The organism is Parapedobacter sp. SGR-10, assembly GCF_011030405.1.
Lineage (GTDB): Bacteria > Bacteroidota > Bacteroidia > Sphingobacteriales > Sphingobacteriaceae > Sphingobacterium.
Map to the genome: position 1 here is coordinate 1 of NZ_JAAJTJ010000020.1, position 57,671 is coordinate 57,671.

General features: G+C 43.7%; 50 protein-coding genes (1 of these 50 running past the window's edge). 15 read left to right on the forward strand and 35 right to left on the reverse strand.

The features are described 5' to 3' along the window. Positions 1-25 precede the first annotated feature (25 nt). The gene (locus G5B00_RS13205; protein WP_163876165.1) at positions 26-421 is read right to left on the reverse strand and encodes a hypothetical protein; all 396 of its coding nucleotides are present in this window, start codon (positions 419-421) and stop codon (positions 26-28) included. A gap of 268 nt (positions 422-689) precedes the next feature. Between G5B00_RS13205 and G5B00_RS13210 the strand changes: the two genes are divergently transcribed. Genes G5B00_RS13210 through G5B00_RS13220 form a run of 3 tightly spaced genes read left to right on the forward strand, consistent with a single transcriptional unit; the run spans position 690 to position 3,277 of the window. Next, the gene (locus G5B00_RS13210; RefSeq protein ID WP_163876168.1) at positions 690-1,334 is read left to right on the forward strand and encodes an ABC transporter ATP-binding protein; all 645 of its coding nucleotides are present in this window, start codon (positions 690-692) and stop codon (positions 1,332-1,334) included. Between the two features lie 4 nt (positions 1,335-1,338). Next, positions 1,339-2,796, forward strand: coding sequence for an ABC transporter permease (locus G5B00_RS13215; protein ID WP_163876171.1), 1,458 nt, complete (start codon positions 1,339-1,341; stop codon positions 2,794-2,796). Position 2,797: 1 nt separating this feature from the next. Continuing rightward, entirely contained in the window at positions 2,798-3,277 is a 480-nt protein-coding gene (locus G5B00_RS13220; protein WP_163876174.1) for a hypothetical protein, read from the forward strand. 10 nt (positions 3,278-3,287) lie between these two features. Here G5B00_RS13220 and G5B00_RS13225 read toward each other — a convergent pair whose 3' ends face one another. The 13 genes from G5B00_RS13225 to G5B00_RS13285 form a co-directional block, all read right to left on the reverse strand. After that, entirely contained in the window at positions 3,288-4,004 is a 717-nt protein-coding gene (locus tag G5B00_RS13225; protein ID WP_163876177.1) for a 16S rRNA (uracil(1498)-N(3))-methyltransferase, read from the reverse strand. 68 nt (positions 4,005-4,072) lie between these two features. Further along, positions 4,073-5,386 (reverse strand): hemolysin family protein, encoded by a 1,314-nt coding sequence (locus G5B00_RS13230; RefSeq protein ID WP_163876180.1) that lies wholly within the window; start codon positions 5,384-5,386, stop codon positions 4,073-4,075. Positions 5,387-5,393: 7 nt separating this feature from the next. Then, complete coding sequence (locus G5B00_RS13235) at positions 5,394-5,936, reverse strand: inorganic diphosphatase (protein WP_163876183.1); 543 nt, start codon at positions 5,934-5,936, stop codon at positions 5,394-5,396. Between the two features lie 7 nt (positions 5,937-5,943). Continuing rightward, on the reverse strand, positions 5,944-6,597 hold the full coding sequence (locus G5B00_RS13240) for a DedA family protein (RefSeq protein ID WP_163876186.1): 654 nt from the start codon (positions 6,595-6,597) through the stop codon (positions 5,944-5,946). A 23-nt stretch (positions 6,598-6,620) separates the two neighbouring features. Further along, a complete protein-coding gene (locus G5B00_RS13245; protein WP_163876189.1) occupies positions 6,621-7,034 on the reverse strand; it encodes an HIT family protein in 414 nt (137 codons plus the stop codon). A 297-nt stretch (positions 7,035-7,331) separates the two neighbouring features. Further along, positions 7,332-7,724, reverse strand: coding sequence for a group III truncated hemoglobin (locus G5B00_RS13250; protein ID WP_163876192.1), 393 nt, complete (start codon positions 7,722-7,724; stop codon positions 7,332-7,334). Between the two features lie 20 nt (positions 7,725-7,744). Then, positions 7,745-8,152 (reverse strand): cytochrome C, encoded by a 408-nt coding sequence (locus G5B00_RS13255; protein ID WP_240894485.1) that lies wholly within the window; start codon positions 8,150-8,152, stop codon positions 7,745-7,747. Beyond that, complete coding sequence (locus G5B00_RS13260; protein ID WP_205966421.1) at positions 8,142-8,414, reverse strand: hypothetical protein; 273 nt, start codon at positions 8,412-8,414, stop codon at positions 8,142-8,144. The genes G5B00_RS13255 and G5B00_RS13260 overlap by 11 nt, the downstream gene beginning before the upstream one ends. A gap of 2 nt (positions 8,415-8,416) precedes the next feature. Continuing rightward, positions 8,417-9,424: a cbb3-type cytochrome c oxidase subunit II gene (locus G5B00_RS13265; RefSeq protein ID WP_163876195.1), complete on the reverse strand. Its 1,008-nt coding sequence runs from the start codon at positions 9,422-9,424 to the stop codon at positions 8,417-8,419. Between the two features lie 18 nt (positions 9,425-9,442). Further along, on the reverse strand, positions 9,443-11,578 hold the full coding sequence (locus G5B00_RS13270) for a cbb3-type cytochrome c oxidase subunit I (protein WP_163876198.1): 2,136 nt from the start codon (positions 11,576-11,578) through the stop codon (positions 9,443-9,445). A gap of 183 nt (positions 11,579-11,761) precedes the next feature. Continuing rightward, the gene (locus G5B00_RS13275; protein ID WP_163876201.1) at positions 11,762-12,352 is read right to left on the reverse strand and encodes an RNA polymerase sigma factor; all 591 of its coding nucleotides are present in this window, start codon (positions 12,350-12,352) and stop codon (positions 11,762-11,764) included. A gap of 253 nt (positions 12,353-12,605) precedes the next feature. Then, complete coding sequence (gene glyA / locus G5B00_RS13280; RefSeq protein ID WP_163876204.1) at positions 12,606-13,877, reverse strand: serine hydroxymethyltransferase; 1,272 nt, start codon at positions 13,875-13,877, stop codon at positions 12,606-12,608. A 94-nt stretch (positions 13,878-13,971) separates the two neighbouring features. Next, on the reverse strand, positions 13,972-14,499 hold the full coding sequence (locus tag G5B00_RS13285; protein WP_163876207.1) for a hypothetical protein: 528 nt from the start codon (positions 14,497-14,499) through the stop codon (positions 13,972-13,974). A 252-nt stretch (positions 14,500-14,751) separates the two neighbouring features. Between G5B00_RS13285 and G5B00_RS13290 the strand changes: the two genes are divergently transcribed. Continuing rightward, positions 14,752-15,105, forward strand: coding sequence for a HesB/IscA family protein (locus G5B00_RS13290; protein ID WP_163876210.1), 354 nt, complete (start codon positions 14,752-14,754; stop codon positions 15,103-15,105). A gap of 187 nt (positions 15,106-15,292) precedes the next feature. On the opposite strand, the gene G5B00_RS13295 is transcribed toward G5B00_RS13290, so the two are convergent. From G5B00_RS13295 to G5B00_RS13310, 4 genes are all read right to left on the reverse strand, one after another. Next, on the reverse strand, positions 15,293-16,255 hold the full coding sequence (locus G5B00_RS13295; RefSeq protein WP_163876213.1) for a helix-turn-helix transcriptional regulator: 963 nt from the start codon (positions 16,253-16,255) through the stop codon (positions 15,293-15,295). A gap of 80 nt (positions 16,256-16,335) precedes the next feature. Then, positions 16,336-18,177: a heme ABC transporter ATP-binding protein gene (locus G5B00_RS13300; protein WP_163876216.1), complete on the reverse strand. Its 1,842-nt coding sequence runs from the start codon at positions 18,175-18,177 to the stop codon at positions 16,336-16,338. Between the two features lie 81 nt (positions 18,178-18,258). After that, positions 18,259-19,290: a FecCD family ABC transporter permease gene (locus G5B00_RS13305; RefSeq protein ID WP_163876219.1), complete on the reverse strand. Its 1,032-nt coding sequence runs from the start codon at positions 19,288-19,290 to the stop codon at positions 18,259-18,261. Between the two features lie 83 nt (positions 19,291-19,373). Beyond that, positions 19,374-20,222: a hemin ABC transporter substrate-binding protein gene (locus tag G5B00_RS13310; protein ID WP_163876222.1), complete on the reverse strand. Its 849-nt coding sequence runs from the start codon at positions 20,220-20,222 to the stop codon at positions 19,374-19,376. Positions 20,223-20,569: 347 nt separating this feature from the next. On the opposite strand from G5B00_RS13310, the gene G5B00_RS13315 reads away from it, so the two are divergent. From G5B00_RS13315 to G5B00_RS13345, 7 genes are all read left to right on the forward strand, one after another. Continuing rightward, complete coding sequence (locus G5B00_RS13315) at positions 20,570-22,987, forward strand: TonB-dependent receptor (RefSeq protein ID WP_163876225.1); 2,418 nt, start codon at positions 20,570-20,572, stop codon at positions 22,985-22,987. A 51-nt stretch (positions 22,988-23,038) separates the two neighbouring features. Continuing rightward, on the forward strand, positions 23,039-23,785 hold the full coding sequence (locus G5B00_RS13320; RefSeq protein ID WP_240894486.1) for an HmuY family protein: 747 nt from the start codon (positions 23,039-23,041) through the stop codon (positions 23,783-23,785). A 32-nt stretch (positions 23,786-23,817) separates the two neighbouring features. Next, on the forward strand, positions 23,818-24,411 hold the full coding sequence (locus G5B00_RS13325; protein ID WP_163876230.1) for a hypothetical protein: 594 nt from the start codon (positions 23,818-23,820) through the stop codon (positions 24,409-24,411). Positions 24,412-24,569: 158 nt separating this feature from the next. Continuing rightward, positions 24,570-25,205, forward strand: coding sequence for an HmuY family protein (locus G5B00_RS13330; protein WP_163876233.1), 636 nt, complete (start codon positions 24,570-24,572; stop codon positions 25,203-25,205). A 145-nt stretch (positions 25,206-25,350) separates the two neighbouring features. Further along, positions 25,351-25,914 (forward strand): biliverdin-producing heme oxygenase, encoded by a 564-nt coding sequence (locus G5B00_RS13335; protein ID WP_163876235.1) that lies wholly within the window; start codon positions 25,351-25,353, stop codon positions 25,912-25,914. Between the two features lie 348 nt (positions 25,915-26,262). After that, positions 26,263-28,401 (forward strand): S46 family peptidase, encoded by a 2,139-nt coding sequence (locus G5B00_RS13340; RefSeq protein ID WP_163876238.1) that lies wholly within the window; start codon positions 26,263-26,265, stop codon positions 28,399-28,401. 121 nt (positions 28,402-28,522) lie between these two features. Further along, a complete protein-coding gene (locus G5B00_RS13345) occupies positions 28,523-28,705 on the forward strand; it encodes a histone H1 (protein ID WP_163876241.1) in 183 nt (60 codons plus the stop codon). A 221-nt stretch (positions 28,706-28,926) separates the two neighbouring features. On the opposite strand, the gene G5B00_RS13350 is transcribed toward G5B00_RS13345, so the two are convergent. Then, the gene (locus tag G5B00_RS13350) at positions 28,927-30,024 is read right to left on the reverse strand and encodes a mandelate racemase/muconate lactonizing enzyme family protein (RefSeq protein ID WP_163876243.1); all 1,098 of its coding nucleotides are present in this window, start codon (positions 30,022-30,024) and stop codon (positions 28,927-28,929) included. Between the two features lie 126 nt (positions 30,025-30,150). Then, positions 30,151-31,419 carry a hypothetical protein gene (locus tag G5B00_RS13355; RefSeq protein ID WP_163876246.1) on the reverse strand — a complete coding sequence of 423 codons (1,269 nt, stop codon included), beginning with the start codon at positions 31,417-31,419 and terminating at the stop codon, positions 30,151-30,153. A 188-nt stretch (positions 31,420-31,607) separates the two neighbouring features. Between G5B00_RS13355 and G5B00_RS13360 the strand changes: the two genes are divergently transcribed. From G5B00_RS13360 to G5B00_RS13370, 3 genes are all read left to right on the forward strand, one after another. Next, positions 31,608-32,312, forward strand: coding sequence for a response regulator transcription factor (locus G5B00_RS13360; RefSeq protein ID WP_163876250.1), 705 nt, complete (start codon positions 31,608-31,610; stop codon positions 32,310-32,312). Positions 32,313-32,840: 528 nt separating this feature from the next. Next, the gene (gene gltB, locus G5B00_RS13365; protein ID WP_163876253.1) at positions 32,841-37,340 is read left to right on the forward strand and encodes a glutamate synthase large subunit; all 4,500 of its coding nucleotides are present in this window, start codon (positions 32,841-32,843) and stop codon (positions 37,338-37,340) included. 19 nt (positions 37,341-37,359) lie between these two features. Then, the gene (locus tag G5B00_RS13370; protein ID WP_163876256.1) at positions 37,360-38,826 is read left to right on the forward strand and encodes a glutamate synthase subunit beta; all 1,467 of its coding nucleotides are present in this window, start codon (positions 37,360-37,362) and stop codon (positions 38,824-38,826) included. Positions 38,827-38,925: 99 nt separating this feature from the next. On the opposite strand, the gene G5B00_RS13375 is transcribed toward G5B00_RS13370, so the two are convergent. The 8 genes from G5B00_RS13375 to G5B00_RS13410 all read right to left on the reverse strand — a co-directional run bounded on the left by G5B00_RS13375 (position 38,926) and on the right by G5B00_RS13410 (position 49,394). Further along, positions 38,926-40,476, reverse strand: a complete 1,551-nt coding sequence (locus G5B00_RS13375) for a gliding motility-associated C-terminal domain-containing protein (protein ID WP_163876259.1) — start codon at positions 40,474-40,476, stop codon at positions 38,926-38,928. A 6-nt stretch (positions 40,477-40,482) separates the two neighbouring features. Further along, a complete protein-coding gene (locus G5B00_RS13380; protein ID WP_163876261.1) occupies positions 40,483-43,119 on the reverse strand; it encodes a DUF11 domain-containing protein in 2,637 nt (878 codons plus the stop codon). Between the two features lie 10 nt (positions 43,120-43,129). Beyond that, on the reverse strand, positions 43,130-44,008 hold the full coding sequence (locus tag G5B00_RS13385) for a hypothetical protein (protein ID WP_163876265.1): 879 nt from the start codon (positions 44,006-44,008) through the stop codon (positions 43,130-43,132). Between the two features lie 139 nt (positions 44,009-44,147). Then, positions 44,148-45,476 (reverse strand): hypothetical protein, encoded by a 1,329-nt coding sequence (locus tag G5B00_RS13390; protein ID WP_163876268.1) that lies wholly within the window; start codon positions 45,474-45,476, stop codon positions 44,148-44,150. A gap of 64 nt (positions 45,477-45,540) precedes the next feature. Beyond that, the gene (locus tag G5B00_RS13395) at positions 45,541-46,506 is read right to left on the reverse strand and encodes a hypothetical protein (RefSeq protein WP_163876271.1); all 966 of its coding nucleotides are present in this window, start codon (positions 46,504-46,506) and stop codon (positions 45,541-45,543) included. Between the two features lie 387 nt (positions 46,507-46,893). Then, positions 46,894-48,480 carry an AraC family transcriptional regulator gene (locus G5B00_RS13400; RefSeq protein WP_163876274.1) on the reverse strand — a complete coding sequence of 529 codons (1,587 nt, stop codon included), beginning with the start codon at positions 48,478-48,480 and terminating at the stop codon, positions 46,894-46,896. Between the two features lie 162 nt (positions 48,481-48,642). Next, the gene (locus tag G5B00_RS13405) at positions 48,643-49,101 is read right to left on the reverse strand and encodes an endonuclease/exonuclease/phosphatase family protein (protein WP_163876277.1); all 459 of its coding nucleotides are present in this window, start codon (positions 49,099-49,101) and stop codon (positions 48,643-48,645) included. A gap of 59 nt (positions 49,102-49,160) precedes the next feature. Then, a complete protein-coding gene (locus tag G5B00_RS13410) occupies positions 49,161-49,394 on the reverse strand; it encodes a hypothetical protein (RefSeq protein WP_163876280.1) in 234 nt (77 codons plus the stop codon). 242 nt (positions 49,395-49,636) lie between these two features. On the opposite strand from G5B00_RS13410, the gene G5B00_RS13415 reads away from it, so the two are divergent. Further along, positions 49,637-50,692, forward strand: a complete 1,056-nt coding sequence (locus G5B00_RS13415; RefSeq protein ID WP_163876283.1) for a lactonase family protein — start codon at positions 49,637-49,639, stop codon at positions 50,690-50,692. A 12-nt stretch (positions 50,693-50,704) separates the two neighbouring features. Here the strand turns inward: G5B00_RS13415 and G5B00_RS13420 are convergent, their stop codons facing one another. The 7 genes from G5B00_RS13420 to G5B00_RS13450 form a co-directional block, all read right to left on the reverse strand. Continuing rightward, entirely contained in the window at positions 50,705-51,514 is an 810-nt protein-coding gene (locus G5B00_RS13420; RefSeq protein ID WP_163876286.1) for a siderophore-interacting protein, read from the reverse strand. Positions 51,515-51,521: 7 nt separating this feature from the next. Beyond that, a complete protein-coding gene (locus tag G5B00_RS13425) occupies positions 51,522-52,451 on the reverse strand; it encodes a siderophore ABC transporter substrate-binding protein (RefSeq protein WP_163876289.1) in 930 nt (309 codons plus the stop codon). Between the two features lie 223 nt (positions 52,452-52,674). Next, positions 52,675-53,457 (reverse strand): ABC transporter ATP-binding protein, encoded by a 783-nt coding sequence (locus G5B00_RS13430; protein ID WP_163876292.1) that lies wholly within the window; start codon positions 53,455-53,457, stop codon positions 52,675-52,677. Next, entirely contained in the window at positions 53,430-54,383 is a 954-nt protein-coding gene (locus G5B00_RS13435; protein WP_163876294.1) for an iron chelate uptake ABC transporter family permease subunit, read from the reverse strand. The genes G5B00_RS13430 and G5B00_RS13435 overlap by 28 nt, the downstream gene beginning before the upstream one ends. Continuing rightward, positions 54,380-55,345 (reverse strand): ABC transporter permease, encoded by a 966-nt coding sequence (locus G5B00_RS13440; protein WP_240894487.1) that lies wholly within the window; start codon positions 55,343-55,345, stop codon positions 54,380-54,382. Before G5B00_RS13440 ends, G5B00_RS13435 begins: the two co-directional genes overlap by 4 nt. 223 nt (positions 55,346-55,568) lie before the next feature. After that, entirely contained in the window at positions 55,569-56,621 is a 1,053-nt protein-coding gene (locus G5B00_RS13445) for a YncE family protein (protein WP_163876297.1), read from the reverse strand. A gap of 36 nt (positions 56,622-56,657) precedes the next feature. Further along, positions 56,658-57,671 carry the 3' portion of an alpha/beta hydrolase gene (locus G5B00_RS13450; protein ID WP_163876300.1) on the reverse strand. Its footprint extends 123 nt past the window's final position, so 1,014 of the gene's 1,137 nt are visible here — the last part of the coding sequence; its start codon lies beyond the right edge, outside the window; it ends in the stop codon at positions 56,658-56,660.

Here is a 57,671-nt window from a genome sequence, read left to right on the forward strand (position 1 = left end):
AGCTAAGTTACAATATCCCTATTTTTTAATTCAGAGCCATCGTGTACAGCTCTGCCTTTCCGTCAACACAGCGCACACCTGTAGGCTTCGGCTCAGCTCTACAGTCCGACGTGATGTTGTACTTCTCATTATACTCCGCTTCTGACTGGTTATATTCTTTGATCAAAGCAAGCAATTCTCCCGATTCATCCGCAACGTGAGGATATGGAACATATCCCCATGGTCCGCCACAAGGCTTACTACCCAATGCTTCCACTTGCCAATCCTCAGGATTTTCACAAGGCACAGCATCAATTCTGTCCAATATTTCGCGCTTCATCATGTCCAATCTTTCTCGATCAGCCTCTTGGTTACTGGGTTCTGATTTTTCACAGGCCAATACAATTCCAAGAGTCATCAATAATATCAAAAATCTTTTCATAGCATAGAGTTTTTAGCTTTTCACCATATTAATATGAACGCACTTTTTCTATCAAAAGTGACACTTTGTGTTGTATCTAGTTGAAATAAACCAATTTCCATGCCACAATGGATAATAAGTTTTTCAAAACCTGACCGGTCATCTAATCTCCACCGACATGAGATTGTCTTTGTATTATTTTCGTTAACGAAACAGCGAACAAACTTGCACCGTTGCTCCTTTTCATTTAGAATGACTAACTTGCACCTGTCATTTAGCGATATTGACTATGAATGAAATGCTATTGCGTACAGAAAATCTAAAGTTCAGGTATGAACACTATAGCCGGGAACTTTCTTTCGATGAGATCCGTATTGCCTCTGGGCAACACACCTTATTTTTAGGCGATTCGGGCACTGGCAAAACAACCCTATTGCATCTTTTGGGTGGACTATCCAGGCCGGACCATGGGCAGGTGTATATCAAAAACGCAGCGCTCTACAAACTTGCTGATTCCAAGCTGGATACGTTCCGTGCCCAAAACATCGGTTTTATTTTCCAAGAAGCACACCTGCTGAAAAACCTGACCGTATCCGAAAACATTATACTGGCCCAATCACTGGCCAAACGCAAGGTCGACAAAACACAGGTCCACGAAGTTCTGGAAAAACTCCAGATTGCCGATAAAGCGAGCAGTTATCCTCAACAACTGAGCAGGGGCCAATTGCAAAGAGCTGCTATTGCACGTGCGGTCATCAATCGGCCGGCCATAATCATCGCCGATGAACCTACCGCAGCTTTGGACGACAAAAACACCAATCACGTGATCGATCTGCTGCTCGATACCGCTCAAAATTACGACGCCACACTACTCATCGCTACGCACGACAAAAGATTAAAAGATCATTTCTCAAACACTTATATTCTGAAATAACATCATGAGCAATATAAATCTAGTTTGGAAAAACATCACCCAACAATGGGGCTCTACACTACTGAGCATACTCCTTACGGCTTTTGGGGTAGCTATACTGACAGTCATCTATATCAGTAGTGACACCTTCGAAAAACAGTTGGACAACAACAGCAAAAACATAGACCTGGTCGTCGGGGCCAAGGGAAGTCCATTGCAGCTGATATTGAGTACACTCTACCATGTAGACAATCCTACGGGAAACATCTCCTTGGCAGAAGCCAACGAACTGGCCGCCAACCCGCTGATCCGAACCGCTGTCCCCATTTCCTTAGGCGACAATTTCAAAGGCCATCGCATCGTCGGTACAGACGGCTCTTACCTGTCGCTGTACCAACTGAAACTAGGTCAAGGCCGTTTGTGGGGAAAATCATTCGAAATCGTAATCGGTTCCGAAGTCGCACGCAAACATAATCTATCACTCGGTCAACAAATACACAGTGCACACGGCTTGTCTGCGGATGCACACATCCACGACGAACATCCCTTCACAGTTGTAGGTATATTGGATAGGTCCAATAGCATCGTAGACAATTTGATCCTGTGCAATCTGGCCAGTGTATGGGAAGTACATGGCATTGCCCATGAACACGAGCACTTACAGGGCTCCGACCACGAACATGGTGAAGGACATGATCACGCACACGGCGGAGACGATCATGATCACCAACATCATGACAATCACAGTCACCAACATACAGCAGAAGATCAGCACGCACATGATCACGGGCTTCACCACGACGAGCATGACCATCAGCATGCCACAGAAGGCCATGATCATGACCACGACCATGACCATGATCAGGAAGAATTGGTACAAGAGAAACCGCAAGCGGAGGGTTTGATCAAAAACATCGGTGAAGGTATGATGGAAGATCATGGCGTAGAAATCACCGCCTTGCTGATCCAATACAGTTCGCCGGCCGCCATAGGTGTAATACCTCGACTCATCAATCAAAGCACGCACATGCAGGCCGCCTCCCCTGCCATTGAAAGTTCGCGGATATTCTCTTTATTGGGTGTAGGATTGGACTCATTGGCTATACTGGCCTATGTCATCATGGCTATAGCCGCTTTGAGCATTTTCATCAACTTATATAATGCTCTAAAGGAACGCCAATACGATATGGCTATCATGCGAACAATGGGAGCAACCAAAACTAAACTTTTTTCGCTGGTCATAGTCGAAGGATTGATTATCACATTGATCGGGGGAGTAATAGGATTGTTGTTAGGCCATATTGCACTATATATGATCGGTACACAGACCAGCCAAAGTGCGGACTTTATCGAAGCTTTCAAAATCTATCCAAAGGAAATCTGGATACTTTTGGGAGCTGCTGCGTTGGGGTTGCTGGCTGCGATCATTCCTTCGTTCAAGGCGTATAATACCACGATTTCTAAAATATTAGCATCAAAATAAAATGAACAAGTATATATTAATCATTGCACTGCTCTTGATGTCCGTCTTATCACATGCGCAGATAAGCAATTTTCCGAGTCTGCAAGTACCTGATCACACCCCCATGATGAACAGCACATGGGAAGCCATCGACAAAATGATGTACCGCGTGACGACAAAGGACAATAAAAAGATCTACACCCCCCATTATCCACCAGAACTAAAAAAACTGGAAAACAAAATCGTCGAATTGCCCGGTTATCTGGTGCCCTTGACCAGTGGCAGGAACCATAAAACATTCATGTTGTCGGTACTCCCTGTCACGCAATGTCAGTTTTGTGGCACAAACGGAATCCCACCCATGGTAGAGATTTTTATGAAAAAAGGTGCAGTCAAGTTTACCGAAGATCCGATCAAGATAAAGGGGAAAATGAAATTCAATCCCGAACCTCTACAAGGCAATGCAGAAATACAGATATTTGATGCGGAACTAATTAATTAGTGAGCAGTAGTCAGTCACGATTCAACAAAGAAACTTCGAGACAGGATGCCAGTGCCGCAGTCTCGGTACGCAAACGGGATCCGCCTAGGGAGAGTGGAATAAAACCGGTAGCCATAGCTTGCTCGATTTCCTTTTCCGAAAAATCCCCTTCGGGTCCGATCAGTACCGTATATCGTCCACTTTTGGGAAAAGCTGTGGATATATACTTTTTTTCGGCATCCACACAGTGCGCCACACCTTTTAGCACTGCCGTATCCTCCACTGCGGATGCAATAAATTTCGAAAAAGTCATTGCTGGATTGATTTTTGGCAAATAAGCCTTTAGCGATTGCTTCATAGCCGACACAGCTACTTTTTCCAATCGTTCTATCTTGACCTCCTTACGTTCGGAATGCTCACATATAATAGGGGTAAATTCCTGCAAGCCTATCTCTGTAGCCTTTTCCAAAAACCATTCGATACGGTCGATATTTTTGGTCGGTGCCACCGCAATATGTAAATGATAAGCAGATTGACCAAAATCCTGTTCTACTTCCAATACCCGTAAACTCACACGCTTGGGATGTGGATCGACAATTTCAGTTTTGTACCGCCCTCCACGACCATCTACCAAATGAATAATATCTCCACCTTGGAGACGAAGCACACGGATAGCGTGTTTGCTCTCCTCTTCACTGAGTAAGAAAAAAGTATGATGGGACTCTATGGTGGGGGTATAGAAGTACATAGATTACGTATTACAAAGTATTGAGGCAACTGATAGAGGACAACCACTATCATCTGTCCACTGAAAAACTAATCACTTTCGTCGTCTTCCGCCGTTTCGACAAGATCCAGCTTGACAAACTCAATATTTTGCTGTGTCTTCTTCATGATGGTAAAGATATACCCAAACTTTTCGGCCGATTCGCCTACATCTGGAATCTTTTCAAACACATGACTCACCAGACCAGCTACCGTATCGTAGTCCGAGCTCTCCGGCAATTCAATCGGTAAATAGCCATTTGTATCGTGTACACTGGCTCCGGCATCGACCATAAACTCTGTATCAGAAATCTGCTCGACAACGGGAGTTTCCTCATCATACTCGTCCTGTATCTCTCCGACAAGCTCTTCGACAATATCCTCCAATGTAACCATACCTGCCGTACCACCAAACTCGTCCAGCACAAAAGCAATCTGTATACGTTTCTGCTGAAACTCCGTCATCAGATCGTTGATCTTCTTGGTCTCCGGTACAAAATAAGGCTTGCGCATAATGCTCTTCAATACGACTTCCTTACCTTTGACCACCAACGGCAAAATATCCTTGGTATGGACAATTCCGACAATCTGATCAATATTGTCATCATAAATCGGAATCCGGGAGTAACCTTCTTCGGTCACCGTTTTGATAAAATCTTCTGCCGTATCATTGACTTCTACTGCTACGATCTTTGTCCTCGGAACCATGATGTTCTTGACGATACGTTCGTTGAAGTCGAATACATTTTTGATAAGCTCATGCTCCGAGGTATTGATAGCACCACTTTCCTTACCCTTGTCCAAAAGGTACTGCAACTCTTCAGATGAATGGGCTCCTTCATGAGGCTGTGGATGTATGCCAATCAAGCGGAGCAGGAAATTGGCAAAGCCATTCAACAGCCATATGGCCGGAATAAACATGTAATAGAATATACGCAAAGGGATGGCCAGGCGCATAGTCGTAGCGACAGGTTTTTGGATAGCAATAGATTTAGGCGCTAGCTCACCCAACACCACGTGCATGATAGTAATGATACCAAATGCCAGAATATGCCCTCCGGTTCTCGCCCATCCTGTGGAGATATCGATACCGACAAGACTAAACATCCTATTGACAATCTCGGTCATCACAGCCTCTCCTACCCACCCCAGAGCCAGTGAAGCCAACGTGATACCCAGTTGGGTAGCAGCCAGGTATCCATCCAAATGTTCTGTAATATTTTTTGCAATTTTTGCCACACGGCTTCCCGATTTGGCCTGTAGCTCAATCTGCGAAGCCCTCACTTTGACAATAGCAAACTCTGCCGCTACGAAGAAGCCATTCGCCAGCACCAAAAATATTGTCCAAAAAATATCAAGAGCCATTCAGATCCTATTTGTTACGAATTTCTGTGTCGTACAACTTTACACTCTCTAAGATAATATTTTGTGCGTAAGAACGTCCATACAAATTTTCAATTGTTACATTCTTGCCTTCCAAAGCCTTATAATCCTGAAAAAAACGCACGATTTCCTTCATCGTATGTGGTGGCAATTCCGAGAGATCCTCTATATAATTGACCGACATATCATTTTTGGCCACCGCAATGATCTTGTCATCCTGCTCACCACCATCAATCATGTGCATGACACCTATGACTTTGGCTTCGATCATACTCATCGGGAATACATCAACCGAACAAAGCACCAAAATATCCAAGGGATCCTTGTCATCACAGTAGGTTTGTGGAATAAATCCGTAATTGGCGGGATACATCACCGATGAAAATAACACACGGTCCAACTTCAACAATCCACTGTCTTTGTCTATTTCATACTTCGCTTTAGAACCTTTAGGTATCTCAATAATTGCATTTACGGAATTCGGCAGGTCCTCACCGGGAGAAACCTGATGCCAAGGATGTTGTGTACTCATTAATATACTATATACTGTTGTTTGTTTTGTTCTTATTGTTTTTCAACCATCTTTTCAATAGCGCTATCGCAATGGGCAAGAAAGCTATAATGACCAATGCCACGATGATATACTCTACATAGTTTCGTATTTCCGGAAATTGAACACCCAAAAAGTAACCACTCAATGTCAATAAAGATACCCACAAAAGAGCACCAACAATATTGTAGAGCACAAACTTTCTAAAGTTCAATTTGACCACGCCTGCAAATATCGGCGCAAAGGTACGAATAATTGGGACAAACCGACCTATAATAAGTGCAGTGCCGCCATATTTTTGGTAAAATTCTTCAGCCATGATCACATACTTTCGCTTGAAGAGCAATGAATCCTTTCGCTTGAAGAGCATGGGGCCCGTTCGATGGCCAAACCAGTACCCCACAAAATTGCCCAATATACCCGCAGCAAGTATGCCGAAGTACATTGTCGTGATCGATACATTGATGTCGCCTGAAGCACAGAAAAGTCCCGCTAAAAAGAGCAGGTAATCTCCAGGCAGAAAAAAACCAAAAAACAATCCGGTCTCCGCAAACACAATCAAACAGACCAAGTAGAATCCGCCGTGACTAAGCAGATATTCCGGGTCCATCAACTGTTGGAAACTGACTAAAAAATCTTGCATATATCTTGGATTAAATGCCCGTCCTATTCAGCATTTGTAATTTCGGCGATAGCCTTACGGATATTTTCAGCGATTTCGCTCATTTCCTCTGCCGGGAGGGATAATTTGGGCCGCTCAAAATTCATATCATGAACCTGATTTATAGGTATCAAGTGGATATGGGCATGTGCGACTTCCAGTCCTACCACCGCAACACCTACTTTTGGGCAGGGAAACACCTGCTTGACCCCTTGAGCCACGATTTTAGCAAATACCCACATACCCATGTATTCTTCGTCTTCGATATCGAAAATATAATCCGTTTCTTTTTTGGGAATCACCAATACATGTCCACGGGTCAGTGGATTGATGTCTAAAAAAGCTAAATAATCATTACTTTCGGCAACTTTGTAGGAAGGAATTTCGCCAGATACTATCTTAGAAAATATTGTAGACATACTTCTTTTTCTGCTTCAATAAAAAGCAAAGATAATAAAAAGTATACAGACTATGCGAAGACAGTGTTATACTTTTATTGTCATCTTTAGGCGTTAGGCTGAAACGGAGTTCATTGTAGGATATTGCCTACTATCCGTAGTGTTAAGCGCAGCGCACTACGGATCAATAATGAAAGGTAGTCTGAGACTACCTGCATACAAAAGTCCGTAGAGACCCTACGGAACTCTACGGACAGCAATGATATTATAAATCTGCAAAACACTGACCACTGATAGCTGACTACTGACCACTGACACCTACATCAAAGGTTTCGATCCACTGGCCTGTATATGTGCAATCTTATATTGAAACATTTCGGCCATTTTCTCCCCACGCCAGATAGCTTCATCTGCTACCGGACCTGTAAAAAATTCCCCCACTGTTCCTTTCCAAAGACCAAGCCATCGCTCAAAATGCGATGCATCTACAGGTAGAAACGCATGTGGCGGAAAGGGACTGCCAAAATAGGTATGTTCGCCCAGCAGTACGGTCTGCCAAAAAGTGTACATCTTTTTGAGATGCTCGTCCCATCTTCCATCCAATATACCATTAAAAATAGGTCCGATGTAATCATCCTTCTGTACACGTCCATAAAACGTGTTGACCAGCAATTGAATATCCTCTATACAGGTAATATCTTTCTTATCCATAACATACAATACATCTTTCCCTAAACAAGATCTATATACATAATAAAGTAATACAGTGCCCAGCCTGAAAAACCAATAATCAGCAACCATACCCACCACGGAATCCCTTGTGGAGTCTCACTACCCTCGATCAAAAACAGACTTTGGTTTCCTTTACCATATGCATTGATCATGATGGGTACCCGGCCATCTACCACCGCATCCTCCTTGATACCCACTACATCAATGGCAGGTCCATTCCTTACTTCAAAAGGTATGATCCTCATCCCTTCCTTGCCCGAAGGATCCTTGCCAACGATACGCAGACGATGGGGACCGTCGACCAGCTTGTGGGTATCCAGCTCAAAGGTAACTGGTGTAAAAACTTCGGCTACCGGTATAGTATCGTCATCTATAAAAATATAAACTTTACTTTTCTCACTCATCATCTTCCGGGTTTAAAATCATCCTCTTAATATGATCTTGCTTATCCTCTCCGGGCCTAAGCAACCATTTGATCGAGTAAAACAAAGTAACCAATACAACCAGTGCAATCAGAGCCACAATAAAATAATCCCAATTGCTATCCGGGCCTGCCCCATGAACCCAGCCACGGAACAGCTTAGGTTGTCGACGATCACATACCGGACATCCAAATGCCTGCATACAACCCAATAGTACAAAGCTAAGCAGTATTATCTTTCTTTTCATACTTATTTTGCTTGAAGTTTGACAAAGTCTACGATTTGTTTGATTTCTTCGGCAGTCACTTTCTTGCCATTATTTCCCCAGCTGCTTCTCTCAAAGTTGATAATGGCGGCTACTTCATGCTCTGTAAAACCGGCATTGACCCCTACCGCAGCCATAGCGCCGTACTCCGGATGCGCATCGTATCCGTTCATGATGATATCGATATACAACTCCAGATCATCCCCTTCTACAACAGGACTCCCTTTCAACGGAGGGAAAGCTCCGGGAAGGCCCATACCATCTGCTTGGTGACAGGCTTGGCAATTTGCCACATACAAAGCCTGTCCATCCAGTTCCTGTGCACCATCGTCCCCTTTCGTCCCTTCCGCTTTCTTCTCCCTTTTGTAAAGAAAATCAAGTGCTGCTATACTTTCGGGCAAAGGAGCCTGTTTCAAGGATTGCAGATACGCTACCAGTTGCAGAGCCTCTTTCGTGGCAACGACCTGACGCCCGTCCTTGGGTGCATATTCCTCAGGCAAACGTACCACCACGTCAGCATCACCCACCTGCTCTTTGTATGCAAACAGAAACGGGTAGGCGGGCATAATCGACTCCTTGACTACAATACGGGGATTGAAAAGATGCACCAGATTCCAATCCAAGCTCGGCTGTCTGTTGCCAACATCTGTCAGATCGGGTCCCGTACGTTCGGTCCCCATGAGTGTTGCTGTATTGCGCCATATATCTGTCCGACCGATATGGGCATAGTCTGCCGCCATACTCGGCCGGTGCCCCCACACCTTGTCCATATCTACATTACGAACCTGCTGTGTGTGACAGGCTACACAACCATGTGATATATACAAAGCCTTGCCTTGAAGAGCATCTTCCGACAAGGGCTCGGCCGATGGCAAAGGCGCGTTGATCACTTGATTGTGCAGCGCAGGCACTACTGCTACAAAAATGGTGAGGATGACAAAAAACAACGTTGCCGTTAAAAACAAATTCTTATGATTATCAAAAAAACTCATGACTACGATTAATGATGGTTATGCCGATATTTCTTTATCCTCCAGTTTCTTCACGATTTCTTCCTCTACGTCCATAGGCGTAGGCACGACGATCATCTTGTACATATTGTATGCAAAGAATAGATGTGACAACCACATCAAACTACCTCCAATAGCCCGCCAAAGCCAGTGGGGTGCCATCGAAATCACGCCTTGGATAAAAGGCTGTCCTTCCAACCACATGATACCTTTGAGCGTACTGCCATACATCAAGGGCACCGTATAGAACATCATTCCGATCAGGGCCAACCAAAAATGCGCACCTATAGAAATCTGAGGGGCCTCCTGTCCCGTGAACCGGGGTACGATGGCATAGATACCTGCCCATAGGAAAAAGCAGATAATACCGTACATCGTCAAATGCGAGTGGGCAACCGTAAAATCCGTAAAGTGCCAAATCAGATTGGTCGATCGAAAGGCTTCGGCCGTCCCCTGCATCGAACCCGTAAAGTAAAAGATCGTACCTACCAAGAAAAAAGGCAATGTATAGCTGTCCTTGACCTTAAACCAAGCTCCCTTGAATGTCATCAGAAAATTGGTCGTACCCGCGATGACAGGTATAGCCATACCTGCACTACCCACAATGGCGACAGTCTGCAACCACCAAGGTATTGCACTAAAAACAAAATGGTGCGTACCGATAAGGGTATAAAACAGGATCTGTGTCCAAAATGCCAGTACACCAAGGCTATATGAATAAATAGGCTTGTTAAGCTGCTGTGGAAGAAAGTAATAAACGAGACCAAGTGTAAACAGCATAAACCACATGCCTACACCCTGGTGCATATAATACCCCTGCACGATGGTCTCTCCTAAGCCCTGTTGCCAAAAAGGCAAATAGGCTACCAAAGCAATGACGATGGTAAATATAATGGCCGAAACGATGTACCAGTTTGAAATATAAATCTCGCGTGTCGTCCGTCGAGCGATGGTCTTATAAAAATTGATCAGTGTCAGCACCAATGCTATTGCAAAAAGCAACATAATGGGCCAGATATATTCGCGGTATTCTCCCCCACCGTTATTGACCCCCGCCATGAGTGATACCGTACCAAGCAATACCGAGGTATTGATCAAGTGCATGGAATACCAGCCCCATTTCAAGCTATATAGGCGCACGTTGCTTACCCTAGGCACAACATAATACGCCAATCCGATCATGGCCATAGAGGCCCATCCCCAAAATACGGCGTTGGTATGTACAGGACGCAATCTCCCAAAACTCAACCAGCTCGCACTATCTATATCCGGCGCCACAAACTTGATCCCTACATATTCACCTACCGTCGTGCCGAATAACAACCAAAACGTAGCCGACACCAAGTATCCTATCACCATTTTGGATAATGCCGGATCAATGTTAGGCCGGGGCACAGCTTTTTTCTTGACGGAAACAATCTGCACACCTGTATTTGAATCGATGCGCAAAAGCCCTCGATAGTCTTTGGCAGTAGCCGTCCCCGAAAGACTATTGGTTTCGACCTGATAATCCAAGGCTGCCTTACGACCTTCAAGTTCCTGTTCTATTTCCTGCAAATCCACTTTTTCGAGCAAGTCAGCGACCTCTTGAGCCTCTTCTCCTCGTACCTGCCTATCCAATGTATGCAAGCGTTTCCCAATTTTTGCAAAAAGAATCAATACGGCCATAACTACCGGAATAGCCAATAGGACAAGCGTGATAATCACACCTCCTTGTTGCAATAAATTATCTCTGGTCACAGCAGATTGCTGTGCCAGCAATGGCGATGGAAGTAAACTAAATGAAAGTCCGGACAAGAGGGATATGATCACCCCCGTATGACCCTGCTGCTTTCTTTTGTGTTGCAAAACCCGTGTAATCTGACTGCTGTTCAGCCTCTTTAAATGAAACCGCAACTTATCTTCTTGCTTGGCAACCTCCTTCCGCAATGGTTTGGTCACATTTTCAATCTTTTCACCAACCAAAAGAACCACAATCAACAACACAACAGCCAGCAATAGAGCTATACATAAAAGCAGATCCGCACCTTTCCATTGATAAGAATAGGGTGTCGTCCGCTCTAGGGCTGTAGCTATCGATACTTTGGAAAAGACCAAAGCAAAACATAAAAATCTCAAAAAACTTTTTTTTCTCATCGTTTATTGCACATCTATATCGAACATTGGGTTAATGTAACCGCTTTCCATAGACTAAACCACGAAAAGCCATTCTTTCGACAACGAGACAAAGTAACAACAAAAAATAATAAAAGACAAAAAAGTCTTTTATTATTTTAGAAAGTAGGGGCAAAAAATATTTTTTGCCCCTACTTTCTAAAATTACCCTAACTGAAACGCAATCTTATGCTCTTCGATCATTTTACGGAGATTGGCCAATGCATAACGCATCCTGCCCAACGCTGTATTGATACTCACATCCATGACTTCTGCGATTTCTTTGAAACTCATATCGCAAAAATGCCGCATGATGAGTACTTCTTTCTGATCGTCGGGCAACATTTGAATGAGGCGTTTCAGATCGACGTCCTGTTGCTTTTTGACCAGCTTATTTTCGGGGGCTTCCTCCGCAAAATCCAACAGTTCAAAGATATCGTACCCATCTCCATCCACGACCGTCGGACCTCTTTTCTCCCGCCGGAAATGGTCGATCACCATATTGTTGGCAATACGGATGACCCATGGCAAAAACTTCCCCTCATCATTATAGCGTCCCGCTTTCAGCGTATTGATGACTTTAATAAATGTTTCTTGAAAAATATCCTCAGCGAGGAATTCGTCCTTGACACGGACATATATAGCGGTATAAACTTTGGTTTTGTATCTTTCGATCAAAATCCGTAAACCATCTTCATTACCCTTTATATAGGCTTGAATAAGCTCTTGATCACTCTTGTTTTTCAATAGTTCCATAATCTACCTAATTTAAGTTAGGATTTAGTAAACAATTAAGAGTAATAGTGCTCCGATAGGCAGTGTATTTTTTGATTGATTACGCTAAAATACAGTAAAATTTGGCAGTTCCCAAAGTATTCAGCTTTTATTTAACACTAATTCACATTTTTCCCGTCCCTACTTTGTTAACACAAAAAAAGCCCCAAAGTTTTCGTTTGGGGCTTTCTTTTTCAGCTTTTCTAAAGTCCAAAACTTTGGAAAAGCCAAACAGTTATCTATACAGTGGGAATTGTGCCATCAAAGCTTTTGCTTTTTCCTGTATTTTTGCCAATTGAGCTTCATTCGAACGATTTTGTAAAGCCTCATCGATCAATTCGCCGATCTGTATCATCTCGGCCTCTTTCACGCCACGTGTAGTGACAGCCGCCGTTCCAAATCGTACCCCGGATGTCACAAAAGGTGAACGTGTATCAAACGGCACCATATTTTTGTTGGTCGTGATACCCGCTTGTCCCAATACAGCCTCGGCTTCTTTACCTGAAATATCCTTATTGCGCAAGTCTACAAGCATCAAGTGATTGTCCGTCCCTCCGGAAATAATCTTGTAATCACGATCTACAAAGAATTTTGCCAATGCTTGGGCATTTCGCTGTACCTGCTTAGTATATTCCAGATAGTCATCGCTCAATGCTTCGCCATAAGCAATAGCTTTGGCTGCAATAGTATGCTCCAATGGACCTCCTTGTGTACCTGGGAACACAGCCAAGTCCAGCAATTGTGTGATCGTACGTATTTCACCTTTAGGTGTTTTGATGCCCCAAGGATTTTCAAAGTCCTTGCCTACCATAATCATACCTCCACGTGGGCCACGCAAAGTTTTGTGCGTCGTCGTAGTCACGATATGACAATGTGGAAGCGGATTGCTCAATAAACCTTTAGCAATCAAACCTGCCGGGTGCGAAATATCGGCCATGACCAAAGCACCTATTTCATCGGCAACCTTGCGGATACGTGCATAATCCCAATCCCGCGAATAAGCCGAAGCACCGCAGATAATCATTTTTGGTTTTTCACGAAGTGCCGTTTCTTCCAATTGTTCGTAGTCGATAAGACCTGTATCTTCTTTTACGCCATAGAACAATGGTTCGTAGATTTTACCGGAAAGGTTGGCAGGCGAACCGTGGGTCAAGTGCCCTCCATGCGATAAGTCAAGACCTAAAATTTTATCACCGGGTTTGATCGTTGCCAAAAAAACAGCAGCATTAGCCTGTGCTCCCGAATGCGGTTGTACATTCACCCACTCGGCACCGAAAAGTTTCTTCGCACGATCGATGGCTATAGTCTCAATTTCATCGACCACCTCGCAACCTCCATAATAGCGTTTGCCTGGAAGACCTTCCGCATATTTGTTGGTCAATACGGAACCAGCAGCTTCCATGACTTGTTTACTTACGAAGTTTTCTGATGCAATCAGCTCGATACCTTCTTCTTGGCGTTTTAGCTCGTCAGCGATAAGATTAAAGATAACTTGATCTCTTTCCATTGTTTGTATTTGTATGATAAATAAGGCGTAAAATTTATTTGCTGCAAATATAATACATTAATCTGAAACCTAAACGCATACGGTTTTGAAAACTTTACTGTGCCAACTCCTTTTTTAGCATGATCTGCGCCGCATCATATGGATTGACTTCCAATTCATTGACATGGCGTAATACTACAGCTATATAATCGTCCAAACCCGCATTTTCGGGCTGTCCCTTACGCGCATTTCGCAGCAACGAGATCGTACGCTCTTTCAAGTCCTTGACGATGGTCCAAGCTGCATCCGACACATAAAGTTGCTGTGTAAAATTATGTTGGTATTCATTTTCAATGTCTGCCTGTATAGCCTGGCGAAATTGCTCCACGGTCAATTGAGGGTCGTGATGGCGTATCATGACTTGGGCTGGCGAAATGCGATGTACCAAGAGCAACAAGCGTTCGTAAGCCGCAAACTTCAATTGTAGATAATCCTTGGTCAAAGCCTTATGCTGATTGAGATTGTTCACTTTCAGCAAATAGTTTTCGATTTTGGGCCAAATGATATAAAAAGCCAGAACCAATGCCACAAAAACACCAAATACAAGCACAAAAAGCTGTTTGAAAAAATCTATATATTCCATCTGTTATTCTATGTTTACCTATTGTCAAAAAATACCTATATCCTATTTTGTGCCTAAAAATATGTATTTTTGTCAAAGAGATTGTCTAAAAATATTTTTTATAGTTTTCTCTTGTCATGCTCGGTTTAATACAAATCGAAACGAATAACGCTAAATTGTCATCTTGAGGCTCACCGAAGGATCTGTTCGAATGAAGATTATATAGTTTACAGGTCCCTCCAAAGTGGGGATGACAGAAAGAAGATAAAGATCATGAGTACAGAAAATATACAGACAGCAGCACCTGTAACGCTGACAGCCGGAGCTCTGACCGAGCTCAGAAAACTAATCGATCAGCAGGAGATTGGTTCAGATTTTGGTCTACGTATAGGTGTAGAGGGCGGAGGCTGTTCGGGTATGAGCTATATATTGGGATTTGACCAAAAGAAAGAGGGCGATTCAGAATACGAGATCGAAGGTATCCGGGTATTTATGAACAAGGCACATGGTCTGTATCTGGCTGGTATGGAGATTGATTTCAAAAACGGCCTGGATGCAAGAGGCTTCACATTCAATAACCCCAATGCCACAAGCACCTGCGGTTGCGGAAGCTCTTTTTCAGCATAAATAATAAAACAAAGTCTTCCGAAGTTTAAGGACCGATTTCAATATTTTTTTATTGTCATGCTGAACCTTGGTGACTTGAGAAGCAATCATTCGTACAATCTAAAACTTATACGAATGAATAACCAGCTGTTCACATATAATGTATAGATATTGATCTCTCCTTAATTCGGGATCCACATGACAGCTTTTAGACCTTCAGCTCCCCAGGAGATATACCGTAATACTTTTTAAAAGCACTACTGAAATTATTCTGGTGTCCAAACCCTGTCAATAAGGCGACTTCATAAACAGAAAGTTTATCCTCCAACAGGTATGTCCTTGCTCTTTCCATACGTATCCGGGTCAAATAATCGTGGATCGTAACGGAAAAATATTCCTTAAAATCTTTGCGCAATTTGCTTTCGCTCATCAATACTTCAGCAGCAAGCTCCTTTTGGGTAGGTGGGTTTGCTATACGCTGTTCCAATATCTGCCTGGCCAATTCCAACCGCTCCACATCCTCATCATTGAACGAGACATCATGATGTTGTCTCTTATCGTTATATTGCTCAAACTGGTACATCAGCAATTCAACCACACGGGATTCTGTATGAAGACGGCGTATCTCTCCAGTCTTTTTCGACTCGATCAGTTCCGAAATGGTATGCTGCATCTCGTGGGTAGCCATGAGGTCCTCTTCGGAAAAGGAAACATATTCCCCCTTTTCTATCTCTTCGACAAAATGCCTATGCAATAAAGAATCCCGTTTGATCAAGTTGAGATAATAGTCCTTGGAAATGACTGCTATGAAATAATTGTATTCTATACCCTCGCGGACTTCATGTACGGATTTTACGGAGGGAATATACCGGATATTGTGCCGGCTCATTCCATACGGCAACTTACTATCTGCCGATTTGTAAAATATAAATTGACTGGTGATCGCTTCCCCTTCCACTTCGGTATGGATATGGACAGGCTTATCAAAAAACATTTTGGCATGCAGAATGAAAAGACCACTGGTAGACAGCTGAAAGTTGGACATTTGGATCGGGCTTCGGCGGATTTCAAGGCGATTTTCGACCAAAGGTTTGTCCGGTATATAATGATCTGGTATTTCCTCGATAAAAAGCCAGTCGTCCAACTCTACTATTTTACTCTTTACCAACATAATATCCAGTCAAAATTTTCCTTCTCCAAGTTTAAAGTTACAACTTTTCAAAGAGAAAAGTAATTTTATTTAAAATACTTCTAAATAACAACGTCGTTCATATTTACCAGATCACGCCATGTTTCCAATTCTGGCACTTCGGGCTTACGTTCACCAAATAATTGCATAACCAAATGACCTTCTATATCAAATAGCTCAATGCTGTGTACATCCCCTTCCCTTGTCGGTTTGGACACCGTCCATATTTCTCCGATCCGTTCCCATCGTATCTCCAGACTGAAATCCGAATCTTTGATCATATACCGATCACCTTGATCGATCAAGTTCGTTACCGGCCCCGTATGTATCTGTACACATCCTTGATTATAAACAAACACCATAATGGGGAGCCTCTGAGCGGCACAGGTATGGAGAGTTTTTCGCACAAATGTAGCATCCCTACGTTGGGCGCGACACACACTGGCATACGCCAAAGCCTGCAATCTCGACAGTCCATATTTATGCAGTAAAGACTGAAAAGCATGTGTATCTGTCAAAGCTTCCCACTCTTGTCTGAAATCTTCCTGCTGCAATTCATCCAATGTAGCTCTCTCATCCGTCGGAAGCTGTCTTTCAAAACGAGGAGCTTCCTCCGATTCTTCACAAAAATTCTTTTTGAGCGTATCAAATCCTTCAAGATCACTCTCCCCATCAATCAAGTGTATGGCGTGGAGTTCGCACCCTTCCCGATCAAAAAAATGCAACGATCTACCGCTGGTTCCATCCACTAGGATACCTACATGCCATTTGTTGATAAATAACCGTAAATCAATACGCGTTCCGGCAAACAAATGTGTATCCCCGTACCCTTTAGCATAGGCATACACACCTATTTTGGTATGCTTACAGCTTCCATTTTTTGTACACGCTTTTACGCTTCCCAGCAGCGAAAAATAAGGTAATAATCGGGCAAAATCATTCCGAATATAATGGTATGTATTTTCTTTATCCAGCAGCATCGCTTCAGCTTCCGAAATCCCCAACTTAAGAGATTGTTCTTCGACAGATAGGTAAGGCGATTTACCCAACAGCAACGCTCTTCTCCGTTCCAAAGACAGTTCCTTTTCGCTCACCGGCAACATTGAATTAAAAAGATGTACGTCCATGTCCATTTCTTCCAAACGGACGTAAGGCTTCAAAGTCTTCGCATTGAGTTCTACGGTAGTTTCTACAGAAAATACCGTATAGATATCCTTTGTATTCAACACTTCCATTGGGCTTCCGTCAAAGAGCTTACGTCCATGTTTGAGCATCAAGATACGGTCTGCATACATGGCCGCAAAATTGACATCATGAACCACAAGAACTACCATCAACCCCCTCCGGGACAAAGCTTTGGCAATGGCCAATACTTTCTGCTGATAATGCAGATCCAGTGCAGAAATAGGCTCATCCAACAGCAACAAACTATTCGGATTGTCCCATATTTGTGCCAATATCCTGGCCAACTGTACCCGTTGTTGCTCTCCACCCGATAGACTTAGGAATATCCGATCCGCAAAATCGGACACTCCACATAATTGCATGACCTCCTCGACCACTTCTGTATCTCTCACCGCCGGGTTGGATCGAAAATGTGGATAACGGCCCATCATGACAATTTCCCGAACTTTGAACGCCAAAGAGATCTGCTGTTGTTGACTTAACATAGCCCTGCATTTGGACAGCTCCTGCGGATCGTAACTCGCAATCAACTGACCATTCAAACTTATCGTTCCGGATTGCGGTTTTTTATCACCCGACAACAATCCCATCAAGGTAGATTTTCCGACTCCATTGGCTCCCAGCAAGGCCAATACCTCCCCTTTTCTCAGTTGAAACGAGATGTCTTTTAATAACTTTCTCCCTTTGACCTCGTATGTCAGTTTTTCTACACGTAACATCGTTTTATTTAATTGAAAATTAAAAACTGAAAATTGAAAGTGCCTTTTCACTCTCCATTCTCAACTCTCCACTTTCCACTATCACTTCTCCTTAATCAATATATACAGAAATACAGGTGTACCCAACAGTGCTGTAATCACCCCTATCGGCAATTCGATTGGGGCGACCAATACCCGGGACAGCACGTCCGCTAAGGTCAACACCATCGCCCCCAACACCATCGAGGCAATCAATACGTATTTATGCTCCACACCGCCCATCAATCGTACGGTATGCGGTACCAACAAACCCACGAAACCAATGATTCCCGACACCGCTACCGAAGCTCCTACAGCCAACGTGGACAAGACCACCACCCAACGTTTGATATAATCCGTACGCATACCCAACAGATCTGCCTGTATCTCCCCTAAGGCAAAGGCATTTAATGATTTGGAAAAGAAAGGCAAGGCTACCAATGGTATGATGATGAAAGGCGCTATGGCCGTCACATTTTCCCACGTCGCACCACCCAAACTTCCCAACATCCAAAATGTAATCGTTCGCAATTGCTGTTCGGTCGCCATATAGGTCATCAGACCTGTCAATGCTCCGGCAAAAGCATTGATGGCTATTCCTGCTAGCAACATGGTGGTCACACTGGGGCGCCCATCCTTGACAGATATCTGATACACCACGAAAGCGGTAAGCCCTGCTCCAAAAAATGCTCCAAAAGCAAGCAAATAATAACCTATCCATTCGGCAAGTCCGGCAAACAATAGACTCTCGAAAGCAATAATCAATACGGCAAACAACGATGCGCCGGAAGAAATCCCAATAAGTCCAGGCTCTGCCAAAGGGTTGCGAAAAATACCCTGAATAGCAGCACCGGAAATTCCTAATGCTGCACCTACCAGCACCCCCAAGAGTACGCGTGGCATGCGGATAACAAATAAAACATTACTTTGTACCGAATCCACAGCCATATCACTACCGATACCTATCCGATGGAATAGTAAACGGCAAACATCGGACAACGAAATATAATATGCCCCCAAAGCCAAAGCCACTAAGCTCACCAACACTAGTGCCGCGACCAGGACAGTTAAAATGATACGCTGTTTAGACTGCACGCTCTATAATTATGACTTCTAAATTATGAATTACGAATTGTGAATTCTCCATTTTCAACTTTCCATTTCCAATTCTTGTTTTTTTAATCCATCTCTTCAACAAAAGCCCTATGCAATTGCATGATAGCCTCCGGAAGACGTGTACTGAAATTGATCAGCAAAGGACCACTCATAGCCAATATCCTTTCCTGTCTACCCGCTTCTGTAACACGTACGCCCGGAAGTTTGAGAATGGCATCTTTCCCACCTAAACTACTTGCTCCGAAATCAAACATCAAAATAATATCGGGATTAGCCTGTACAAGCGCCTCTGTAGTATAAGGTTTGAAATCAGCAAACTCCTGAACGGCATTCTTCCCTCCTGCCAAAGAAATAATAGCGTCCAAACTACTCCCTTTGCCCGCTACACTCATCGTTCCCGTACCCCGTGCGTAGATAAACAGCACTTTGGGAACCTGACGACCTTTAGTTTCCTCCTTGACTACATCAAGTACACGATCCAAACTGATTTTTGTACGTTGTACCACTGTTTTCCCCATCTCGGCCACACCCAATGCATCCGCGATATCCTGTATAAACTTTGATGCCCCCTTTACTGAATATTCCTGTCTAAGTGTGACAAGGCGTACGCCCGATTTGCGCAAATGCTGTGCCACCGACGATGGTACATCTCCCTCCATAGCCAATACAACTGTTGGTTGGAAAGCCAGCAAGCCTTCTGACGACACCGATCTGTTCTTGCTGACACGAGGCAAGCCTGCCGCGGCCTTCGGAGAGATACTCGTCACATCCGTAGCCACCATAGACGATCCCAACCCCAAAGCATAAACGGTTTCGGTAATGGCGCTATGTAATGTAATAATACGCTGCTCCTTTGCCAAACACACCGTACTCCATAAAAGTAAGATAATAATATAGATCGATTTTTTCATCGTAAATACTTCTACAAGTGATTTCCGAAGTTTTAAAAAACTCCGGAAATCTCCTTAAATTCTGATACAAAACAAATCAATAATCAGTCTAAATACAAATAATTCGTTCAAAACAATATAAAAGACACAAGCATAAAAACAAACATAAACAGCTATATATCAACATATTGAATCCTAAAAACAATCTAAAACATAACCATTCAAATCGAATTCCATACAATTTTTGTCAGTTTTCATATACTATTTATCAATCAGATTTCCGTTTTTTGTCTCATTATTTAGAATGATTAAAAATAAAAATAGTGTTTGAACGAACTGCCTACATAAAAATTTTCTGTTTCAAGTATATGTACGCTTTTTTTGGCCCAAGGCTTAAACCATGTGCTAAAAACTTAAATCGTCTCAACAAATGGACACTATGGAGTACTGCCTCCCTTCTCCTATGTACCGGGACCGCTCTAGCGCAGTCCAAATACAGCATCTCCGGATACCTCAAGGACGATTGGGGTGTCTCTATTCCCAAAGCAACACTATTGTTGAACCCAGGCAAGATCATCACACAGACAGACGACAAGGGATACTTTGCTTTCAACGATCTTTACGAAGGCACCTATGTTCTTGAAGCGACCTGTCTCGGATACACCTCCTCCACACAAAACATCGAGTTGGAACAAAAGGATACCAACTTGAACATCCGGCTTTCCTCCAACCACAAAAGCATCACCGAGGTAGAGGTTCAAGGTAAAGTAAGTGCAGTCGATAATCTCCTAAAAGCGGAGAATGCCGCCATGCCCGTCAAAATCATCACCCGTCGCGAAATCGAGCTCATGGGTAGCCGCCGATTGGATGAAGTGATGAAAGAGCAGACGGGGGTAGCCGTCATCAATGATATTGCTGGAGGCTCACGTGCCGTAGGCGTACAGATACAAGGTTTCAGCAGCAATTACATTATGGTACTTGTAGATGGACAACCCATGCTCGGACGCAATAGTGGCAATTTCGACCTTTCGCGCATATCGGTCACAAATATCGAACGTATCGAAATCATCAAAGGTGCCACATCCTGCCTATACGGATCGGATGCCCTAGGAGGAGCCATCAACATCATCACCCGACATGGGGCCATTACACCACAGGCCCAGGCGTCACTCTTGTATGGAAGCTTGAATATCATCGATGCGACGGTCGAAGGAGAGACCCCTTTTGCCAATCAACGAGGTTCTGTAGTCGCTTCAGCGAATTACTACCGCACGGACGGTTTTAACACCAATAGTAAATACATGTCCGAAGGAACTACCGTACCGCCTTACAGCAACTATAGTATACAGGGAAGAGCCCGATATCGCACCAGCAAAAATGGTACGATAGGCATGACCGCACGCTATGCAGGACGGCAATCGGTGATGATCAACGATTGGTCCGACAATCTGGTCAATGAAGATCGTCAAAAAGACCAAGATGTGAATCTTTCGGCCAATTACGATCACCAATTTGCCTCCGGTTTGCGCAGCATGAGCCGCTATTACTTCACCCGATATCAGACTGAGATGAGTGCCGAATGGATACGGCAAAGTGCATTGATCTCTGTGGATAAATTCGGTCAGCAAGTCCATCGTTTGGAGCAGCAATTTGCCTATTCACCCCATACCGACATCAAATTGACGGGCGGTCTGGGTGGTAGCACAGAGATGATGGACGACAGGGCCTTGGATGACCAACACGCCCTGAACACCGCTTTTGCTTATTTACAGACCGAATGGAAACCTGCTGACCGCCTATTGACTACACTAGGTCTACGATACGATTATACCAATGTATATAAAGATCAAGTCAGTCCGAGTATAGGTGTACAATACCATATTTCACCACAGCTTACACTAAAAGCCGGTAGCGGTATGGGCTTTAAAGCTCCGGATTACAAGATGCGCTATCAGGTATTTTACAACCCATCGGCCAACTATATGGTCGTCGGAACAGATCGGGTAAGAGAAGTTATCGAAGCCATGGACAGATCCGGTGAACTGAGTTCGCAGAACACGTATATGCTCAATCTGACAGCCAACAACCTAAAAGCAGAAAACAGCCTGTCCAACAATATCGGCTTGATATGGTCACCCAACATAAAGATTCGAACAGAACTTTCGGCCTTTTACCATCACATCAAAAACCAGATCAACAGTATCAGTGTCGGACAAGGTACACAGATCGGTCAGATCTACACATACCGAAACCTACCAAAAGCTGTAAACAGAGGTATCGAACTGTCCTTTGCCTACCAAGCCACACGGGACCTGGAGCTTTCGGCAGGATACCAATACCTCATCGCCAAGGACCTCAGCGTGCTGGACAGTATTCGCAGCGGCAATTATCCCTACAATAAATTGATCATCAATCCGGTGACCGGTGAATCTTGGGAGCCTACAGTGAAGGACTATTGGGGTATAGAGGATCGTTCGAGGCACATGGTCAACCTAAAACTGCTTTACGAATACATACCTTGGAATACAAGCGTCAATCTAAGGGCCAATATCCGGGGAAAATATCCCTTCCAGGAAACGACCACCAATCAATTTATCGACAGATTTGATGCTTTTGTTCCGGATCATACCCTCTTGAATCTGACCATTGAAAAGAGATTGCTCAAAAACAAATTGACTCTGCGATTGATCGCAGACAATATATTGGATTTCACCCATCAGTACATGCCCGGACAGCCTGGCAGAGTCATCTTGGGCGGATTAAGTTATCGATGGCTGAAGGAATGAGAAAATTATGAATTAGGAATGATTAATATCTCAATACACAATACTCAAAAAATGAAAACGACAAAATTGATCATCAACGAACTACATGCCTTGTTGGCTTGTAGTAGGATAGGCTACCTATTTGTAGGCTGTCTGTTATTGACATTCAGTTCTTGTGGCAAAGAGGAAGATCCGCGTCCGGGATTGGAAGATGGCAAGAGTACGGTTATATACGATTTGCCAGGCGATCTGGAAGCTTCCATGGGAGGCAGTGTCGATGGAAAAGAAAACCGTGATTTTTATACTTTCCTTTTCCGTTTCCGTGATAAGCGCCAAATCTGGATCAAAACAAAGGAAGACTCCTTGCAGTGGTTAAAAACCAAAGACTGGGATCTTGCCTTCACAGGCCCCTACAATTCGGAAGTCTACATTAACAATGCTCATCAAGAGTTCAATCCGGGCTACGAAGGAGAGGCTACCAATACCGCAGTAATCAAATTGGATCGGTCTTACGAAACAGTGGCCACAGCGCCGAGTGATGAGGAATTTGACAACAGCAATGTCGCAAAGATAGGCTGGGCACCATCCAAATCTTCGAATGGTTGGTTTCAGTACAGCCTATCCACGCATATTATGCAGGCATTGCCCAACCGTACCTACGTCATCCGTTTACCCGATGGCAAGTACGCCAAACTACAGCTTATCAATGCCTACAAAGGGAATCCGCCTGCTGTCACCAACATGAACTGGCCTGCACCGTACTTCACCTTCCGTTATTACGTACAGCAGGACGGAAGTAAAAATCTCGCAACTAATTAAAAAAATAACACACATAAATTAAAACAATTCAAATGAAAACACTACTATCAATAAGTGCATTGGCATGCGCACTTGCTTTCGGGTTTATGTCCTGCGAAAAGGAAAAAGAAGAAGAACCGCTCATCTTATCCGACAATAAGGCGGTCGTACAAAGCAAGACTATAGTCCCCAATGACGAACCTATATTCTTTAATATAGGCGATAACGAGGAGATCGACGACGAAACAAAGGCAGACATCTCCTTGGCAGGATCCATGAGCCTTGACCTGCAATTGGCAAATGCGGATAAGTATCGCTTGGGTTATTTTGACTCGGACATCGAAACCATTGAGGATATCAAAATAGCTGTACTGGATACAGCGACCATCAAATACACCTCTAAGCTCACGATGAGTATGGTCGATGGGCCTGCACCTTCCACTCCCAATGCTTGGTACAATTACCTATTCACGAGTCACACCCTCGCTACGATTGAAGGTCGGTACGTCATTCTATTTGAAGGAAACGAGGAGACAGGCTTCTCCAATACATTGGACAAAGTATTCATCGTACAATTAACGGACATTCTACAAAACGGAAGAGAAGTCGACAATTTCTCTATCAAAACAAAAACATTCACTAAATAAATTAAACAATTAAAGCTATGTCAAATCAAACTATTTCAAAAAAAATTAGGAGATATTCATTTTTTTGCTACGTCTTAGCTCTTATATGCGTAGGTTACTCATGCGATAAAAAAGAGAACATTATACCCGACGAAGAAGAAACAGGTAATTATTACAAATTGATCCGGGTTGAAAATTTACCCATAGCGCCTACCGACGAAGGTTCGACACCCAATCCTCATGATCATTACCTGTACAGTCTTTCTGAAAACAAATCGGTTGATGTGGAATTAGGCAATTCGACAAAGTGGGATTTAGCCTTCGGAGGAATCTTCACCAGTTTTCTTTCGGCCAATAACGGAAGTGATGAGGACAATTACGGAGCGGGAAGTACCGCCAAAGGCGGTATTGCGATCGTCGAAAGCACATTTGACGAAGTGACAGAAATACCCAAAGACCTGGAATTCAAAACAGGCAAAGATGTGATCGGTACCGATGACCAAGGTTTCTTTGGCGAGGGGATGGGCTGGTATCTCTATGATTTCTTTGGAACAACCGTTCGCGATGGTGCTCCCGAAGATCAACACATAGCCTATGCGTTGGCCGTGCCTATTACCAAAAAGGATGTTACAACCGTAAAACCACGGACGGTAATCCTCAAAACAGCCAATGGTGATTACGCTAAGATCAAAATGATATCCTGCTACAAAGACTTGTTTACGCCGGAGCTTTGGAAAAAAGGCGAACCTATCATGTATGCTACCTTTGAATATGTGATCGTGCCGTCTTCAAGCACCAAATTTGAGATAAAGTAACCCACAACACAAGGTAGAATTTAAACCGTTTTGCAGACATTTTTAAGCAAAAAGAAGAAAGCAAAGCAAGAAATAAATATACAAATTTGTAGGGGCAACCCTATGTGGTCGCCCAAAAATGGTTGCCCAATAAAAATAAAAAAACATGTTACATCAAAATATCAAAGAAAGCACCATGCCTGCCCACCAAAAAGTGGAAGGCATCATTGTTCGTCAACTCAAAGCAGTTCGCTCCGAAGCAGACTATGCCGAAGTTTTGAAAGGTTTCTATGCCTATTTCAAAGCTGTTGAGGAAGCTATTGCACCGTATATCACGACCGATGTTCTCCCGGATCTGGCCGAAAGACGTAATTCGTCCTATATCAAACGGGATATCGAAGAATTGGGTGGCACAATCGACAACCTGCCCTTGGCCACAGCACCTCAGGTAAACAACGTATTGGAGGCCTTGAGTGCTCTGTATGTATTGGAAGGCTCTATCATGGGAGGTCCCTACATCGTGCAAATGCTCAACAAATATGGCATACATAGAGGTACATCGTTTTTCTCCGGATACGGGGAGGATAGTGGCAAGATGTGGGCAGGATTCACCGCTGTGCTCAACCAGCATGGTGCAGATGAAAGCACTTTCGCCCATGCCGCAGAAATTGCCAACGAAACATTCTACAATTTTGGAGAAGTGTTTGCTTCCGTAACATCTGAAAATTAACCGCACGGAGTACGCAATCCAAACCCCATAAGGTTTTAAAAACCTTATGGGGTTTTTCTTTTCCTGCTCCTACCATCTTCTCTCTTGTTGGCGTAAGTTGCCAATTCTTACCAAAAAAAGACCTAAAAACCGTAGAAGTCTTCAACAAAATTTTGTTTTACGTTAGAATTAAGCCAATTTTGTCCAGAATTAAAATGGTTGAAATGAAACCATCATGATTTTTCAGACCACGCAATGGGAGGCAGAGACGGCTTCAGCCATCTTGAATACCATTGGAAAAATACGCGATGAAAAATCTGATACCTGCATACGGTAGGCAAGGTTTCATTCTCTTTAAAAATTTTATAGATGAAAAAAATAGTATTGTTATTCGTGTCATGTATGGTCAGCCTGACCAGTATGGCCGACGAAGGCATGTGGTTCCTGATGCACCTCAAGCGTCTCAATGAAGCCGACATGCAGAAAAAAGGTCTTAAACTGACCGCAGAAGAAATTTATAGCATCAACAATTCCAGTCTGAAAGATGCCATCGTACAATTCAACGGTGGCTGTACGGCCGAGATTGTCTCCGGGCAGGGTCTGGTCATGACCAACCACCACTGTGGATACGATGCGATTGCAGAGCTATCTACTCCCGAACATGATTACCTCACCAATGGCTTTTGGGCCAAAAGCCTTTCGGAAGAGTTAAAGCCACGATCCTTGTCTGTACGTTTTTTCGTTCGTATGGATGATGTGACGAAGCGTATCCTGGATCTGGTCAATGATAACATGCCCGAAAAGGAACGGCAAAAGATCATCCAGCAGGAAATCGCAAAAATCGAAAGGGAAAACAGCGAGAACGGTAAATATATCGTCAATGTAAAGTCTTTCTACAGCGGCAACGAATATTACTACTTTGTGTATCAGGATTATGAGGACGTACGGTTAGTAGGTACACCTCCCAATAGTATCGGAAAATTCGGAGGAGATACTGACAATTGGGAATGGCCTCGTCACACAGGCGATTTTTCCGTCTTTCGGGTCTATGCCGACAAAGACGGTAATCCAGCATCGTATTCCGTCGACAACGTGCCGCTGAAACCCAAATACCATTTACCTATAAGTATCAAGGGATTCAAAGAAGGTGATTTTTCGATGATCCTTGGCTATCCTGGCCGTACCAACCGCTGGATGCCAGCAGCTGGTATCGATCAAAATGTACATTATGCCTATCCTGCGTGGGTAGAAGCTTCCAAAGTAGGCATGGATGCCATGAAAAAACACATGGACAAAGACCAGGCCGTCAACATCAATTATGCTTCACAGTATTCGCGCATTGCCAATTATTGGAAAAACCGCCAAGGCATGATCGATGCCCTTTCGCAACACAAGACAGCTGCAACCAAACGCAAACAGGAGAAAAAGTTTCAAAAATGGGCCAATAAAAAAGCGAATAAGGATAAGTATGGGGAGGTGATCAATACCATCAGCTCCTATTATACCGCTACCAATGAGAAGGCCCGTCATGACAATTATCTTACAGGCACATTACGCTCGGCTACGTTTGCTGCCCTACCCTATAGCCTTGGCAACCCGCTGCAACAATATGCCGAAGCTAACGAAGCAAAGCGGAAAGAACTGCTTCCCCGTTTTGAAGCCGCTTTGGCCGACACCTATGAAAAGCTCTATCTTCCATTGGAAATAGATGTGCTGACTGACGAGTTGAACCTATACGGTGCAAAAGCTGGCAACATCGCTCCCTATATCCAGCAACTGGCACAACAAAACAACGGAAAGTTTGATGGGTTGGTCAAGGAAGCCTTCGCGAAAAGCATATTTGGTTCAAAAGAAAAACTAGAAGCTTTTTTAACAAATCCTTCGGCCAATGTCGTCAGTGAGGACCCTTTGTTCAAAATATCTGAAGCTTTGATGGATAAATATCGTGAGCGTAGCCCCGATTTGGAACAATTAGAGGGCAATTTCCAAGCAGCCTATAGAAAATACATTGCAGGCTTCCTAGAAATGAACCCCAAAACCAAATACTACCCAGATGCCAATAGTACATTACGTCTCACATATGGAACTATCCGTGCCTTGCCAAAAGATCCCCGAAACGATGCAAAAATCAATAACTATACGACCTTACAAGGGACAATCGCCAAGTACAAACCGAACGATCCAGAATTTAATATACCAAAAAAACTGATCGATTTATACGAAAAGAAGGATTATGGACGTTATGCTGATAAAAATGGTTATATGCCTGTAAACTTTTTAAGTGATCAAGACATCACAGGAGGCAATTCCGGTTCACCCGTATTGAATGGCAATGGCGAACTGATAGGGCTTGCATTTGATGGAAATATCGAGGCTATGGCCGGAGATGTGATTTTCGACCCCAAATTGCAACGCACTATTTCGGTCGATATACGTTATGTTCTGTTTGTCATCGACAAGTTCGCAGAGGCAAAGAATATCATAAACGAGCTGACAATTGTAGAATAATCTCTAATAAAACACACTTTTTTGAAAAAAAATGCGATTTTATTGTTTTTATATTTGTTCGTTTTGTATCTTTATTACATCTTAGCAAAAATAATTTGAAAACTAAATTATAATTAATAAAATGAAAAACTACACTAAATTAAAAGAACTAGTAGCTTCTATCGAAGCAGATGCAGAAAAATTCTTCAACAATGGTAACTCTGCAGCGGGTACTCGCGTACGTAAAGGTTTACAAGAAATCAAAACTTTAGCTCAAGACATTCGTAACGAAGTAACAGCTAAAAAGAATGAAGTTAAAAAATAACTTTCAATCGCTTTGAATAAAAAAGGCTCTTCGTCCGAAGAGCCTTTTTTATTTTTTATTGGCACATAGACTTCTATAGTTTCGTTCTAAAACTTAGGAAGTATTTAGCTACTTCTTTCTTCGTAAAAGTTTAGAAAACAACCCATAAAAAAACACCAGAATAACCACTAAGATCAATAGAATAATGATTTCCTGGGTACCAATCCCCCAGCTCATCGAATTCATATCACCCACCTTTCACATTTGTCCAAAAATTCCTGTTTGATATCCGCACCTATACCGATATCGTCGGAAACAGAAATCTTGTAACCATCATATTGTACACCACCGATCACCGGGTCTTCCAAATGTCCGACCATACAGGTATCCAGATCATAAAATTTAACATTCGGAGCGGCATAGGCAAAATGCACTTTGGCGGCCAATGCCAAACGGCTTTCCAACATCCCTCCAATCATACAAGGCACATTATACTCTGCCGCTACAGCCTGAATCTTTAACGCTTCGTGTATGCCCGAAGATTTTGAAAACTTAATATTGATAAAATCACAGGCATCACTTCTGCAAAGACGCTCCGCATCATAGTGGCTATATACGGATTCATCTGCCATAATCGGCACAATAGTCTGCGTACGCAACTCGGACAACAGGTTATCATTGTATGTCCGCATCGGCTGTTCGCAAAATTGAATCTTATACGACTCCATACCTTTCAACGCTTCTACAGCACCTTCGTAAGACCAACCTTGATTGGCATCGATACGGATAGGAATATCAAAACCAACAGCTTGACGGATAGCCTTGATCCGCTGTATATCCTCTTGCGGATTTTTACCCAATTTGACTTTCAAGGCAAAAGCGCCATTTTCTTTGAGTCGCAAAGCCTTCTCCGCCATTTTCTCTGCAGAGGCGATTCCTAAGGTGATATCCGTGATAATCTCCCGTGGCTCTCCTTCCAAAAATTTATACAAAGGAAGATTAGCATATTTGGCAGACAGATCGTACAAGGCCATATCAAAAGCTGACTTGATCGTCGCATTCCCTGCAATATAAAGATGCAGTTCCGCTAACCGTGCTTCCAAATCCAAAGCGTCCTTTCCTTTCCAGATTTTAGCAAAATCCTGAGCCACACTAATACAGGTATTTTGGGTCTCCCCCACGATCATCGGAAAAGCCGAGCACTCCCCGACTCCAGACAGGTCTTTATCGGTCAAAACACGTATGAATGTGTTCTGTGCATAGTCCATAGTTCCTGTTGCAATGACAAAAGGTTCCATCGGGATACTCAATCGGTAGATTTCTATTGCTGTGATTTTCATAATCGATAAAGGTACTAAAGTCCCCTTAAAAATAGAAGGGTAAATTCTTAACGTTTCTACAACAAAAAAAGCCGTCTAAAAATCAACTTTTTAGACGGCCTTACTTTTTCTATCAGACTCCTTTTGCTACTTCCTTCGTACTACCGCGAGACCGCTTGCCGTTACTCCAGCCCCGTCTTCATCGGTAAGTGTAACAGCTGTTCCGTTTTTCCAATACTTGGCGACATTTTTGCCTCCTCCTCCGTATTCATATCCGGCGACATAGGTATTCCCATTGGAGACCGTTATTGCAGTAGCCATTTCATCTCGGCTTCCATCGCTGAGAGATATAGCCGTGCCGTTCTTCCAATATTTAGCAACTGATTTTGTGCTTTCGACTTCCGCGCCGGCTATATAAATATCGTTATGTTGGGTAGCTATTCCTGCAACTGTACTGAGTATATTTTCTGTACCAAGCAACGTTGATACACCATCCACCCAATGCATGGCCACCTGTCCTGTACCTTTGTTTTCCCATCCGGCCACATGCACCTTGCCGCCGACAACGGCGACCCCAAGAGCCTGTGCAGCATTAGCTTCTTCGCTAAGGGCAACTTCCACCCCGTTTTTCCAATATTTAGCGATTGGTTTACTGGCGTTGACATTATCGAATCCTGCCACATACACATCCCCGTTGTACACCGCTATCGAAGATGCCTCATGATGGCGAATGCCGTCCGAAAGGGACACTGCCATACCGTTTTTCCAATATTTTGCTACAGCAACACCGTCCTCGACCTCAAACCCCACAACATAGATATCGCTACCTTGCACGAGTATAGACTTAGCAACAGAATATTTATCAGAAAGAGACACCGCAGTACCATTTTTCCAATACCTGGCTGATGGCGTGCCGTTGACAAGCGCTGTGCCAGCGATGTAAACATCACCCTTATCAACCGTTATACCCAATGCGTTGGTAGGTACATCTTCACCAAGAGATGCCAATATGCCATTTTTCCAATATAGTGCGCCCTCAGGTCCGTTGCCGGACACATATACGTCTATAGCATATACATCGATCGTGATCTCGTTGCTCTCAAGATGATCGGTTTTTTTGGCCATGACTTTGTACGTACCGGATTGAGTAAAAGTATGTTTCGTACCATTTATCTTTTCGCTACCCACATATATATCGGCCGTCACTACTTTGCCCTCAGCCTTGACTTCAAATGTCACTTCTTCACCTTCATCGACATCGATTGAAGAAGCTGTCACAACAAGCTCCGGGAGGTCACTTGGATCTGTATCCGGATTCGGATCCTTACCCTTATCACAAGACAATAGCAGGATCATGCTAAACAACAGACACATCATCCCGAAAACAACTGTCATGATTTTTTGAATATTTTTCATATTATGCTAGATTAAATGTATGGCTCAAAGGTATCGCCTATTACAAGGCCTGTAAATACCTAGGGCTAGGTATTTGTCTTTCTTTTTTGGGGTTTCGGTAATCCAACCTATGATCCTCATGGGATTCCCAACAAATTTTATATATCTTTGGATATCGCTCATTTATTCCTGAAGTAAGAATACCAGTTATGGACTTATTAGACATTCAATTACATGGCATATCCAAAGGGCTTAAATATGGAGATTTTAATATTCCAGATATAGGCGACATCGTGCCTGCTTCGTTGATGATCCAAGACCTGGATGGGCTGAGACCCACAGGGTGCAGCTATATGAACAACTGGGGCTGCGAGAATCTGGGTTCCTCTATTGAAGAAATCAATGAACTTGGAGATATTTATTATGAGCGCTACTTTGTCAAAGAAGAATCCTATGCTATATTTAAAGGGATGAACGAATATTTGGCACTGGGTGATTTTGACAAGCAGTACAATTTTTTCCAACGTGTCAAGCTCTACGGTAACACGGATTATACCTGGTTCTATACCGTTCTTAAAGTCATCCAGGTCAAAGCAGCTTCGCAATTGGATCATAAAATCATCTTACTATCCTCGCCTGTGATTGGTATGGACAACCTTATTGCCCGCGTCAACAAGACGCTGGATCAAAACTCGTATATCCGGTCAAACTACCGTAAGTTTGCGGTATTGACCAACAGGGAGAAAGAGATTATCACTCTCTTGGCTCACGGCAAATCGACACGGGAAGTGGCCGAGCAACTGTTTATATCTTTCCATACAGTATCCACCCATCGAAAAAACATCATTCGCAAGACTGAATGCAGTTCTTTTGCTGAATTACTTCGTTTTGCTGTAATTTTTGATCTGGTGTAAAGATTTATTTTACAGAGGATCACGCATGCAGAATGTACCCATTATCACTAACTGTGCTATAATCAATGCTTAGCGCACGTGCAATGTCATTAAGTTAAGCGTTTTTTTGTCATTCTGAACGCAGTGAAGAATCTATTCGTTGTGTTTTTTAGATGCAATGTTGCATCAGCCTCACAGCCACCAACACGACCCTGATGCCTGCTTCGCAGTCCTATCGTCAGCATGACAAGAGAACGATATGCATATCCTTAACTTAATGACATAGAGCGCACGTGTGTCGTCTGTGTAGAACAAGGCAAACATTTCAATCCTTTGGACATAATATATTTTAAGGAATATCAGCCTCTAACTCCTGCATTGTTAATCCAGAGGCCACCCCAGCTCAATAAATACAAATTCTTCAATATTATTTAGAATAATTACTAATTATATAATTATAATATATTATTATTGATTTTTTTTCAAAAATTATCCGAAATAATTTCTATATTAGCAAACTCTTTATAATAATCATAATTTTTAAATAGAATGCAGCAAGAAGGACTTTACAACCCGGAATTTGAACATGATGCGTGTGGTGTAGGTTTTGTGGCCCATATCAAGGGACAAAAATCACATGCGCAGGTGAAGGATGCATTGACGATGTTGGAAAACATGGAACACCGTGGTGCATGTGGATGCGATCCCGAAAGTGGGGATGGTGCTGGAATCATGATACAACTGCCCCATGAATTTCTATGGGAAGAATGTATCAGCCTGGGCATACAATTGCAAGAGCCAGGCTACTATGGCGTAGGGATGGTCTTCTTGCCTAAGGAATCCGAATTGAACAAGATATGTAGGGAGGTCATTCAAGAAGCTGCCCAAGAACGGAAGATGGAATTTCTTGGATTCCGTACCGTACCTGTCAATCGCGAAGGCATAGGTCCTACGGCTCTAGGTGCCGAGCCCGAAATCGTACAGTTTTTCGTGTCACGCCCGGACGGTGTGGCCAATACAGAAGAATTTGAACGTAAGCTATATGTACTGAGAAGACTCATCATCCAAAAAATCAAGTCTCATCAAGAGTATCCACTGCCTCTTTATATTGCTTCGCTTTCTTGCAAAACTATTATTTATAAAGGACAGCTAACGACCTATCAGGTAGGAACCTATTTCCTGGATCTCCGTGATCCACGCGTAGTATCCGCTTTTGGATTGGTACACTCCCGTTTTTCCACAAATACTTTTCCTTCGTGGTCATTGGCACAACCTTTCCGCATGATCGCGCACAATGGTGAGATCAATACCTTGACAGGAAACCTTAACTGGTTCTATGCCGGAGTACGTTCTCTTTCTTCACCTTACTTTACAGACGAAGAAATGGAAATCCTGCTTCCGGTAGTCGACAGGGGTCAATCCGATTCAGCTTGTCTGGACAATGTCGTCGAACTACTCCTGCACAGTGGCCGAAGCCTGCCCCACGTCATGCTTATGCTTGTACCCGAAGCCTGGGATGGCAATACACAGATGGATCCGCTGAAAAAAGCATTCTACGAATACCATGCTACCTTAATGGAGCCCTGGGACGGTCCGGCAGCGCTCTGTTTTACGGACGGAAAAATTATCGGAGCCACATTGGACCGCAATGGTTTGAGACCACTTCGCTTTGCCGTTACATCCGATGATCGCGTCGTAGTCGCTTCCGAAGCAGGAGCGCTACCGATCGATGAGGCTACGATTATCAAAAAGGGTCGTCAACAACCCGGCAAGATATTCGTCGTCGACATGGAAGCCGGCAAAATCCGCTCGGACGAAGAGGTCAAAGGCGAACTCGTACGCCAGCAACCCTATGGCGAATGGATCAACAACTACAAGATCAAGTTGGAAGAGTTAGCAAAACCCAGAGTTACATTCACATACCTTTCCAAAGATTCTGTATTTAAATATCAACAGGCTTTTGGATATTCCAGAGAGGATCTAGAAACTATACTGACCCCCATGGCGCTCACTGGATACGAACCTGTAGGGTCTATGGGTACCGATGTGCCATTGGCCGTACTATCAGATCAGCCACAACACCTTTCCAGTTATTTCAAACAGTTTTTCGCACAGGTCACCAACCCACCTATCGATCCTATACGAGAGCGGTTAGTCATGAGTCTAGCCACTTTCATAGGCAACGCTGGTAATATATTGGTCGAAGACAAAAAATTCTGTCATTGCGTGACATTGGATCACCCCATCCTTACCTCTAGCGAGTTGGAAAAACTCCGTTCGATAGACACAGGTGTCTTTCAGGCCAAAACATTGCAGGGCTACTTCCGCGCCGACGGCAAACCGGGGTCTTTAGAGGCCGGTATCGAGAGGCTCTGCCGCTATGCCGATGATGCCGTACGAGACGGCTTCGAAGTTATCATTCTTTCCGATCGTGCTATAGATTCACAACACGCGGCTATCCCATCCCTACTTGCTGTTTCAGCGGTACACCACCACTTGATCAAGACAGGCAACCGGGGAGCTGTGGGTCTGGTAGTCGAAGCCGGCGATGTGTGGGAAGTGCACCACTTTGCCTGCTTGTTGGCGTTCGGCGCGACGGCTATCAATCCATACATGGCCTTGGCAAGCATCCGTACCCTAAAGGAGCAAAACCTGCTTGACACCGAACTCACCTGGGACGATCTCAAGAAAAATTACGTCAAAGCTGTATGCAATGGCCTATTGAAGATATTCTCCAAGATGGGTATATCGACACTTCAATCCTACCATGGTGCACAGATTTTTGAAGTACTGGGTATTGATAAATCCGTAGTCGACAAATATTTCTGCGGTGCAGTATCACGTATTGGAGGTCTTACTTTGGACGATATTGCCAAAGAAACTTTGGCCAAACATTGGAGAAGTTTTGAAAACAGCCGCGCAGAAAAAAACTTACTCCCTGAAGGAGGTATCTACCAATGGAAAAGGCGTGGAGAAGGTCACCTGTGGAACCCCCAAACGGTACACCTGCTACAGCAAGCCTGTCGAACAGGAGATTTTGAAACCTTCAAAAAATATTCGGCACTGATCAATAACCAAAAAGAACACATGTACACTTTACGGGGCTTGTTGGACTTTGCCAAGCATCGCACACCAATCCCTATTGATGAAGTCGAACCGGCAAGTGAAATCATGAAACGTTTTGCGACGGGCGCGATGTCCTTCGGATCCATTTCTCATGAGGCACATAGCACCTTAGCCATTGCGATGAATCGTATAGGTGGAAAATCCAATACGGGAGAGGGTGGTGAAGACGAAATACGGTACGAAAAATTACCTACCGGAGATTCTATGCGTTCAGCCATCAAGCAAGTGGCTTCCGGACGATTTGGCGTGACATCCAATTATCTTACCCAAGCAGATGAACTCCAGATCAAAATGGCACAAGGTGCAAAACCAGGTGAGGGTGGACAATTACCCGGTCATAAAGTCGATGAGTGGATCGCAAAAGTACGTCACTCTACTCCGGGAGTAGGGTTGATCTCGCCTCCTCCACATCACGACATTTATTCCATTGAAGATTTAGCACAACTCATCTTTGACTTGAAAAATGCCAACAGATCCGCACGTATCAACGTGAAGCTGGTCTCTAAAGCAGGCGTAGGTACGATTGCTGCCGGCGTAGCCAAAGCTCACGCCGACGTTATACTCATCGCAGGATACGATGGTGGTACTGGAGCCTCTCCGATCAGCTCGATCAAACATGCTGGCCTGCCCTGGGAACTTGGACTGGCAGAAGCGCACCAGACATTGGTACAAAACAAGCTCCGTAGCCGGGTTGTCCTTCAATCGGACGGACAGATGAAAACCGGACGGGATTTGGTCATCGCAACATTACTCGGCGCCGAAGAATGGGGTGTAGCCACAGCTGCCCTCGTAGCTGGCGGCTGTATCATGATGCGCAAATGTCACTTGAACACATGTCCGGTCGGTGTGGCTACCCAAGATCCCGAACTGCGCAAGCTCTTTTCCGGAAAACCGGAAGACATCGTTAATCTCTTCCACTTCCTGGCAGAGGAAATGCGTGAGATCATGGCACAATTGGGCTTCCGTACGATCAATGAAATGGTAGGTAGAGCACAGTTTCTAAAAAAACGAGAGGATATCGGTCATTGGAAAGCAAAAAAAATAGATTATACAGGTATTCTCCACGTGGCGAGAAATCAAGCTGGAGAAACATTATACAACACCGAAGAACAAGACCATGGTATGGGCATGATCTTGGATTGGGGATTGTTGAAGCAAGCCAAGGGTGCCTTGGAAAGCAAGACACCTGTATTCGGTACATTCAAGGTAAAAAATACCGACCGGACTATTGGTACACTCCTTTCCAATGAGATTTCCAAATTATACGGTTCGGACGGCTTGCCGGACAATACGATCAATTTCAAATTTGAAGGATCGGCCGGACAATCGTTTGGGGCCTTCAATACGAAAGGAATTTCTTTCGAGTTGGAAGGCGAAGCCAACGATTACGTCGGAAAAGGTTTGTCAGGTGCACAATTGGCCATATATCCTGCAAAGGAGAGCACATTGACGCCTCATGAAAACATCATCATCGGGAATGTGGCGTTGTATGGAGCCACCTCGGGCCACCTGTTTATCAATGGAATGGCGGGAGAACGTTTTGCCGTACGCAATTCCGGAGCGACAGCAGTGGTAGAGGGTATCGGTGACCACGGCTGTGAATACATGACCGGAGGTCGTGCCTTGATCTTGGGACAGACCGGCCGAAACTTTGCCGCGGGGATGAGCGGAGGTATTGCCTGGATATACGATATCCAAGGTACATTCAAGGACAATTGCAATCAAGAAATGGTAGATCTGGATCCATTGGATACCGAAGACGAAACAACGATTATCGCCCTTTTAAAACGTCATATACATCTGACAAATAGCGAAAGAGCGTCCTACATCTTGAACAATTGGGCCACTGAAAAGAACAGGTTCATCAAAGTATTCCCTCGCGAATACAAAAAAGTATTACAGGAAAAAATGGTTGTAGCTTAAAATAAGAGGAACATATATCATGGGAAAAGCAACTGGATTTTTAGAATTTGATAGATCACTTCCTCAGAAAGATTCTGTGGAAAACAGAAAGCAAAATTATCAGGAATTTGTACACGCCTATTCGGACGAGCAACTGAACCATCAAGCCGCCCGATGTATGAACTGCGGCATACCGTTTTGTCATTCAGGCTGTCCACTGGGCAATGTCATTCCCGAATTTAACGACGCTGTCTACGATGGTAAATGGGAAGAAGCCTACAATATTTTGGTTTCGACAAACAACTTCCCCGAATTTACGGGACGCATATGTCCAGCTCCATGCGAATCGGCCTGTGTGTTGGGCATTAACAAAAATCCCGTAGCCATTGAGGAGATCGAGAAGCATATTATTGAGATCGCTTATAAGAAAGGGTACGTCAAACCGGTAAAAAATTACATCAAGACCGGCAAAAAGATAGCCGTGGTGGGATCTGGCCCTGCTGGATTGGCCGCCGCAGCTCAACTGAACAAAGCAGGCCATGATGTAGTCGTCTACGAAAGGGATGACAAGATCGGCGGGCTACTGCGTTACGGCATTCCGGATTTCAAACTGGACAAATCTGTCATCGACCGTCGTGTCGAAATCATGAAAGAATCCGGCATTGAATTTCGCACAAACGCGGAGGTGGGCAACAATGTACCTGTATCCGAATTGGATCAATACGATGCTGTCGTCCTGTCGGGAGGGTCCACCATTCCCCGTAACCTCAACATCCCCGGTCGTGAGCTCAAAGGTGTCCATTTCGCGATGGAATTCCTAAAGCAGCAAAACAAGCGGGTAGGCAGCTCTCCTATCGAAGTCGAAGAAATCCATGCCGGAGGCAAAAACGTGCTCGTCATCGGTGGTGGTGATACGGGATCAGACTGTGTAGGAACATCCAACCGTCACGGTGCAAAATCAGTCACCCAGTTTGAGCTCATGCCTCAACCACCACAATCCCGTACCGACGCCATGCCCTGGCCTACATATCCGATGTTATTAAAGACGACGACTTCGCATGAAGAAGGTTGTCAGCGACATTGGAGCATCAGCACCAAGGAATTTCTCGGTGACGAAAACGGAAATCTACGCGCGGCAGTCATCGTTGATCTGGAGTGGGAAAGAGATACCTTGGGCAGACCGACAAAATTCAAGGAAGTAGAAGGTTCTCAACGGGAGCTCCCTTGCGAGCTGGTCACATTGGCCATGGGATTCCTGCATCCGCAGCATGAAGGATTGCTACAGCAGCTTGGCATCGAACTGGACGAAAGAGGCAATGTAAAAGCCAAAGAAGGCGAATACAGCACTTCCAAAATAAAATACTTTGCTGCCGGAGATATGCGCAGAGGACAATCTTTGGTCGTATGGGCTATTTCCGAAGGACGTGAGTGTGCGCGCAAGGTAGACGAATATCTGATGGGATCTACGGAGCTGGAAAGCAAAGAAGCCGTATATTCGTATGCGTAAAATTAAATAGAGGCATCCGCCGTTTGGTGAATTAATATTGCCCTTATATAGGATATAATCTTTGTAGAGACGCAATGCATTGCGTCTCTACTATTTTTCTTACTGTCGCTTGATCAAGACCCACCCTTTAAACACACGCACATCATTACCTTTGAAGCCACGGATAATATAATAATAAGTTCCCTGATTAAGACCATTCCCGCTCCACTCGTCCTTGTAATCGGTATTCCTGTACACTTCGTTGCCCCAACGGTTGACGATAACAATATCGATACGGTCATAAGCTTCTGCTCCTACAATGACAAACTTGTCATTTTTCCCGTCACCATTTGGCGTAATCACATTCGGAATCATCAACTCACGCGGCATGACCGTGATTCGCACACGTGCCTTTGAAGTCAACCCGTTTTCATCTGTGATCTCGTATTCCAATTCATCTTCCCCTACGAATTTAGGATAAGGCTTGTAGACGATGCTGCCATTCTCGACCGTATACGTACCATTAACCGGTGGAAGGGTAACCCTTACGCTATTTACTACGATACTTGCCGAGCCTTTGCTATCATTGTGCAGGACATGGATCATAACTTTATCCCCAAACTCCACTTTCGCTTCATCATCCACTGCTGTCGGTGGCATAAAGGCAAGCTTGGTAAACCAGGTACCCGACAATGTAAAAGAAGAACGTGTTTCTATATCCTTACGCGTATGGATACCTTGTCCTTCCAACAGGGTAACATCTCCAACCCAATTGCCTCCATCGGCATTTTGTACAATTTGCGCATCCGCATCGACATACATCATGCCATTGCTGGACATATTGTGGATCAGCGTATAGGTCATCGTCATCGCCCGGTCGGCATAGATATTCCACACCCGGTCCATACCAATGGTTTCGTCGGCAAACGGTATACCCGAAGCCAGGTAATCGGTTACAGATACGTAGATTTTGCTGTTAGCCTGCGATGGGGTAAGCAATGCAGGGGTATAGTCTCCCTCCTCTTTGCCCACCGGGAACAACCATGTGGACAATCCGACAAAGTCCTTAATCAAATGCCCCTTGACCGAATTACCTGTCACGACCATACGACGGGAGCTATGATGCAGGATATCGGCCTGCTCCCCCATCTCCAGGTCAAATCCGTTGAGGAAGATATTGGCTCCATCCACACGCAGATCAATAGGTTTGGCAAGGCGCAGGGCTCCGGCTTTTGCTAAAGGTGGGAAATGTTTACTGTCCATATCATTGGGATATGAAATATCGCTCAATCGCAGTCCTTTCGGATTTGTCAGGACGATGTTGACGTCAATCGCATGCAGACAATTGTTGGCGTCTATATCAGTCGCCACATCCGCCCAACTATCATAAAATGGATTGTCACCCGGACTATGGATATACAACGTGCCCGAACCTGAGATTTTTGCTGTGGATGCAATATAGATCTGTCGGCTGTAGACATGCACTTCACCTTCAATGTACCAGTCAGCATTCGGTCCCAGATAGAGGCTTTCCGAAAACACCAGTTTGTAATTGTCTGCCGATACGACTTCCAGTCCATTGCCCGACTCAAAGCTGCCCGCACCCTCTTGGGCTTTGGTAGCGAAAGTCCAACAATACATAAGGCCGATGATCAACAATACACTTTTCATGGCACATCAGGGTCTTTTGGCCTTGCTCGGCAGCATAGGGTTGGAGATAACTTTGCGGGGTGTTTCGACACAATTTTGTATAGTTATCGTAATACCTGTCCTGCCACTGGGATAAACAATAGGATCTCCTGTTCGAGAATTTGAAATACGGTATTCTGCTTCGACAATACCACTGGTAAATGCCGGATCGGGAGTAAAAACAACTAGTTTTGTCGATTCATTATAGGCAAATACCCCTTTGCCCGAAATAACCAGATTTGTACTATTATTTGTGTTGTTGCTTGCATTGTTTTTATCAAATAAGCGAACAGTATTGTACAGAACAGTATAGCTTGGATCATAAGGAGTCACATTCGGCTCATCCAATGAAAATGTCTGCGTAGATGGATCACATAGGGTCACGCTAAACGGTGTGGTGTTGGGTGGATCTCCGGCCACAGTTGGCGGAGCCGTACAGTCATAGGAAGTAGAATCCAATGGTGTCATTGAGGCAGGACGGACAACATTGGAGACTGTTCCTCCCGGAGCATCAAAGATATTGGTTCCTGTTTGGGATGCATCGTAAAAAAGAATTGGATCAGCAGTACTATTACCAATAATAGATCCACTACTATTCGCATTGGTATAACCTGTAAAATAAAAACGGCCTGATCCGCTTATATGTCCAGAGTTCACAAAATCTATTCCTCGAAGAAATCCTATATTAGAATTTATTAAATAAGAAGTACTTCCTGCTATTTTAAAACCCTCAGAAACGTTTCCTGTCGCATGAATAAGCCCGCTATTGTTGGCTGTTCCGTTTCCTACAAAAAAACTTCTGGCCACGATCGTACAGCTGTTCACCAATAGCGATCCTGCTGCATTTTGTTCAAACTGACCAGACACAGTTATGGTACCATTATTGAATACCTGATTGATCGCCTGATTCATTTTAAAATTACCGGTAGTACTATGAGTAACCGATAATGTACCGTTATTGGTCAGCATCGGACCGTTATACTGAATTTCAGCTACATCTATAAACTCTAATAAATCATCATTGGTCAGATAAGTTGTTGAAGATATATTACTTGCCGCATTATAGACCTTCATCTTCCCATAGTTGTTAAGCGTAGAAGACAAAGAACTGATACGTTCAAATTCCCAATATCCCGAATTATCCAGATCACCGGTAAAGTTTACATTCGAACCATTTAAATAGACCTCTCCCCCCAAACGGTTATCCCAATATCCACTATATACATTCACGCCACCAGTTACTCTAAATTCAGCTTCATTATAGTTGGTAACGGTCGTGCCATAAAAAGAGATGTTATTAATAGTCATCTGACCATAGTTGGCGATTGAACTACCATTCTTTGTTATTAAACCGCCGGTTACATTAAGAGTACCGGTGTTGTGAATACTCCCTTCAAAATCTTGTAAATAAGCAGAGGTAAAAGTTCCAATGTTTTCTATATGCACAGTATGGTCATTTCCACTGCTTAGCGGATATGCCGTAACTGTTCCACGGTTGATAATCGTACCGGAATGAAGTCCGGTTGTATAACTGGCCGTAAAAGTAGCTCCCTGTGCTATACAGATAGTACCGCCATTGAGCGTTACCCCTCCTGACCAGCTTCCAGAATGTAAACAATAAATTTCACCGGGACCGACAGTAATCGCACCACCGGAAACAGTGTGTGTACATCCTGCACAGACATTACTTGGCGTCACAGACGTAGTATTATTCGCTGATACCGGATCACTACCATAATGGGAAACTGTAGCCGTATTCGTATGAGGGCCTGCGGCCTGCATCTGCGCCGTGATTTGTAAGGTAGCCGAAGTACTGTTCGCTAAATTTCCAATTGTCCATATTCCTGTACCCGAATTGTATGAACCCACTGAGGCAGTATTACTTACATAAGTAAAGCCTGGTGGCAACTGATCCACGACCGATGTTCCCGAAGCTGTATTTGGCCCAAGATTGTTTACGCCAATAGTAAATACAACATTGTTGCCCGGCGAGGGTGTCAGGTTACTTATTGTTTTGGTGATCCCTAAATCTGTCGGGTCGCCTGTAACAGCTGGGCTGACTGTCCCTGTAATAGTAGGTCCTGTTGAGCCCCCCCAGCTATGTCTAATTCTAAGAGAATTCCAGGTATTATAAACATATAGCCTTATATAGACTGTTTCTCCAGGTAAAACAGGATTTACACTAGATAAATTTCCAGATTTAGCAACCCAACTACTACTTATAGTTCCATTAAAAGAAGAATAACCTAGCGAAAAATTTTTCGAATAACGTACCTCAAAATCAGCACTACCACCGTCCATCTGTACTTCGAAGTTAAATTGACTTAGGTCTATTTTATACCCTGCCTTAGGAGTGATTGTAAACTGAACATACCTAGATGTATTTAATGCGCCACTAGGCCAATTGCCTGTTTGGAAGTGCTGGTTCCATTGTCCATTGTTGGTTAATGTACCCCCTCCGTGATTGGTAATATTAGATGCGCTGATATTAGACACTAAAATGTGTGGATTGAAACCGTCACTGGCACCATTCCACCTCACCAAATCCGTTTGCCCCTTTACCGCTCCTCCTCCAAGCAGTACAAACAGCAAAAATAAGGCCTTATGAAACAGCGTTGTTTTCATATCGTTATGCTTATTCTTTGACAGCAAAGACAATATTCATAAACGAACCTACGGTAACGTCGGCCCCCGGCTGAATGGTATAGGTCATCACGCCACTATTATCAACGGAGACTGTGGCAAAGACGTCTTCATCATACCAAGTAATATAATAGTCTAGCTCGCCTGCAGGAAGCACAGGAAGCGTCGTTGTTTTACCAGGATTTGATTTTTTAGGTGAGCCAAATTGATCCACATATTTCTGGTAAAGATCAAGCGTACCAAAAGTCTCACCGGGTTCGACTTGGGAACTATGTGTAGGAATGATAATCGACGGCATATAGAAAAACTTAGGCAAAGCCGCTTTGAGTTGTTTCAGTACACCTGTAGCCGGATCTGCAACGACCACACGGTCGCTCGTACTACCCGTTTGCAGTCCCGTGATCGCCAAGGTGTTGTTAGCATCTGCTCCGATTGCTGTAGGAGCTGTCAATGCACCACCTAGCCGGATGTTATTGCTCCCTGTTTTAGTTAGACCGTTATCTGCTGTCACATTCAGCCCCAATGCGGCAATATCAGCGTCATTGACCAATCGGTTCCATCGCTGATCGGCAGTTGTCCAATAATAATAACCCGGCGTAAGATTATTGGGTATGTTTTCAGTCTCGTTGTACACGAGCAAGGAATTAACTTTGGGTACATTTGTAGCCAATTCGCCTTGGATCGGGCTAAAAGAGGTAAGTGAGATCAACTCCACCCTCGGAATTAGCAAACCTTTGGAAGGGGACAGCATCTCGACAACGGAGGCTTTGCTCGGTTCTTTTGTGCCATGGCCAATCTGAGCATCAGCGTTCTGATACACTAACAACAGCACAAATACAAATAAGCTATAACCTATTATCGATTTCTTCACTTTACTCCCTATTATCTCGCCAACCATCCCCCTCCCTCCCATGCCTATAGCTAAGCAAGGGAGGGATGATAAACGGTGTTTTCAAAATTCTCTTAACCCCGAGTAGGGTATTTTTTCCCTTTTGGGGATTAACGGTAGATTAATTACGTCCTACGATCATCCAGTTTGTACCATTGGACTTTAATATCCAGCCTTGGAAAGGCAATGCCCCATAAGTAAGTGGATTTGGTGCACCATCCGAAATCTGCACCTCCCCTGTGTGAGTTTCATCAGTATTGGTGATTTTCACATTGATTACCTGACCTGTAGCTGCAGGAGAAGGCAACGTAACCACGATATTTCCCGAAGATGGCAAAGTTGCATATACATTCACTTCCTGTGCATATTGATTATAACCGGACTGACTGCCTATGGCAAAAGATCCTGTTGCAGTAACCGGATAGTTCAATACACGCTCCACCGTTTGCAATACACCCGTACCATCATTGGCCACGACGATTTTATTTGCGGCGTTAGCTGCCCCTAATCCAGCAATAGCCAATGTATTTGTTACGTCTGTTACAATTTCTGTAGCTTCATTTAAAGTACCTCCCAGTATGACTTTGCCCTCATTGATTCCTGAAGCACCAACTTTCAAACCGTTGTCAGCTTGTACCAATGACGACAGATCAGCGGCTTGCAGGACACCGTTTGCATCCAGAACCATTACCTTATCATAGGAAGTCACTGTTTGCAAGCCGGTAATAGCCAATTGGCTTGTTGTACCATTGGTTGCAATATCAGTTGTACCTGCATTCAATGTTCCACCCAACCCGACTTCTACTACACCCCCATTCACTGTTGTCGTGATACCGTTGACACCTAAAATAGCGTCATTGACAAAATCCTGCGGATTGACCCATGTAGCCTCAAATACTCCAGAACCTGGGGTTGTTTCTTTAGTTACCAACACCTGTCCGGCTGTACCGCCGCTGATTTTATTCTCATCTAACTTGCCGCCTGTGGTGCTAAGATTGTTGAGCTCGATCTTGGTTTCGTCGACAGTAAGCTCGTAGTTGGTATTGTTACCCGTTGTGACAGGAGCACCAACAGTCAACCTGTCGTTTGCAGAGCTGACAGATGTTGTCTTTTCGGTCTCACTGGAAACAAACTTTACCCATTTACCTGCACCGTGGTTACCTCCCCCGGTCACTTCGTAATAATAGAAACCCGGTGTTACTTGATCAGGGCCGCTCGCCGATGTATTGGTATTATAAACCAACAGCGAATTGTGCGGGTTATTAACCGTTGTGGCATCGTTTGTCCCTGTCAATGAGATACGCGGAATCAAAAGACCTCGTTTGGTCGATACGATATCCACTGCGGCGGATCTGTCAGGAGCATTTGTTCCGAATCCTTGTTGAGCGTACACTTGTTGGCCCAACCATGCTGTACATAAGAAGACAGCGATTAATATTACATGTTTCATTTTCGTAATTGATTTGTTTCTAGTTGATATTTCTGTTTTTTTATTTTTTATGATATTCTATTTTTTAAAATTTATTGACAATCCTCCAGCTTACACCATCCGAGACCAGATCCCAACCCGAATAGGGTAAGGCCGTATAGAGACCTGAGACCACACCACTGATATTGCCCACGACATGCACATAGCCGTCTTCGTTGGTATCTTCTTTTTTGATCGTATACTTCTTTCCTTTATTAGCAGATGTTGGCGTCGGCAAAACAATCGTTATGTCCCTGGTGCTGGCATCGCCTAAGATCACGGCATCGTTCGTCTTAGCCATATAGTTCACATCCGTCTCGATGATATTGATATGATCTGCAGCAAGCCTGCTCACGATCTCATCTATGGCTTCCTGTACACTATTGGCTTGCAGACCTGATGCGCTGTTGTCGTAGTTGAGCTGGTTGGCATTCACATCGATCGTGGCCAGGGCATTGCCTTCGGCATCTTTAAAGGTGTACACACCATTGGCATGGGTCACATTAACCATGCCTGGATCAATAGTCACTTCTGCTCCCACTTCGTTTTTATACGTAAATGTACCGTTGGGATTTTTTACTAAGGTGGTCACGGTTTCATGGGCCTTGACGACCTGCTTGAAATCCACCGATACCGGCTGGCCACTTACATCCGTAAACGACAATAGATAGGTAGACGGATCATATGTAATATTACTCGCCGATCCGGCAGAAGCCAATACCCATTTGGCACCATTATTATAGTAGATCCCTGCGACGACATCGTTCCGGTTTTCGGTATTGTACACCATCATACCCGCCACATGCGCCGATAGTGGTGCCGGACTGTTGGACGCGACCAACGCCACCCGTGCATGGAGCAAGCCTTTCTGTTTGCTAGCCAGTTCAAGGATAGCATCCGCATTGGCTACAAAACTTCCCCCATCCGTCCCGTCAGACAGCTTTTGCTGAGCATGAGCTGCATGGGTACACACAAAAATTACGAAAACAATCAAGAAGGCCGACAACCTCATAAAACCACTTTTAATACACTCTATCTATGTCCCTTGACTATGGCGGTGACGTGTCTCTTGCGATGGTTTGTAAAGTTTGGTAAAAAAGCACAAGATAACTGATATCGAAACATCACCTCATAAGTAAACCGGACAAAAGTATGATTTTGTACAAAACCATATATCGGATAAGGGGTTCATTTTTTTATTTTGTAGTTAAACAACTACAAAATAAGTATATTACATGTCGCATATCATTAAGAAAGAGCAGTTTATTCGAATTTTGGCCTGTTTTTTGATAAATATTTTCTTCGCCTAAAAATTCAGTAAAATTTTCGAAGCTTCAAAAAAGAATTTCCACAAGACAAAAGAAACTTCCGCTCGAAGTTTAGGAACCTTTGGGAGTCTTCACACCTCACTCATTTCTTCCTTCGTGAAATGAATAAACACCGAAGGTGTCAGTCCTGTCACGGTTTTGAATACGGACGAGAACTTGCTATGGCTTGAAAAACCCGCTATCTCGGCCAGATAAGACAACTTATAGTCCAACAACTTTTTGTCTGACCGTATGCGATTGATGATATAATGAATACGTTGCTGATGAATATAGCTATTGAAATCCATTCCACTATGTTTCCTGACAATGTAAGAGATATAGCGCTGATTCGTGCCAAATTGATTGGCCAATTTTGTTAGCGAAATATTCTTGTCCAGGAAAAAGGCCTCAGCCTCCAATTCGGTAAGCTGCTTCAGCAATCTTTCTTCAGTTTCTCTGGAAATCATCGGATCCTTAGTATCCAACTGCTGATCGGATTCCTCTTCGCCAAACGCCACCAATGTCGCTACCATCATATTCTTATCTTTCATTTGATGGACAAGATCAATATAACGCTGTCTATCTTTGCTTCTTTGACGTATTAGATAAAGCAAAATCAGGGATAAAGTCAAGATCAAAGCAAAAAGAATGCCTCCTCCCAACAATAAATTATCTTCATATTTTCGATTTTCTTCTCCCAATTTGCTGACTATTGCATCGGCAATCGCCTTGGATGAACGCACTTTCTCATCTTTGAGCTTGACATACAATTCTTGATATTTAACAGCTTCTTCTGTACTTCCGAGCAATTTATGATAATGAGCGGATGATTCGTAAAATAATAGCTTGAGTTCTTCTCTATCCGAAGATTCTAGATAAGGTTCTGTAAGTCGGAGATAGCGAAGGGCCGAATCCGCCGATCCTTTGCCTATGGCCACTTCTGCCAACCCTCTATAAATATAAGGCCTAAGGTTATTCTCTTCTCCGTCAATCCTTGCTAAAGAGGACCGTAACAACGAATCAGCAAGGTCCAACTTGCCCAATTCCAAATAGCAGACACCGAAGAGCTGATCGTTTGTTGCTTTTATCAAAAGAGATTTGGAGTTCTCATTGTCACCATAGTGAATGTTCTCCTTCGCCTTTTCCAAATGCGCAAGCGCCTTTTCATAATTGTTCTCTTCTATGGCATGGAATACCTTTTCGTGCTCAATATTGATCTTGGTTAATGTATAATTGGGGGAATTATGCTGTCTTTCGTTGGCTTCTTCAGCCAACGAAAGGTTTTTCCTGGATTCGTTCATCAATCCTACATGACGAAAGGACGTTGCCAAAAATCCGCACACACTCGCTTGCCAACTTGAATTGGATGAGGCTTTCGCTATTTGTTGGGCTTTGATGGCTTCTTTAAATTCTGAAGGACGGTCACCCAAGCTATGGTAAATAGAGGCCAATAGCATATGGGATTTAATCCGTTGTTCATCATTTTTGGAGACTGATAATAGGGAATCTGCCAAACTCAACGCTTTCCGACCATCTGATGCAGAAACATGTACATATATTTCGTGATAACGTCTATCGAAATCATCATCCTGTGCCCTTATCTGCCCAAAAGCTGAAAAAATAAATAATAGGAGACATAAAACTAAACGGCAATTATAATAAGCAAAAGCTTTGTTCATGGTCATGGCTTGTAAAAAAAGGATATCGCATAGACAATTCCCTATTAATCCCTATGACAAAACTAGCATTATTCACCTAAGAAACAAATGTTTCATCTCGTTTCATTATGCAGTTATTTTTCTTTTGTAGAGAAACTACGACTTACATTGTGTCAAACATATTTACCAGGTAATGACCAAATCTGCCAAGATCGGCAAATGATCTAAATCATTTAGTCCCGTTCGAGGAGCAGACACATTGAATATTTTGATATTCGGAGAGGTAACGATATTATCGATATTGGTATTGGGTTCGCCTTTCCGTCCAGACTTCATTACAGCTGCTGCAGCTGTCGAAAACCATCCTAAATGACCTCCGTTGGCCATATTGAATCCTGCTTCAACAAACTTCAATTGGTTCTGATCTCCGGCATTCATATCTCCCATACAGATGAAATATTCGTATTTTCGGAGTTCATCGATAAGGGCTTGCAGCGAATTCTCATGCTTGCCTTTTTGCCAGGGAATATGGGTAGAAATGACCGTAATAACCTTGTCTCCTATCGGCAGATCTCCCAAGATGGCGTAATAATCACCGTCCCACTTGACCTGCCGAATATTCGTCAGATTGTAATTGGTCACTATGCCATTGTATATCCACTTATTGGTTTTTCCAAAATAAGCATTCTTGTAAAATGGTTTCAGTCCGACGAAGAAAATACGTACAACGTGTCCTTGCCGCCATCCACTGTCAGGTCCAACCTGGAGATAGCATCGGATCGATATTCACTCGTCGAAACTGCTAAGGTGCCGTTCATCTCTTCAGCACTTTGTTTGTCACATGATACGCCTATCCATATTATTGATAGTCCAAGAATAGATTTTAGAGCAATACTCTTCTGTTTGCGAATAATATTCACATCTTTTTTTTCCATGATTTTTAGTTTTCTACGAGTGGACCAAACTCAGTAGAAAGCGACGCCGCAAAATTATGCAATCCATCTAGCCTTGTTGTTAAATAACCTTTAACGATTTATTAAATCATCAAACAACTTGTACTGTCTATATGCATATCGTTTTCACGGTGGTTAGCCATGTCTCGGACCAAGTTACAACTTTTTATAACAAAACCAAAATTCTCATAAAAATAAACAATAAGATTATTTACTTTTATGACATGAACAGCATAATCCCACTTCTCTTAGCCATAGGCACCTACACAGTCAACACATCCAGCTCAGGAATTTATCTTGTCGAACTGGACCTAGCCAACAAGAGTTCCAAAGTTGTGAAGACTATACCGGCCAACAATCCTTCTTTCCTACACTATACAGACCATTCTTCGACACTTTACTATGTGGAAGAAGTCGGCAAGAGGGAAGGCATGATCAATGCTACACGCTTAAACCGTACAGACCTCTCTTTCGAAAAGCTCTCTGCTATGAAAACACAAGGCAATGGGCCTTGTCATGTGGAAGTCAGTCCCGACAAAGGTACACTGATCGCCTCCAACTATTCCAGTGGCAATTTTACAGCTTTTGCGCTCAGCCCCAATGGTGAAATAAACCAAGAGCTATCCAATTATCCCTTTGAGGCAAATAGCATACACCCTACAAGACAAAAACGTTCGCACATACATTCTGCTTTCTATAGCCCCAACGGCAAGAACGTCTTTATCCAGGATCTGGGTGGCGACCATATCTATCAGTTCGAGGCTAATGCGATCCATAAAAACGGACAACCTTACACTACATACACTACACCAAAAGGTGCAGGGCCACGGCATATTGCCTTTTCATCCGACAACAGATTTGTGTATGTCATCAATGAACTGAATGGGACCATTGATGTCTACGGTCTTGACAAAAAAGGATTCATTCGTCAACATCTGCAAAACATCGCTACAGATACTACGGTGGGAGACAATCTATGTGCGCACATCCGCCTATCTGCGGACAGCAAGTTTCTATACGCCAGCAATAGAGGGGACAAGAACAGCATAGCCGTATATGCCGTAGCAAAAAATGGAAAACTCACCCTACAGCAGGTGATCGCCTCCGGTGGCAAAGGGCCCCGGCATTTTGAGTTTACGAAAGACGAAAACTATATCATCGTTGCCCACCAATACACCAACAATGTCACCCTTTTGCACAGAGATCGAGATAAAGGCCTGCTTACGCCTTCGGGTATAGAAATCAGCATTCCTTCTCCCGTCTGTGTAGTGATGTTGTGATATCTTTTATGCCTACTGCTTCTCCAACCTTCTGTCTTCGGCAGATTTGTCTTCCGCTACACCTGCTTTCCAATAGGAAAAAGCGTAGAGTTCAGTATTATTCCACCGGAGTTCCTCTCTAAAATAAGTCCGTAGCTGTTTTACGCTATTGTATTCGCAAGCTACATACGCAAAATGCGAACTCTCAGTCGGAATACTTTTATTCCTGGCTTCCTGCGCCAGTGCACTCCCTTGTTCGGGATGTGCGTTGAATACCCATTCGATGGTGAATCCCGGATGTACAATTTCCGGATGAATATCCGCTTCGCCGGCTACTTCCACTAAACAATGACCTCTCGCCTCAGCCGGCAACCCTTCCAAAATACAGCTCAGCACGGGTATGGCTGTAGCATCACCTATCAGAAAATACCATTCGGCTTTCGGACAGAGGACTGTTTCTCGTATTTTCATGGCCACGCCCAGTTGATCACCCGTTTCGGCATGTATAGCCCACGAGGATGCAGGACCATTATCTCCATGATTGACAAAATCGATCACAATTTCATCCTTTGCTATATCGATTCGGCGATGAGTGTAAGTCCGGACGATGGGCTTTACATTTTCATCCGGCATGACCCATTCTCCCCGACCTTTATCAAATTCAGCAAACCTGACTTCCTTTGTTCCCGCTGGCGGAATAAAGATCTTGTTGTTTGCACCGGGTGTACATTGTACAAAGTCTTTTGCTCCCTCTCCTTGTAGACGGACACGGACATAATGGGGGGTCAAATGCTCTTTGGCCACAACCCTAAAAATATGCTTGGCTATGATCGGTTTTTCCATACCTTATTTATTTTATCATGTTTACAATATCCTCGACCATCAACTGTACAGATGTCAGTCCGCCTCCTGAGATAAACCACACATTGGGATCAAGGTAGTAAATTTGTTTATTCTTATAAGCCGCAGTCTGTCTTATCAACGGATTTTCCATCTCTGAGGTATTGGCTTTTTTGCCCACTACAGCCGCATTCCGGTCGACAATAAAGAGAAAGTCCGGATTAGATTCGGCAATCAGTTCGTTAGAGACTTTTTGACCATGTACCGATTCGTCTTGAAGGTCCATGACAGGTTTTATATGCAGTACATCGTGGACAAAACCAAAGCGTGACCCTTTGCCAAAAGCACTAAAACGACCATTATTGTAAATGAGAAATAACCCCTTACGTGGATCCTGTGCAAACTTTTCCTGGGCACTCTTTATACTTTTCTGCAAACCTTCCAATTTTTGCTTGACTTCTTCTTCTTTGCCCACAATCTGGCCCAGCAATACTGTATTCTGTATAAAAGACGGTATATAATCCTTGTTGTCTGTACCGATAAATACGGTAGGCGCAATATCACTCAACTCTGGATAGAAGCGTTCCTGACGGGTAGATATCAATATCAATTCTGGAGACAGTGCACTGATGGCTTCAAAATCGGGCTCTATGACCGAACCCACATCAGCGATCTGTTCGTTGTTTTTCAGTACATCCAGATAAGATGGCAGGTATTTTTTCGGAATACCCGTGGGGACTACGCCCAGCTCATAAAGTGTTTCCAACGCACCTATATCAAGCACCACGATCCGCGAAGGATTTTTGAGCACAGGCGTGTTCCCTAGCTTATGCGTCACTTGCAATGAATCCTTTGCTTCGCCTTGTTCCTGGGTCCCTGGGGATTGACAACCGGTCAGCCATACCATAGCGGACAAAAGTATCAGAAAGTTTTTTTTCATTTTTTATTCATTTAAGAGGGTGTCTAAAAAAGTCTGGCAATTCATATAATCGTCATTTCGAACGAAGAGAGAACCGAGTGAAACGAGCTCATCGAAGATAAATCTATGGATGAATTAGAATTAACTAATTTTCAACAAGTTGAAAAACTGCTTAACCATAGATTTCTCGTCGTACCTCCTCGAAATGACGGTATGATTGGTTTTTTAGACACCCTCTTCCCGTTTACAAATTAAAATAATTACAGATTTTTTTATCATTTCTCTCCACAATATCAAAGTCTATATCAAATATATCCCGAAGGATATCACTCTGTATGACCTTGTCCGTACAATCATTGTAACAGATCTTTCCTTCCTTGAGCGCCATGATATGATCCGAATACTGTGCGGCAAAATTGATTTCGTGAATGACCAGGACAATAGTTTTGCCCAGCTCATCGACCAGTCGGCGCAGGGTTTTCATGACATGTACCGCATGCTTCATATCCAGATTGTTCAACGGCTCATCCAACAGCACATAGTCGGTATCCTGTGCGATGACCATCGCAATAAAGGCGCGCTGTCGCTGGCCGCCACTCAACTCATCGATATACTCATCTTGCAGTTCGTGGAGATCGGAAAAAGCAATGGCTTCATCCACTTTGTGCCAATCCTGTTCGCTGAGCCTGCCCTTACTATATGGAAAACGACCAAATGAAACCAAATCACGTACGGTCAGTTTCAGATCAATGTAATTTGACTGTTTGAGGATGGATAGTTTCTTAGCCAAGTCATTGCTTTTATAGCTTTCCAAGGATTGTTCCATGAAAAACACTTTTCCTCCGTCCTGCTTCAATAGACGGCTCATGATAGCCAAAAGTGTACTCTTGCCAGCTCCATTGGGACCGATCAAAGAGGTGATACTTTGATGGGGAATACTTCCCGACAATTGTCTCAGCACATCCTTTTTACCATAAGTTTTTGCTATATTCTCAAAGATTAGCTTATCGTTTTTCTCGTTCTCCATAAAAGATACATAAAATACACACCACCGACAAAATTAATCACTATACTCACCGTCGTCGCAAAACCCAGAACATGCTCGATCAGAAATTGTCCAAAGATCAGGCATATACAGGAGATGATACTGCAATACCAAACCATATACTGATGTTTACACGTATTGAAAAGCTGATAGGTCAGATTAGCTACTAAAAGGCCTAAAAAGGTAATCGGACCCACCAAAGCTGTAGAAACGGATACCAGAAATGCGATCACCAACATAAACTTACGAATCAGACTGTTATAATCCAAGCCCAGATTGATCGCATGATCCCTTCCCAAGGCAATGACGTTTAGATATTTCAGATAGCGCAAGAGAAAGAGTATCGTCCCTCCCAATGTAATGGATGCGATTGTCAACAACTTGGTATTCATCTTCGCAAAGGATACAAACATGAAATTCTGTACGATCGAAAATTCGTTTGGATCGATCAATACGTGCATAAACTGACTCAGTGCCTGAAACAGTGTACCCATGACCATCCCCATCAATAGGAGATAAAACATGTTTCTTCGCTCCCTGCCAAATATCAGCAAATACATAAATACCGAAAAGCCCAACATCAAGAGTACGGCATAAAAGAAATTCGACTCTTGCGAGATGGTCTTGAATGCCTTATCTCCATACACAAATACGATTACCGTCTGGAATAATACAAAGATGGCTTCATACCCCATAATAGAAGGTGTCAGAATCCTATTGTTTGTAATGGTCTGAAAGATAATAGATGAAAAAGCCACACTGACACCTACCACAATCATCGTGGTCAATCGGATACTACGTCGGCTAAGGACGTACGCTATATTTCCTTTCAAATCAACTGTCATGAACAGGAGCATAGACACGAGCAACACAAGGAGAACCAAAATTACTTTATAACGATCTTTCATCTGCTCTTTTTTAAGATCAACACCAAAAACACAATTCCCCCGATCACACCAACCGTCATTCCTATAGGAATTTCATATGGATAGACAACCAAGCGGCCGAAGATGTCGCAGACCAACAGAAAAGCAGATCCGCAAAGTGCGGTAACGGGTAACGTACGTCTTAGATTATCCCCTACAAACATGCGTACGATATTCGGGATGATCAGCCCCACAAATAGAATAGCACCCACCGTTATGACAGAGGCACTGACCACGAGCGATACGGTCAAAATACCGATATTCACAATAGCGGCATAAGACAATCCCAGGTTTCGGGCAAAACTCTCCCCCATACCTGCTATCGTAAAGCGTTCCGCATAAAGATAAGCCAACACGACAGCCGGAAGTATAATAAAAACAGACTCGTATTGTCCCTGCATGACCGAAGAAAAGTCCGCCAAAAGCCACTCTTGCGTATTTTGAACTATATTATTTTTATAGGCGAAGAATGTCGACACCGCACTCAGAATACTTCCGAACATAATCCCGGCCAACGGAATAAACACCGTATTCTTCACCCGGATCTTGTGGACAAACAAGATAAAAAGTAGGCTGCAAAAGAAGGTCAGCAACAAAGCAAACAACAATCTGCCAAACAAAGAAATATCCGGCACAAGCATCAATGCAAACAATACGCCCATCTTTGCCGACTCCAATGCACCGGAAGTCGTAGGCGACACAAATCTATTCTGCGACAGTTGTTGTAGGATGACACCACTGATGCTCATTCCCGCTCCCACCAATACCAGAGCCAATGTCCGCGGTACACGACTGATGACGAATACCATAAACTTTTCCTCGTCTTCAAATAATGCACGGAAACCAATATCCTTGACTCCGGTAAATAAAGAAATCCATACCAACAGTAGAATGACTGCAAAAGTCAACAGATATATACCGAATTGGTTTCTTTTTTTTCTCAAACTAAATTTCTTTTGTTCATACGTTGGCGCACGAATCCCTTCGTGTGCCTATACTTCAAGCACACGAAAGGATTCGTGCGCTAGCATGGGTACCTATATTTTATGTAGAGACGCAATGCATTGCGTCTCTACGTAAGGATTCGCTAGCATGGGCTAGAACAGCATATCTTTACCCCCAATCAAAAAACCAGGAGTAAAGATATATTTAAACAATGAAAGCCTGTTAATTTATTTTTGTGACTGTATCACCATTGTCATCGACAACTAGTGGCTGCCCTTCTACCGGCCTTCCTCCTTTGGCTTTGTTGATCACGTAGGCTGTCCCTGTATTTGGATCGATCTTCACATGGTTTGGATGGGATCCTGTCGGCAGATCCGCCAATACGGCATAGGTTTCTGCATCGATTACCGTTGTCGTGCCTGTCTGTCTATTGGCCGAATAAATACGGTTTTTGACCGGATCATAAGCAATGCCTATTGCACCTGCACCCGTAGCTATACTTTTGAGCAATTCACCATCCGTAGATAGTACCGTTACCGTACCTGATTTTTGATTGGTCACGAACAAGCGTTTTCCATCACTGACGATATTGATTGGAGATTCGCCGCCCGACGGAAAGCTTTTTTCTACCTTACGGGATTTCACATCGATGACAGCAATGCCATTGTCTCCCATATTGGTGACATAGATCTTGTTTCTGTCGTTACCGACAAATGTCAGCCCTGTAGTGGTAGCACCCGTATTTTCGATCAGATGGGAGAACGTATTCGTCTTTCCGTCTATCACCCAGATACTACTTGGCTTGCCCACATCGGTCACATAGATGGTATTACTGTCTTCATCCACCAATACTTCTCTGGTATGGGATTTTTCGCCACCGTGGTTGAAGGTAGCAATCAGTTTTCCAGATTTCAAATCCACGGCACTCACCGAGTTTGTACGTGTATTGCTCGTATAGGCGATTTGCGTTTTATTGTTAATTGCTATACCAAATGGTGGATTTTCTTTCAAAGGGATACTGTCCACCACAGCGAGTGTTGCCAGATCAATTTTATAAAGAGCTCCATTTGGATTATTCCGTGATCCTGCTGCTGTGACATAGATATGATTGTCCTGACTGCTGATGACTGCCTCGTATACGCCTGTGCCTGCTTTACTGGATTTCTCCACTTGCTGCGCGGACACCTGATATGCAGGTACACACAACATGCCTGCCAAAGCAAGAGTCCACATTCCTTGCACTTGGTTCCTTCGATTAAAACTGTTTGTAGCCATAGAAATAAACTTGATTGAGTATGTAAAAAAATATATTTAATAAATATCTTGTTTGCACCACCATGCAAAAAACCGGGCAAAAGCCTTTTGCCAATATAAAGCTCCATGTTTACCTTGTGGATCTATGTCCAAGCAAACGGTAGCCGAACTATTATCCCTAAAAAAATCTACGAACGCTTTCATGTCATCCGCCATTTCACCTGGCCTGCGACTTTTGTCACTACGTTCTTCCTTATCACCTATATAAAAATAATAGTACTGCGGGCTTAGAGACAAAACTTCTCTTGTCGCATCGTCTTGCAGCTTCTCATACAGGCTATGTCCTATCCATAGCGACGGGGAGAATACGCCCAATGTTCCAAATACAGAACTATATTGAACACCAGCATATAATGTCAGTAAGCCTCCCAATGAACTTCCTACCATGGCCGTAGACCGGAATGCCGCACAAGTCCTGAAATGACGGTCGATGTAGGGCTTCAATGTATAGACAATGTCCGCTAGATAAAGATCTCCACGGTAATCAGTTCTCTCTTCAGAAAGCCCTACCTTATACTCAGCCTCACGTTCGCGATAGGTGGGTGCATGCGCAATGCCCACGACGATAGCATTGTTTGGCGACTCATCTATGGTTTCGTCCACCATCCATTCCACAGGCCCTGCACGGCCTACAGATGTGGCCTCGTCAAACAAATGCTGACCATCGTGCATATAAATGACCGGATAATGCTTTTCTGAAACTTCATAATCGGCAGGAAGATAAATCCAGACAGGCCTGTGTACGTCAAGTCGCGGAAAATAGAACCTTTCATCCAATACATGTACCTGCGGGCTAGCGGTAGACCTGGAAAACTTATCTCTCCATGCATCAATCGTGATATACATCTGCATATCTTCAGTGACATCAAAGGTATAGGGAGCCATCAGTCTACCGTGCGGATCACTCTGTAAGGTCGCCCAATCTCCACGCGTAAGTTTAAGTTCCAGATCACCTTCCTCTATATCCGTAAGCTCGATCTGAATACGCTCACCAACCGAAGGAATAACCCC

Coding starts and splice junctions, on each gene's coding strand:
- G5B00_RS13315 (WP_163876225.1), top strand. CDS start 20,570: ATGTACGCTTTTTTTGGCCCAAGGCTTAAACCATGTGCTAAAAACTTA.
- G5B00_RS13375 (WP_163876259.1), bottom strand. CDS start 40,476: ATGAAAAGTGTATTGTTGATCATCGGCCTTATGTATTGTTGGACTTTC.
- G5B00_RS13415 (WP_163876283.1), top strand. CDS start 49,637: ATGAACAGCATAATCCCACTTCTCTTAGCCATAGGCACCTACACAGTC.
- G5B00_RS13215 (WP_163876171.1), top strand. CDS start 1,339: ATGAGCAATATAAATCTAGTTTGGAAAAACATCACCCAACAATGGGGC.
- G5B00_RS13395 (WP_163876271.1), bottom strand. CDS start 46,506: ATGAGGTTGTCGGCCTTCTTGATTGTTTTCGTAATTTTTGTGTGTACC.
- G5B00_RS13310 (WP_163876222.1), bottom strand. CDS start 20,222: ATGAAAAAATCGATCTATATTATTATCTTACTTTTATGGAGTACGGTG.
- G5B00_RS13350 (WP_163876243.1), bottom strand. CDS start 30,024: ATGAAAATCACAGCAATAGAAATCTACCGATTGAGTATCCCGATGGAA.
- G5B00_RS13355 (WP_163876246.1), bottom strand. CDS start 31,419: ATGAAAAATATTCAAAAAATCATGACAGTTGTTTTCGGGATGATGTGT.
- G5B00_RS13250 (WP_163876192.1), bottom strand. CDS start 7,724: ATGGATAAGAAAGATATTACCTGTATAGAGGATATTCAATTGCTGGTC.
- G5B00_RS13225 (WP_163876177.1), bottom strand. CDS start 4,004: ATGTACTTCTATACCCCCACCATAGAGTCCCATCATACTTTTTTCTTA.
- G5B00_RS13370 (WP_163876256.1), top strand. CDS start 37,360: ATGGGAAAAGCAACTGGATTTTTAGAATTTGATAGATCACTTCCTCAG.
- G5B00_RS13320 (WP_240894486.1), top strand. CDS start 23,039: ATGAAAACGACAAAATTGATCATCAACGAACTACATGCCTTGTTGGCT.
- G5B00_RS13390 (WP_163876268.1), bottom strand. CDS start 45,476: ATGAAACATGTAATATTAATCGCTGTCTTCTTATGTACAGCATGGTTG.
- G5B00_RS13285 (WP_163876207.1), bottom strand. CDS start 14,499: ATGGAATATATAGATTTTTTCAAACAGCTTTTTGTGCTTGTATTTGGT.
- G5B00_RS13295 (WP_163876213.1), bottom strand. CDS start 16,255: ATGTTGGTAAAGAGTAAAATAGTAGAGTTGGACGACTGGCTTTTTATC.
- G5B00_RS13255 (WP_240894485.1), bottom strand. CDS start 8,152: ATGATGAGTGAGAAAAGTAAAGTTTATATTTTTATAGATGACGATACT.
- G5B00_RS13240 (WP_163876186.1), bottom strand. CDS start 6,597: ATGCAAGATTTTTTAGTCAGTTTCCAACAGTTGATGGACCCGGAATAT.
- G5B00_RS13435 (WP_163876294.1), bottom strand. CDS start 54,383: ATGAAAGATCGTTATAAAGTAATTTTGGTTCTCCTTGTGTTGCTCGTG.
- G5B00_RS13345 (WP_163876241.1), top strand. CDS start 28,523: ATGAAAAACTACACTAAATTAAAAGAACTAGTAGCTTCTATCGAAGCA.
- G5B00_RS13425 (WP_163876289.1), bottom strand. CDS start 52,451: ATGAAAAAAAACTTTCTGATACTTTTGTCCGCTATGGTATGGCTGACC.
- glyA (WP_163876204.1), bottom strand. CDS start 13,877: ATGGAAAGAGATCAAGTTATCTTTAATCTTATCGCTGACGAGCTAAAA.
- G5B00_RS13380 (WP_163876261.1), bottom strand. CDS start 43,119: ATGAAAACAACGCTGTTTCATAAGGCCTTATTTTTGCTGTTTGTACTG.
- G5B00_RS13270 (WP_163876198.1), bottom strand. CDS start 11,578: ATGAGAAAAAAAAGTTTTTTGAGATTTTTATGTTTTGCTTTGGTCTTT.
- G5B00_RS13410 (WP_163876280.1), bottom strand. CDS start 49,394: ATGGAAAAAAAAGATGTGAATATTATTCGCAAACAGAAGAGTATTGCT.
- G5B00_RS13245 (WP_163876189.1), bottom strand. CDS start 7,034: ATGTCTACAATATTTTCTAAGATAGTATCTGGCGAAATTCCTTCCTAC.
- G5B00_RS13235 (WP_163876183.1), bottom strand. CDS start 5,936: ATGAGTACACAACATCCTTGGCATCAGGTTTCTCCCGGTGAGGACCTG.
- G5B00_RS13230 (WP_163876180.1), bottom strand. CDS start 5,386: ATGGCTCTTGATATTTTTTGGACAATATTTTTGGTGCTGGCGAATGGC.
- G5B00_RS13265 (WP_163876195.1), bottom strand. CDS start 9,424: ATGAGTTTTTTTGATAATCATAAGAATTTGTTTTTAACGGCAACGTTG.
- G5B00_RS13445 (WP_163876297.1), bottom strand. CDS start 56,621: ATGGCTACAAACAGTTTTAATCGAAGGAACCAAGTGCAAGGAATGTGG.
- G5B00_RS13210 (WP_163876168.1), top strand. CDS start 690: ATGAATGAAATGCTATTGCGTACAGAAAATCTAAAGTTCAGGTATGAA.
- G5B00_RS13340 (WP_163876238.1), top strand. CDS start 26,263: ATGAAAAAAATAGTATTGTTATTCGTGTCATGTATGGTCAGCCTGACC.
- G5B00_RS13290 (WP_163876210.1), top strand. CDS start 14,752: ATGAGTACAGAAAATATACAGACAGCAGCACCTGTAACGCTGACAGCC.
- G5B00_RS13400 (WP_163876274.1), bottom strand. CDS start 48,480: ATGAACAAAGCTTTTGCTTATTATAATTGCCGTTTAGTTTTATGTCTC.
- G5B00_RS13360 (WP_163876250.1), top strand. CDS start 31,608: ATGGACTTATTAGACATTCAATTACATGGCATATCCAAAGGGCTTAAA.
- G5B00_RS13300 (WP_163876216.1), bottom strand. CDS start 18,177: ATGTTACGTGTAGAAAAACTGACATACGAGGTCAAAGGGAGAAAGTTA.
- G5B00_RS13275 (WP_163876201.1), bottom strand. CDS start 12,352: ATGGAACTATTGAAAAACAAGAGTGATCAAGAGCTTATTCAAGCCTAT.
- G5B00_RS13260 (WP_205966421.1), bottom strand. CDS start 8,414: ATGAAAAGAAAGATAATACTGCTTAGCTTTGTACTATTGGGTTGTATG.
- G5B00_RS13220 (WP_163876174.1), top strand. CDS start 2,798: ATGAACAAGTATATATTAATCATTGCACTGCTCTTGATGTCCGTCTTA.
- G5B00_RS13430 (WP_163876292.1), bottom strand. CDS start 53,457: ATGGAGAACGAGAAAAACGATAAGCTAATCTTTGAGAATATAGCAAAA.
- gltB (WP_163876253.1), top strand. CDS start 32,841: ATGCAGCAAGAAGGACTTTACAACCCGGAATTTGAACATGATGCGTGT.
- G5B00_RS13325 (WP_163876230.1), top strand. CDS start 23,818: ATGAAAACACTACTATCAATAAGTGCATTGGCATGCGCACTTGCTTTC.
- G5B00_RS13420 (WP_163876286.1), bottom strand. CDS start 51,514: ATGGAAAAACCGATCATAGCCAAGCATATTTTTAGGGTTGTGGCCAAA.
- G5B00_RS13335 (WP_163876235.1), top strand. CDS start 25,351: ATGTTACATCAAAATATCAAAGAAAGCACCATGCCTGCCCACCAAAAA.
- G5B00_RS13205 (WP_163876165.1), bottom strand. CDS start 421: ATGAAAAGATTTTTGATATTATTGATGACTCTTGGAATTGTATTGGCC.